The 53,935-nt window shown below is 63.1% G+C and carries 51 protein-coding genes (1 of these 51 running past the window's edge); 24 read left to right on the top strand and 27 right to left on the bottom strand.

Annotation, left to right across the window (positions count from 1 at the left end; all coding sequences use genetic code 11):
* The 5 genes from P0D70_RS01550 to P0D70_RS01530 all read right to left on the bottom strand — a co-directional run.
* Positions 1–294: dihydroxy-acid dehydratase domain-containing protein (locus P0D70_RS01550; RefSeq protein WP_408181815.1), on the bottom strand; the 294-nt coding region annotated here is incomplete at its 3' end.
* Positions 295–333: 39 nt separating this feature from the next.
* Entirely contained in the window at positions 334–1,338 is a 1,005-nt protein-coding gene (gene araH / locus P0D70_RS01545) for an L-arabinose ABC transporter permease AraH (RefSeq protein ID WP_091797684.1), read from the bottom strand.
* A 70-nt stretch (positions 1,339–1,408) separates the two neighbouring features.
* A complete protein-coding gene (gene araG / locus P0D70_RS01540) occupies positions 1,409–2,968 on the bottom strand; it encodes an L-arabinose ABC transporter ATP-binding protein AraG (protein WP_408181812.1) in 1,560 nt (519 codons plus the stop codon).
* Between the two features lie 87 nt (positions 2,969–3,055).
* The gene (locus tag P0D70_RS01535; RefSeq protein ID WP_091797691.1) at positions 3,056–4,060 is read right to left on the bottom strand and encodes an arabinose ABC transporter substrate-binding protein; all 1,005 of its coding nucleotides are present in this window, start codon (positions 4,058–4,060) and stop codon (positions 3,056–3,058) included.
* Positions 4,061–4,186: 126 nt separating this feature from the next.
* On the bottom strand, positions 4,187–5,638 hold the full coding sequence (locus tag P0D70_RS01530) for an aldehyde dehydrogenase family protein (RefSeq protein WP_408181810.1): 1,452 nt from the start codon (positions 5,636–5,638) through the stop codon (positions 4,187–4,189).
* Positions 5,639–5,828: 190 nt separating this feature from the next.
* On the opposite strand from P0D70_RS01530, the gene P0D70_RS01525 reads away from it, so the two are divergent.
* A complete protein-coding gene (locus tag P0D70_RS01525) occupies positions 5,829–6,806 on the top strand; it encodes a LysR family transcriptional regulator (RefSeq protein ID WP_408181808.1) in 978 nt (325 codons plus the stop codon).
* Between the two features lie 143 nt (positions 6,807–6,949).
* Positions 6,950–7,504 carry a YaeQ family protein gene (locus P0D70_RS01520; protein ID WP_408181806.1) on the top strand — a complete coding sequence of 185 codons (555 nt, stop codon included), beginning with the start codon at positions 6,950–6,952 and terminating at the stop codon, positions 7,502–7,504.
* A gap of 28 nt (positions 7,505–7,532) precedes the next feature.
* On the opposite strand, the gene P0D70_RS01515 is transcribed toward P0D70_RS01520, so the two are convergent.
* Positions 7,533–7,958 carry a VOC family protein gene (locus P0D70_RS01515; protein WP_408181803.1) on the bottom strand — a complete coding sequence of 142 codons (426 nt, stop codon included), beginning with the start codon at positions 7,956–7,958 and terminating at the stop codon, positions 7,533–7,535.
* A 375-nt stretch (positions 7,959–8,333) separates the two neighbouring features.
* Here P0D70_RS01515 and ada point away from each other — a divergent pair, with 375 nt between their 5' ends.
* From ada to P0D70_RS01495, 4 genes are all read left to right on the top strand, one after another.
* Positions 8,334–9,512, top strand: coding sequence for a bifunctional DNA-binding transcriptional regulator/O6-methylguanine-DNA methyltransferase Ada (gene ada / locus P0D70_RS01510; protein WP_408181800.1), 1,179 nt, complete (start codon positions 8,334–8,336; stop codon positions 9,510–9,512).
* Positions 9,509–10,426 carry a DNA-3-methyladenine glycosylase family protein gene (locus P0D70_RS01505; RefSeq protein WP_408181798.1) on the top strand — a complete coding sequence of 306 codons (918 nt, stop codon included), beginning with the start codon at positions 9,509–9,511 and terminating at the stop codon, positions 10,424–10,426. The genes ada and P0D70_RS01505 overlap by 4 nt, the downstream gene beginning before the upstream one ends.
* 281 nt (positions 10,427–10,707) lie before the next feature.
* On the top strand, positions 10,708–12,324 hold the full coding sequence (gene gshA, locus P0D70_RS01500) for a glutamate--cysteine ligase (RefSeq protein WP_408181795.1): 1,617 nt from the start codon (positions 10,708–10,710) through the stop codon (positions 12,322–12,324).
* A 211-nt stretch (positions 12,325–12,535) separates the two neighbouring features.
* Positions 12,536–13,015 carry a hypothetical protein gene (locus P0D70_RS01495; protein ID WP_091797711.1) on the top strand — a complete coding sequence of 160 codons (480 nt, stop codon included), beginning with the start codon at positions 12,536–12,538 and terminating at the stop codon, positions 13,013–13,015.
* Positions 13,016–13,111: 96 nt separating this feature from the next.
* Here P0D70_RS01495 and P0D70_RS01490 read toward each other — a convergent pair whose 3' ends face one another.
* Together P0D70_RS01490 and P0D70_RS01485 are read right to left on the bottom strand one after the other, a co-directional pair.
* The gene (locus P0D70_RS01490) at positions 13,112–14,674 is read right to left on the bottom strand and encodes a DHA2 family efflux MFS transporter permease subunit (protein WP_091797715.1); all 1,563 of its coding nucleotides are present in this window, start codon (positions 14,672–14,674) and stop codon (positions 13,112–13,114) included.
* Positions 14,675–14,810: 136 nt separating this feature from the next.
* On the bottom strand, positions 14,811–15,353 hold the full coding sequence (locus P0D70_RS01485) for a MarR family winged helix-turn-helix transcriptional regulator (protein WP_408181834.1): 543 nt from the start codon (positions 15,351–15,353) through the stop codon (positions 14,811–14,813).
* Between the two features lie 250 nt (positions 15,354–15,603).
* Here P0D70_RS01485 and P0D70_RS01480 point away from each other — a divergent pair, with 250 nt between their 5' ends.
* The gene (locus P0D70_RS01480; protein ID WP_408181792.1) at positions 15,604–15,975 is read left to right on the top strand and encodes a hypothetical protein; all 372 of its coding nucleotides are present in this window, start codon (positions 15,604–15,606) and stop codon (positions 15,973–15,975) included.
* 190 nt (positions 15,976–16,165) lie between these two features.
* Positions 16,166–17,731 (top strand): efflux transporter outer membrane subunit, encoded by a 1,566-nt coding sequence (locus P0D70_RS01475; protein WP_408181788.1) that lies wholly within the window; start codon positions 16,166–16,168, stop codon positions 17,729–17,731.
* A gap of 206 nt (positions 17,732–17,937) precedes the next feature.
* On the opposite strand, the gene P0D70_RS01470 is transcribed toward P0D70_RS01475, so the two are convergent.
* The 8 genes from P0D70_RS01470 to gspG all read right to left on the bottom strand — a co-directional run bounded on the left by P0D70_RS01470 (position 17,938) and on the right by gspG (position 24,661).
* A complete protein-coding gene (locus tag P0D70_RS01470) occupies positions 17,938–18,717 on the bottom strand; it encodes a type II secretion system protein N (protein WP_408181786.1) in 780 nt (259 codons plus the stop codon).
* Positions 18,718–18,751: 34 nt separating this feature from the next.
* Positions 18,752–19,255, bottom strand: coding sequence for a type II secretion system protein M (locus P0D70_RS01465; RefSeq protein WP_408181784.1), 504 nt, complete (start codon positions 19,253–19,255; stop codon positions 18,752–18,754).
* Entirely contained in the window at positions 19,252–20,679 is a 1,428-nt protein-coding gene (gspL, locus tag P0D70_RS01460) for a type II secretion system protein GspL (protein ID WP_408181782.1), read from the bottom strand. The genes P0D70_RS01465 and gspL overlap by 4 nt, the downstream gene beginning before the upstream one ends.
* Positions 20,680–20,707: 28 nt before the next feature.
* Positions 20,708–21,991 carry a type II secretion system minor pseudopilin GspK gene (gspK, locus tag P0D70_RS01455; protein WP_408181780.1) on the bottom strand — a complete coding sequence of 428 codons (1,284 nt, stop codon included), beginning with the start codon at positions 21,989–21,991 and terminating at the stop codon, positions 20,708–20,710.
* 463 nt (positions 21,992–22,454) lie between these two features.
* The gene (locus P0D70_RS01450) at positions 22,455–23,141 is read right to left on the bottom strand and encodes a PulJ/GspJ family protein (RefSeq protein WP_408181777.1); all 687 of its coding nucleotides are present in this window, start codon (positions 23,139–23,141) and stop codon (positions 22,455–22,457) included.
* Positions 23,119–23,535 (bottom strand): type II secretion system minor pseudopilin GspI, encoded by a 417-nt coding sequence (gspI, locus tag P0D70_RS01445; RefSeq protein ID WP_091797741.1) that lies wholly within the window; start codon positions 23,533–23,535, stop codon positions 23,119–23,121. The genes P0D70_RS01450 and gspI overlap by 23 nt, the downstream gene beginning before the upstream one ends.
* Before the next feature lies 1 nt (position 23,536).
* Positions 23,537–24,118, bottom strand: coding sequence for a GspH/FimT family pseudopilin (locus P0D70_RS01440; protein WP_408181774.1), 582 nt, complete (start codon positions 24,116–24,118; stop codon positions 23,537–23,539).
* A 78-nt stretch (positions 24,119–24,196) separates the two neighbouring features.
* Positions 24,197–24,661, bottom strand: coding sequence for a type II secretion system major pseudopilin GspG (gene gspG, locus P0D70_RS01435; RefSeq protein ID WP_091797744.1), 465 nt, complete (start codon positions 24,659–24,661; stop codon positions 24,197–24,199).
* A gap of 238 nt (positions 24,662–24,899) precedes the next feature.
* Between gspG and P0D70_RS01430 the strand changes: the two genes are divergently transcribed.
* Positions 24,900–25,313, top strand: coding sequence for a type II secretion system protein N (locus P0D70_RS01430; protein WP_035518470.1), 414 nt, complete (start codon positions 24,900–24,902; stop codon positions 25,311–25,313).
* A gap of 97 nt (positions 25,314–25,410) precedes the next feature.
* Here the strand turns inward: P0D70_RS01430 and gspF are convergent, their stop codons facing one another.
* From gspF to gspD, 3 genes are read right to left on the bottom strand one after another with little or no spacing between them, the layout of a single operon-like run.
* Entirely contained in the window at positions 25,411–26,628 is a 1,218-nt protein-coding gene (gene gspF, locus P0D70_RS01425; protein WP_091797747.1) for a type II secretion system inner membrane protein GspF, read from the bottom strand.
* Positions 26,629–26,632: 4 nt separating this feature from the next.
* On the bottom strand, positions 26,633–28,189 hold the full coding sequence (gene gspE / locus P0D70_RS01420) for a type II secretion system ATPase GspE (RefSeq protein WP_091797750.1): 1,557 nt from the start codon (positions 28,187–28,189) through the stop codon (positions 26,633–26,635).
* Positions 28,186–30,567: a type II secretion system secretin GspD gene (gspD, locus tag P0D70_RS01415; RefSeq protein WP_408181770.1), complete on the bottom strand. Its 2,382-nt coding sequence runs from the start codon at positions 30,565–30,567 to the stop codon at positions 28,186–28,188. Before gspD ends, gspE begins: the two co-directional genes overlap by 4 nt.
* A gap of 29 nt (positions 30,568–30,596) precedes the next feature.
* Between gspD and P0D70_RS01410 the strand changes: the two genes are divergently transcribed.
* From P0D70_RS01410 to P0D70_RS01400, 3 genes are all read left to right on the top strand, one after another.
* Positions 30,597–30,827 (top strand): hypothetical protein, encoded by a 231-nt coding sequence (locus tag P0D70_RS01410; RefSeq protein ID WP_408181768.1) that lies wholly within the window; start codon positions 30,597–30,599, stop codon positions 30,825–30,827.
* Between the two features lie 255 nt (positions 30,828–31,082).
* Entirely contained in the window at positions 31,083–31,529 is a 447-nt protein-coding gene (locus tag P0D70_RS01405; protein ID WP_408181766.1) for a lytic transglycosylase domain-containing protein, read from the top strand.
* Between the two features lie 190 nt (positions 31,530–31,719).
* Positions 31,720–33,045, top strand: a complete 1,326-nt coding sequence (locus P0D70_RS01400; RefSeq protein ID WP_408181764.1) for a GTP-binding protein — start codon at positions 31,720–31,722, stop codon at positions 33,043–33,045.
* Positions 33,046–33,176: 131 nt separating this feature from the next.
* On the opposite strand, the gene P0D70_RS01395 is transcribed toward P0D70_RS01400, so the two are convergent.
* A complete protein-coding gene (locus P0D70_RS01395) occupies positions 33,177–33,455 on the bottom strand; it encodes an HU family DNA-binding protein (RefSeq protein WP_006050811.1) in 279 nt (92 codons plus the stop codon).
* Positions 33,456–33,473: 18 nt separating this feature from the next.
* Positions 33,474–33,674: a hypothetical protein gene (locus P0D70_RS01390; RefSeq protein ID WP_091797763.1), complete on the bottom strand. Its 201-nt coding sequence runs from the start codon at positions 33,672–33,674 to the stop codon at positions 33,474–33,476.
* Between the two features lie 274 nt (positions 33,675–33,948).
* Here P0D70_RS01390 and mnmC point away from each other — a divergent pair, with 274 nt between their 5' ends.
* The 7 genes from mnmC to P0D70_RS01355 all read left to right on the top strand — a co-directional run bounded on the left by mnmC (position 33,949) and on the right by P0D70_RS01355 (position 43,162).
* Positions 33,949–35,919, top strand: a complete 1,971-nt coding sequence (gene mnmC, locus P0D70_RS01385; protein ID WP_408181762.1) for a bifunctional tRNA (5-methylaminomethyl-2-thiouridine)(34)-methyltransferase MnmC2/FAD-dependent 5-carboxymethylaminomethyl-2-thiouridine(34) oxidoreductase MnmC1 — start codon at positions 33,949–33,951, stop codon at positions 35,917–35,919.
* Between the two features lie 851 nt (positions 35,920–36,770).
* Positions 36,771–37,976 carry a cation:proton antiporter gene (locus tag P0D70_RS01380; protein ID WP_091797768.1) on the top strand — a complete coding sequence of 402 codons (1,206 nt, stop codon included), beginning with the start codon at positions 36,771–36,773 and terminating at the stop codon, positions 37,974–37,976.
* A gap of 125 nt (positions 37,977–38,101) precedes the next feature.
* Positions 38,102–39,217 (top strand): YbdK family carboxylate-amine ligase, encoded by a 1,116-nt coding sequence (locus P0D70_RS01375; protein WP_091797771.1) that lies wholly within the window; start codon positions 38,102–38,104, stop codon positions 39,215–39,217.
* A 537-nt stretch (positions 39,218–39,754) separates the two neighbouring features.
* A complete protein-coding gene (locus tag P0D70_RS01370; protein ID WP_408181759.1) occupies positions 39,755–40,393 on the top strand; it encodes a MarR family winged helix-turn-helix transcriptional regulator in 639 nt (212 codons plus the stop codon).
* A gap of 126 nt (positions 40,394–40,519) precedes the next feature.
* Positions 40,520–41,233 (top strand): glutamine amidotransferase, encoded by a 714-nt coding sequence (locus tag P0D70_RS01365; RefSeq protein WP_408181757.1) that lies wholly within the window; start codon positions 40,520–40,522, stop codon positions 41,231–41,233.
* Positions 41,234–41,306: 73 nt separating this feature from the next.
* On the top strand, positions 41,307–42,419 hold the full coding sequence (locus P0D70_RS01360; RefSeq protein WP_091797780.1) for an NADH:flavin oxidoreductase/NADH oxidase: 1,113 nt from the start codon (positions 41,307–41,309) through the stop codon (positions 42,417–42,419).
* A 218-nt stretch (positions 42,420–42,637) separates the two neighbouring features.
* Positions 42,638–43,162, top strand: coding sequence for an SET domain-containing protein (locus tag P0D70_RS01355; RefSeq protein WP_408181754.1), 525 nt, complete (start codon positions 42,638–42,640; stop codon positions 43,160–43,162).
* Positions 43,163–43,228: 66 nt separating this feature from the next.
* Here P0D70_RS01355 and P0D70_RS01350 read toward each other — a convergent pair whose 3' ends face one another.
* Together P0D70_RS01350 and P0D70_RS01345 are read right to left on the bottom strand one after the other, a co-directional pair.
* Positions 43,229–44,731, bottom strand: coding sequence for an ATP-binding protein (locus P0D70_RS01350; RefSeq protein ID WP_408181752.1), 1,503 nt, complete (start codon positions 44,729–44,731; stop codon positions 43,229–43,231).
* A 134-nt stretch (positions 44,732–44,865) separates the two neighbouring features.
* A complete protein-coding gene (locus P0D70_RS01345; protein ID WP_091797785.1) occupies positions 44,866–45,552 on the bottom strand; it encodes a response regulator transcription factor in 687 nt (228 codons plus the stop codon).
* A gap of 240 nt (positions 45,553–45,792) precedes the next feature.
* Here P0D70_RS01345 and P0D70_RS01340 point away from each other — a divergent pair, with 240 nt between their 5' ends.
* Positions 45,793–46,017: a DUF3717 domain-containing protein gene (locus tag P0D70_RS01340; protein WP_091797788.1), complete on the top strand. Its 225-nt coding sequence runs from the start codon at positions 45,793–45,795 to the stop codon at positions 46,015–46,017.
* Between the two features lie 105 nt (positions 46,018–46,122).
* On the opposite strand, the gene P0D70_RS01335 is transcribed toward P0D70_RS01340, so the two are convergent.
* Both P0D70_RS01335 and phhA read right to left on the bottom strand, forming a co-directional pair.
* Positions 46,123–46,413 (bottom strand): 4a-hydroxytetrahydrobiopterin dehydratase, encoded by a 291-nt coding sequence (locus P0D70_RS01335; protein WP_408181748.1) that lies wholly within the window; start codon positions 46,411–46,413, stop codon positions 46,123–46,125.
* A gap of 104 nt (positions 46,414–46,517) precedes the next feature.
* A complete protein-coding gene (gene phhA / locus P0D70_RS01330) occupies positions 46,518–47,408 on the bottom strand; it encodes a phenylalanine 4-monooxygenase (RefSeq protein ID WP_408181744.1) in 891 nt (296 codons plus the stop codon).
* A gap of 146 nt (positions 47,409–47,554) precedes the next feature.
* Here phhA and P0D70_RS01325 point away from each other — a divergent pair, with 146 nt between their 5' ends.
* Positions 47,555–48,046: an Lrp/AsnC family transcriptional regulator gene (locus P0D70_RS01325; protein WP_408181741.1), complete on the top strand. Its 492-nt coding sequence runs from the start codon at positions 47,555–47,557 to the stop codon at positions 48,044–48,046.
* A 66-nt stretch (positions 48,047–48,112) separates the two neighbouring features.
* On the opposite strand, the gene P0D70_RS01320 is transcribed toward P0D70_RS01325, so the two are convergent.
* Positions 48,113–48,649, bottom strand: a complete 537-nt coding sequence (locus P0D70_RS01320; RefSeq protein WP_091797800.1) for a class IV adenylate cyclase — start codon at positions 48,647–48,649, stop codon at positions 48,113–48,115.
* 370 nt (positions 48,650–49,019) lie between these two features.
* Positions 49,020–49,919 (bottom strand): LysR family transcriptional regulator, encoded by a 900-nt coding sequence (locus P0D70_RS01315; protein ID WP_408181738.1) that lies wholly within the window; start codon positions 49,917–49,919, stop codon positions 49,020–49,022.
* A 143-nt stretch (positions 49,920–50,062) separates the two neighbouring features.
* On the opposite strand from P0D70_RS01315, the gene P0D70_RS01310 reads away from it, so the two are divergent.
* From P0D70_RS01310 to P0D70_RS01300, 3 genes are all read left to right on the top strand, one after another.
* Positions 50,063–51,601, top strand: a complete 1,539-nt coding sequence (locus P0D70_RS01310; protein ID WP_091797807.1) for a CoA-acylating methylmalonate-semialdehyde dehydrogenase — start codon at positions 50,063–50,065, stop codon at positions 51,599–51,601.
* A 164-nt stretch (positions 51,602–51,765) separates the two neighbouring features.
* On the top strand, positions 51,766–53,481 hold the full coding sequence (locus tag P0D70_RS01305) for a GMC family oxidoreductase (protein ID WP_408181730.1): 1,716 nt from the start codon (positions 51,766–51,768) through the stop codon (positions 53,479–53,481).
* A 286-nt stretch (positions 53,482–53,767) separates the two neighbouring features.
* On the top strand, positions 53,768–53,935 hold the 5' portion of the coding sequence (locus tag P0D70_RS01300) for an ABC transporter ATP-binding protein (protein WP_038457148.1). It continues 612 nt past the right edge of the window; 168 of the gene's 780 nt are visible here — the first part of the coding sequence; its start codon is at positions 53,768–53,770; its stop codon lies off the right edge, out of view.

Genomic DNA, 53,935 nt, shown 5'->3' with positions numbered 1-53,935 from the left:
CGCGGTAGGCCGCAAGTTGGTCTCACCGAGCGACATCACCGGAAACTCGAGCGGCAGGCCGCCGGCTTCATGCACGCCCTTTTTTACGTACTCCGCCAGCTCGCGGAAATGCGCATTGCAAGGCGTCAGTTCGGACCACGTATTACAGATGCCGATGACCGGACGTCCGTCGAATTCGTCGTGCGGAATGCCCTGGTTTTTCATCCACGAGCGATGCAGAAAGCCGTCGCGGTCCTTGAGGCCGAACCACGCCTGGCTGCGCAGCGGCTTTTTAGTCTGGTTCGAATCAGCCATGAAATCTCCTGTTGGCAAACATGTAGAGCGGGGCGCGCATTAGTGCACGCGCTTGCTGCGCCGGAACTGGTCGAACAGCACCGCGAGCAGCAGAATCCCGCCGCGAATCAGGTATTGATAAAAGGTCGGCACATTCAGGAGGCTCATGGCGTCCTGCACGGAACCCATGATGAGCACGCCGACCAGCACACCGGAAATCGTCGCGACGCCGCCAGTGAGAGAGACGCCGCCAAGCACGCACGCCGAAATCACGCCGAGCTCGAGGCCGACCGAAGTTTTCGGGTCGCCCAGACTCATGCGCGACGCCAGCATCACGCCCGCAAAGCCGGTCACGAGGCCTTGCAATACGAACACTGTGATCTTGATGCGCGTGACCGGCAAGCCCGCCAGCAAGGCCGCCTCGCTATTACCGCCGACGGCCAGCACGTTCTTGCCGAACACGGTTTTCTTCAGCAGAAAACCGAACAGCACGAAGCCGACAATGTTGCTCCAGATCGGAAACGAAATACCGAGAAACGAGCCGCCGCCGAGGTCGAAGAAACGTTCTTCGGAGATCATCACGGCGTCGCCGTTCGAGGTGATATACGCGAGGCCGCGCACGACCTCCATCATGGCGAGCGTGACGATCAGCGAGTTGATCTTGTAGCGCGCGACCAGCACGCCGTTCACGAGTCCGACCGCACCTCCCGCGAGCACGCCGGCCGCGACGCCGAGCATCACGCTATGCGTCGCGGTGATCAGCGTGGACGCCACCACGCCCGCGAACGCGACGATCGACGCGACCGACAGATCCACTTCGCCGAGCGCGAGCACGAACATCATCGTGACGGAGATCGAACCGATCAGCGTGACGGAAAGCAACAAGCCCTGAATATTCCGCGAGCTCAGAAAGTCCGGCACGGTGAACGACAGGACCGCGAACAGAATCACGAACACCATGACGATGCCGGACTTGTTGATCATGTCCCAGGTGCGCGCGGCGCGCGCGCTCAATCCCGCTGAGGCGACGGCTGGGGTCGATGAATCGGTTGAAGGTGTGTGCATGGTGTGTATTCCGTTTCAATAACGCAATTCGATTCAGTTGCCTTCGTTGTGTCGAGGATGCAAGACAGCGTCAGCGGGGCAGGGCGAGCTTGATCAGCGCATCCGGCGTGGCCTGCGCCTTGGGCAGATCGCCGACAATGCGGCCTTCCTTCATCACGATCACACGATCCGCCACGCCGATCACTTCGGCGAGGTCGCTCGACACGACGATCACCGTGCGGCCCGCCTCGGCGAGCCCATACAGCAACCCGTAAATCTCGCTGCGCGCGCCGACGTCGATGCCGCGCGTGGGTTCGTCCATCAGAAACACGTCGATGTCTTCGGCGAGCCAGCGCGACAGGATCACCTTCTGTTGATTGCCGCCCGAGAGCGTGCCGATCGGCGTGTCGCCATTGCGCGTCTTGATCGCGAGCTTGCCGATGAACTCTTTCGCAGTCTGCGCTTCCTTGCGGCCGTTGAGCACGTTGAAGCGGCTGAAATGGCGGCGGCAACTGATATTGAGGTTGTCCGATACCGAGGCGATCGAAACGATGCCTTCCTGCTTGCGATCTTCGGGACACAGCGCCACGCCCGCGCGCACCGCGTCGCGCGGTGTGGCAAAGCGCACGCGCTTGCCTTTGAGCGTGATCTCGCCGCCCGCCGGTTTGACCGCGCCATAGATGAGCTTCATCAACTCGGAACGCCCCGCGCCGACGAGCCCGAAGAAGCCGACAATTTCACCTTTGCGCGCCGTGAAAGAAGCCGGTTCGCGCAGACCGCGTCCCATCAGGTTCTTGACATCGAGTTGCACGTCGCCGAGTTCGCGCGAGCGATAGCCGTACACATCGGCGATCGAGCGGCCCACCATGCAGCTGATCAGGCGATCACGATCGAGTCCTTCACCCGCGTCGAACGTATCGATGCGGCGGCCGTCGCGAAACACCGTCACGCGGTCGCACAGTTCGTACACTTCATCCATCCGGTGCGTGACGTAGATGATCGCGCGGCCTTCGGCCTTCAGCGCACGAATGATCCGGAACAGTTGCGTCGTTTCGCGCGACGACAGCGAACTGGTCGGTTCGTCGAACGCGATCACGCGCGCGTCGCGCATTAGCGCCTTGCCGATTTCGATCATTTGCCGCTGGCCGATCGAGAGATTCTTCACCTGCTGCGACGGGTCGATCTTTTCGCCGAGCCGTTCCAGTTCGCGCATGGCGCGCGCCACCAGCGCTTTTTCGTCCAGCACACCGAAACGATTGGGCAGGGCGCCGAGCATCAGGTTTTCCGCAACCGTCAGTTCGGGCACCAGATGCAGTTCCTGATAGATGATCGCCACGCCCGCGGCAATCGCCGCCTTCGTCGTGACGAACTGCTGTTCAACGCCGTCGAGCGACAAGGTGCCCGCCGCGGGTTGATTCACGCCGGACAACACCTTCAGCAACGTCGATTTGCCCGCGCCGTTTTCCCCCATCAGGCCATGCACTTCGCCGCGCCGCACTTCGAGCGACACCTGGTCGAGCGCGAGCACGCCCGGAAAGCGCACGGTGATGCCGTCGAGTCGCAGATACGGCTCGGCCGATAGGCGCGCAGGCAAGGGCGCAGGTGAGGGCGCCGGTTCGCCGGCGTGGGACTCGGTGTGTAAAGACGTCATCGAAAAACCTCAAGCGGAAGAACAACCAGAGCGGACCGCTCTCGCTTGAGCGAGGGACGGCCCGCGGCGTGCAGACTCGAATACCGCTTAAATGCCGAGTTCTTTACGCACGTCCTGCCAGTTGCCGCGCACCATCAGCTTGCCGGTGGTCTGTGTATCGGCGGGCGGCTGCTTGCCGTCCTTGATCCACTCGACGAGGTTCTCCGTGCTTTCCTTGCCATGCATCGTCGAACTCACGGCAATCGTGCCGTAGAAGCCCGTCGGCTCTTTCTTCTGGAATTCGGCGAATGCCTCGCCCGCGCCGTTGATGCCGACGCCGATCACGTCCGCCGCCGGAATATGCAACTGCTCGGTCGCGCGTACGCCGCCCAGCACGCTTTCCTCGTTGAGCGCGAAGATCACCCACTTCTTGATGTTCGGATGCTGCGCGAGGACCGGCGACGACGCGTTGAAGCCGCCTTCGTCGTCGGTTGTCTTTTGCGGAGCGTCGAAAATGTTTTCCTTCTTGAAGCCGCCGGCGAGGAGCGATTGCGTCGCGCCATCGGTACGCAGTTTCGCAGTCGGCAATTCGTAGTTCGTGATGCGCAGCGCGCCAACTTCTTCCGGCTTCCAGCCGCGGCGCTTCATTTCTTCGGAGATCGCGGTGCCGACCTGATTGCCGATCTTGAACGCGGACATGCCCAGATGCGGCACGTTCGGCAGCGGCTTGCCGGTGGAGTCGACCAGTTGATCGTCGACGGTGACGAACTTCATGTTGTAGCGCTTCGCCCGAGCCTGGATCGCCGGTCCGAGGCGCACGTCGGGCGCGCAGATCACGAAGCCTTTGGCGCCTTGCGCGCCGAGGTTGTCGATCGCGGCCAGCACTTTTTCACCGTCCGGCGTACCGATGTTGACTACCGAAAAGCCGTCCTTCTGGCCGAGCGCGCTCGCGGCCTTCTGTTCGTTGATGAACCACGCCTGCTCCGGCATCTTCACGAGGAAGCCGACCTTGAGCGGCTGATCCGCGTGCGCGGAAAGCTGCGCGGCAAAGGGCGCGGCGAGCGCGGCGGCCGCTACTGCGGATAGCGTCAAACGGCGAAGCTTGCTGGTCATGTCTGTCTCCTGAGGTTGAAAAGCTGCATTGGTTTCGTTTATTTGCAGCGGGTGATGCACGGCGGCGTTAGCCGGGACGTGGATGGGCGTGATGGGACGCCACGGCGTGAAGGGATCTCATGAGCATCAGTCCGCTACGTAGGCCGTTTTCACGGCCGTCCAGAAACCCGCGCCGGTAGCGCCATAGGCCGACGCCTTGCGGCCGCCGCCGGGCGCGTGATGCTCGACGGCCGTGGTCGGCAGATTGATCGTGACGAGACCGCTATGCACATGACGGCGGAAATGCCGCGCGCGGCTGAGCGAGCGCGTGCAGATGCCGGCGCATAGACCATATGTGGTGTCGTTCGCGAGATGCAGCGCGTGGTCGTAGTCATCCGCGCGCAACACGACGGCGAGCGGTCCGAAGATTTCCTCCTGCGCGATACGGTGTTCGGATTCGCCGATGAATAACGCGGGTTCGAAAAAATAGCCGCGCGTCGCGCGTTCCAGTTGGCGGCCGCCGTGCAGCAGGTGCGCGCCTTCCTGCAGACCGATGCGCACATAGTCGAGATTGCGCTGCAACTGCGCGGCGTTCGCCACGGGCCCCATGTCGGTGCCGTGCTTCAGGGCGTGATCGATCGTGAGGCTCGCGAGTTTTGCCCGCAAGGCGTCCACGAACGGGTCGAACACCGCGCGCTCGACGATCAGCCGCGCCGCTGCGGTGCTACGTTGACCGGTCGAGCCATAGGCGCCGTGCAAGGCGGCATCGACGGCGCCGTCGAGATCGGCATCGGCCAGCACCACGAACGGATTCTTGCCGCCCATCTCGAGTTGCACACGCGCCTGGCGGGCGGCGGCGGCTTGCAGCACGCGCGTGCCGGTTTCCGCCGAACCGGTGAAGCTGATCGCCGAGGTCAGCGGATGCGCGGCGATCCGCGCGCCGACCTGCCGGCCGCTGCCCATCACGAGATTGAACACGCCCGCCGGCAGACCGGCGCGGCTGATGATCGACGCCAGCGCCGCCGCGCAAGCCGGCGTCGATTCGGCCGGCTTGAAAACGACGCAATTGCCGTGGGCGAGCGCGGCGCCGATCTTCGCCGCGGCGATCGCGAGCGGTGCGCTCCACGGCGCGATGATGCCGATCACGCCGAGCGGTTCGTGCGTCACGTCCACTTCGACGCCGGCGCGCCCGCTCGTGCTCGCGCCGGACTCGGCGACGGCACGCAAGGCTTCGGCCGCCAACAGCTTGAAGATCTGGCCGGCCCGCGTCGTCTCGATCATGGCCTCGGGCAGCGTCTTGCCGACTTCACGTGCCAGCAGTTGGGCAAGTTCATCGCGGCGCGCGAGCACCTCGCTGCCGATCGCATCGAGCACGTCCGCGCGGCGTTGAGCCGACGCCAGCGACCACTCGCGGAAAGCCAGGTGCGCCGCTTCGATGGCCGTATCCGTTTGCCGCACATCGGCCCGCACATATTCCCCGACCGGTTCGTCCAGGTCCGACGGGTTGAGCGAGACGCCCGTGGTCGCGCCGGTCTCCCATCCGCCATTGATGTAGTGGCGCAACGGACTTGCAGCGAGTGGAACGGGATCGCGGTTCATCGATGGAAAGGCACCACGTGAGGAAGCTCGGAAAGTCCACGAATGGTATGAGCCGTCCCAATAACTTTCCAATCCCTTTTCAAGCCGTCCCGATATCAATTTCGATATGGCATGATGGAGCACCGCCCCGGACAAACCGCGCAGCGGTCGGCTTCGAGCCGCTTATCAGAAAACAGGTTGGAGAGAGACCATGACGCGTAGCTACTCGAACTGGTTCGTGCGGGCGCGGCTCAAGACGCGGCAGTTACTATTGCTTGCGGCGATGGACGAGGAGGGCAACGTCCGCCGGGCCGCCGACGTGCTCGGCATGACCCAGCCCGCCGCCTCGCGTCTGCTCAAAGAGCTGGAGGACATGCTGGAGGTGAGCCTGTTCGACCGCACGCCGCACGGCATGCACGCCACACTGTACGGCGAAGTCATGATTCGCCATGCGCGCATGGTGCTGTCCAATCTGAGCCATGCACACGACGAAATATCGGCGTTGCGCGCGGGCCTGGCGGGCCAGGTGCGGATCGGCGTGATCGCGGCGGCCGCGGCAACCATGGTGCCGCGCGCGATTGCCGAGGTGAAAGAACGCTATCCGCAATTGCAGATCTGGGTAGAGGTGGAAACCTCGGACGTGATGCTGCCGCGGCTGGCGGAAGGCGAACTGGACATCATGATCGGCCGCGTTCTGGAGCGGCAAAACCAGTTGAACGCCGAAGTCCGCTATGAACCGCTCGCCGATGAACCGCTTTGCGTGGTCGCGCGGCCCGGCCATCATCTCGAAAATGAGACAGGTTTGACGCTACGTGGAATCGTCAACGCGAGCTGGGTTTTGCATCCGCCAGGCAGCGTCTTGCGCCATCGTTTCGATCTGATGTTTTCTCAAATCGGGCTGAATCCGCCGCAAAACGTGGTCAATACGAACAATTTTCTGGCGATTTCGAGCCTGCTGCTCCAAAGCGACATGTTGGCGGTTCTACCCGACGAAGTGGCGCGTCAATACCAACAGTACGGCGTTTTGAAACGAGTGCCGATCGATTTACCGTGCAGGATGGATACATTCGGTATCATCACGCGCCAGTCGCACCTGCTTTCACCGGCAGCCTCGGTCGTGCTGGAAGCCCTGCGGGAAGCCGCGGGCGAGGTGTACGGCACCGCTTTCGAGCCGGCAGTGGCGCGATAAATGCTTCTCCCGTGGTAATAGCAGCCGGCTGACGGCGCGGGAGGGACCGAAAGATGTACCACAAACACGGAAAACGGCAACGCGCCGTCGACGATTCTTTTTCAGTTCGCTCCGGTGGAGCGAGCGCCTGGTTTAGCAACGGCATGGCTCTCAAATCGACGATTTACAAGGCGGAACTGCAGATCGCCAACATGGACCGGCATTATTACGCCGACCATTCGCTGACGATCGCCCGCCATCCCTCGGAAACCGACGAACGGATGATGGTCCGCGTCGCCGCATTCGCGCTGTTCGCGCAGGAACGCCTCGAATTCTGCAAAGGTTTGTCGGACGTGGACGAACCGGATCTGTGGGAAAAAGATCTCACGGGCGCGATCGAAACCTGGATCGAAGTCGGTCAGCCGGACGAACGGCGTATCGCCAAGGCAAGCGGCCGCTCGAATCAGGTGATCGTGATCGCCTATGGTGGCCGCGCGTCGGACATCTGGTGGCAGGGCGTGCGCAACAAGGTGGAACGTATGCGCAACGTGACGGTGTGGACGCTCGGCGAAGGCGTCGCCACGGCGCTCGGCTCGCTAGCCGAACGGACCATGCGGCTGCAATGCACGGTGCAGGACGGCGAAGCATGGCTCGGCAGCGCCGAAGCCGATGCGGTGAAAATCGAATGGACGGTATTGAAGGCGCCCGCCAACGCCTGACACTGAACGCGGCCGACGCTCGAAGCGCTTAAAGCGACGTCACGCGCGCCGCGTCCGGCGGCCCCTTGAGTTCGACCATGTTGCCCTCCGGGTCGAACAGATACAGCGACTGTCCAAAGCCGTCCGCGCCGTAGCGCTGCCCCAGTTCGCCCAGCCGCGCGCCGTGTCCGGTCAGATGCGCCTTGAGCGCTTCGGCGTCGAACGGCTCGATGCGCAAACACAGGTGGTCCATGTTCCGCCCGGCTCCTGGCACGCCGTTTTCGGCATGGTCGAGCTTGCCGCCGACCTGCAACAGGTCGATCAGCGAGCGCCCCGCACGCAACTGTGTCAGACCCAGATCGCGCTGCTCCTTCTCCACGGTGCAACCCAGCACGTCGCAATAAAATCGCGCCATGGCCTCGACGTTCGTCGCCCGAATGACGACGTGATCGATCTCGCGAATATGGATTTTCATATCGAACGCCCCTTTGGCCGGTTCGAAGAACGGGTGAATAGCCAGTGTAGGAGAAAGGACGGCGCCGCGAGTGAGGGCCGGATCAGACAGGTATGGGCGAAAAAAAGCCCGCTCTATGTGGAGCGGGCTGAATCCATATCAGGAGGAGACATGGAGGAGACAAGTACTAATATACACATGGGGTTGGTGCGACGCAATAACTTTTTAAGGGAAAACCCGATATCGTGCGAATTTGTCGCAGTTTGCGGCAAAACGAGCGCCTGGCGTGCCTTTGGGCGCTACGAAGAAGCGCAATGACAGAGCAAGAACCGGGGCGTACTGTGTCGGCATGCGGCCTACATTGGTGAACATCGACACCGCTGATCCGTGACCAACATGAACCGCACGCCTACCGACACCCCCTCCAGCGCCGCCAGCTGGACTTCCGACGACGAGCGCTGGGAAGCCGTCACACGCCGTGAGCCGCTGGCCGACGGCGCGTTCTTCTACGCCGTCAAAACCACCGGCGTGTTCTGCCGCCCGTCGTGCGCGTCGCGCCAGCCGCGCCGCGAGAACGTCGCGTTCTTCGTCGATGCCGCCGCCGCGCGCAACGCAGGATTTCGCGATTGCAAACGCTGCCAGCCCGGCGGTCTGCCGCGCGAGCTGGAAATCGTGAACCGCGCCTGTGCCGCGCTGGACGCCGATCCGCAGCAACGCCTCACGCTCGCGCAGTTGAGCGCCGCCGTGCACGTCAGCCCGTTTCACCTTCAGCGCCTGTTCAAACGCGTGGTCGGCGTGTCGCCGCGGCAATATCAGGCCGCCCAACGTGGCGCCGCGTTGCGCGACGCGCTCCGGCGCGGCTCGGACGTCACTCGCGCCACGCTCGACGCGGGCTTCGGCTCGCCCTCGCGGATGTACGACAGCGCCTCGGCCGAACTCGGCATGGCGCCGTCCGCGTATCGCCGCAAGGGCGCCGGACTCACCGTGCGCTATGCCAGCGCTTCCACGGCGCTCGGCTTCGTGCTCGTGGCGGCCACGGAGAAGGGCATCTGCAAGATCGGTTTCGGCGACGACGCCGCCATGCTCGCCAACGACCTTCGCAGCGAACTCGCCAACGCCGATCTGTTGGAAGATAGCGAGCACCTTGCGCCGTTCATCGCGCAGATCGACGCCTATTTGCGGGGTACGCGCCAGGACTTCGATCTGCCGCTCGACATCGCCGCGACGGCATTCCGGCAGCGTGTCTGGGATGCGTTGCGGCGCATTCCATACGGCGAGACGCGCAGCTATTCGCAGATCGCCGAAACGGTCGGCGCGCCGCGTGCGGTGCGCGCGGTCGCCAGCGCCTGCGCGACGAACCCGGTGGCACTGGCGATTCCTTGTCATCGCGTGGTGGCAAAGGGCGGGGCGCTGGCGGGATATCGCTGGGGTTTGCCGCGCAAGGCTGCGCTGCTCGACAACGAGGCCCAGCATGCCGGTGATTTTTCGCGCGGCCAGACAAGGCATGACGAGCGCGCCCTTGCAGACGCCAATATCGACAACGAAACCACCACCAAACTGGATCACGCCGCGTGAGCACGCTTGACGAAGTCGCTACCCTCGAATTGCCATTCAAACCACCCTTCGACTGGCCGCGCCTGCTGCGCTTCTTCGGCGGACGCGCGACGCCGGGCGTCGAAGCGGTGGAAGACGGCGCGTACCGTCGCGCGATCGATTGGGCCGGCGACAGCGGCACGCTCAGTGTGCGTCTGCATCCGCGCAAGCGTTGCCTCGTCGCCAGCATCGAAGGGCCCGTGAGCCGTCACGCCGACGCGCTCGCCGCGCCGATTGCGAAGATGTTCGATCTGCACGCCGACCCGAAAAAGATCGGCGCCGGGCTCGCCGCCGACCCTTGGCTCGCGCCGCTCGTCGAAGCCGTGCCCGGCCTGCGTGTGCCGGGCGCATGGTCGGGCTTCGAACTGGTGGTGCGTGCGATCGTCGGACAACAGGTCAGCGTGAAGGCGGCGACCACCATCATCGGAAGACTGGTGCAGCGCGCCGGCGAGCGCATCGAGGGTCATCCGCACGAGAACACCGCCTGGCGCTTTCCGACGCCCGCCGCGCTGGCCGCCGTGGACCTCGCGCAGATCGGCATGCCGGGGAAACGCGTGGCGGCGTTGCAGGGTTTCGCGCACGCGGTCGCGACCGGCGACGTGCCGCTCGACAGCAAGACAGCCGACGCCGACGCCCTGCGCGCCGCGCTGCTTGCGCTGCCCGGCATCGGCCCGTGGACCGTCGAGTACGTCGCGATGCGCGCATGGCGTGACGCCGACGCGTGGCCCGCATGGGACCTCGTGCTGATGCAGGCGATCTGCGCGCGCGATCCGTCGCTCGTGCGGCCCACGCAGCAACGCTCGCGCACCGACATGTGGCGGCCGTGGCGCGCGTACGCGGCGATGCATTTATGGAATGAAGTGGCGGACCGCGCCGGCGCTGCGCGTGGTGGCTGAAGCCTGGCGTCAGGCGGGAAGAAAAGCGCGGAGAAAAGCGCATCGCGCGCAACGCGCGTGGCGGGTAAAGTAGTGTGGCGCACAGCCGACGAACTGGCCGAAAAGGCAGGCGGATTGGCCCGGAAAAGAGGTTGCCCGGCGCGCCCGGATGCCCTGCCGGAGCGGCCTCAAGCAGCCGTTGTGGCGAGATGTTAAAGTGCCCGCTACTGAAAATTCCGCCGAACGTTGTCCACCGCGCAGTGCTGCGGCACATGGCGGCCGACAACGCCCGACTCGCATCAATGCCAAACACGACACCTTCCCGCACGACCGACGCGCTCTCGCACCGCCTGTCCGTGCTGACCTCAGGCCCGCAGCGCGACGCGCTGACAAGCGGCCTGCGCGGCATCGAAAAGGAAAGCCTGCGCGTGACGCACGAGGGCAAGCTCGCCTTGACGCCGCATCCACCGGCGCTCGGTTCGGCGCTCACGCATCCTTCGCTCACTACAGACTATTCCGAAGCGCTGCTCGAACTGATCACGCCGGCTGAGCGCGACGTCGCGATCACGCTGGAGAAGCTCGACACGCTGCATCGTTTTGTCTACGCGGAACTCGGCGACGAGATCTTGTGGAACAACTCCATGCCGGGTCTGCTGCCCGACACCGACGAAGGCATTCCGATCGCGCACTACGGCAGTTCGAATATCGGCAAACTGAAGTACGTGTACCGGATCGGTCTCGCGCTGCGTTACGGCCGCACGATGCAGTGCATTGCGGGCATCCACTACAACTATTCGCTGAACGAAGAAGTGTGGCGGCTGCTGCATGCCGATCAGCAATCCACCGCGAACGCCGTGGACTTCCAGTCCGACCGCTATCTCGCGCTGATCCGCAATTTCCGCCGCACCAACTGGCTGCTGATGTATCTGTTCGGCGCTTCGCCGGCACTGGATCGCCGTTTCCTGCGCGATCGCCAACATACGCTCGACACGCTCGACGCCGACACGCTCTATCGTCCGTACGCGACCAGCCTGCGCATGAGCGACCTCGGCTATTCGAACACCACGGCGCAAGCCGCGCTTCACGCGGATTACGACACGCTGCCGGGCTACCTCGACGCGCTTGCGAAGGCTGTGAGCCAGCCGTATCCGGCGTACGAAGCGATCGGTACGCAGCGCGATGGCGAGTGGGTGCAGATCAACACGAACGTGCTGCAGATCGAAAACGAGTTTTACTCGACAATCCGTCCGAAGCGCATCACGTATCCGGGCGAACGTCCGCTGCACGCGCTGGCCGCACGCGGCGTGCAGTACGTGGAAGTCCGTTGCATGGACATCGATCCGTTCGAGCCGACCGGCATTTCGCTGGAGACGTCGCGCTTTCTCGATGCGTACCTGCTGGTCTGCGCACTCGACGACAGCGCGCTGTTGCCGCCTGACGCCTATGCCGAAGCCAACCAGAATTTCGGCCGCGTGACGATGGAAGGTCGCAAGCCCGGCCTCGAGTTGACTCGCGACGGCCGCCCGATCGCGATGACGGATTGGGCGAACGAACTCCTCATCAAGATCGACGCCGCGGCCGCCACGCTCGACGCGTTGCATGGCGGCGACGCGCATGCGCGCGCCGTCGCGGTTCAACGCGCGAAGCTGGCGGATGTCTCGCTGACCCCGTCGGCGCGCGTGCTGCAAACCATGCGCGAGAAGCAGCAGAGCTTCCTCGCCTTCGGCCTCGCGCAAAGCGAAGCGCACGCCGCGTATTTCCGCGCGCGCCCGCTGGATGCGGAACAGACCAAGGCATTCACCGATCTCGCTGCGCAGTCGCTGGCTGAGCAGGCCAAACTCGAACAGGAAGAAGTCGGTTCGTTCGACGCGTTCGTCGCGGCTTATCGGGCGTACACCTTGAACCGGTTCAGCGTCTGAACAGCGCGTGCTGGTGAGGTGACAAAAAAGCGGTCAGCAATGACCGCTTTTTTTCTGCGCAGGTAACGTCTACGCAATGCGCCATGCCGCGTAGAAAGCCATCGGCAATTTCTCCGCGCGTTGTGACGATTCTCTGATCCAGATGAAACACCGTACCGACCCGGTGGTCCAAACTGACATGACGCGCACCACAGAGGGAGGATGCAACGCGATGAAAAAAAGTCTGTTGGCCATGCTGTGCGTAGCGGCGGCGGGATGTTCGACGCAGGGGCAGGTCGATCCGGACGTCATGCAGATCGCGACAACGCCGTTGACGTGTTCGAACAAAGCGCAATGCGATGTCTGGTGGCAGCGCGCGCAAGCGTGGGTGGCGAGCCATTCGAAGTACAAGATCGAGTCCTCCACCGACACGTTGATTCAGACCGCCGGACCCGATGGCGGCAAGCGCGCGTTGGCGTATCAGATCACGCGCGCGGCGAACCCAGACGGCACTGCGACGATCGGCTTTGCCGCGCACTGCGATGGCTCGATGGGTTGCAAGCCGAACCCGTGGGAAGCCGGCGCCGACTTCAAGCAATACGTGCGAGGCGTCGCAGATGGCGCCAAACCCCAGGAGCCTTCAACGCTGCATCCGGATGCTTTGCAGGGTCAATCGAACCCGGCAACGAACGGCGAAGCCGTCACGCAATAGAAAGTGCTAAAAGCGCGCGCAGAGTGGCCCAAGAAAAGTGTCGCTTCGGCGCGCGTCCGCTCAACGGATCATCGTCGAGCCTCAATGTCCCAAGCCTCAATGTCCCATTGAAGGCCCAACGCCCTTGCGCGGCTTGGTGATCCAGACCAGCACCGCGAGCACGAGAAAAGCCGCGCACGAAATACGGAAAAAATCATTGGTGGCCATCATATAAGCCTGGGCGGTCACCACCTGATTCAACTGCGCGGTGATGCTGTCACCAGACAGGCCAATGCCGGCCAATGCATTGGTATAAGCATTGGTGTTCGCGGCATACACGTTGACGGAATCGGTCAACATGGCGTGATGGTAGATCGTGTCGTTCTCCCAGTACGTCGTACTGATCGCCGTGCCAATCGCGCCCGACAAGGTCCGGAAAAAATTGGACAGGCCGGACGCACTCGCGAGCCGCTCATCCGGCACGCTGGAAAGCGTGATGGTGGTCATCGGCACAAAGAAGCAGGCAACGCCGATCCCTTGCACGAGCCGTGGCCAGATCACGTGGTTGAACGGCACGTCGAGCGTGAACGTGGAATTCCAGAACGAGACGAACGCGAACACGATGAACGCAAAACTCGCCACCACGCGCAGGTTCAGCCGGTGCATGTTCTTGCCGATCATCGGCGACAAAAACAGCGCGAGCAGACCCACCGGCGCGGTCGCCAGCCCCGCTAGCCCGGCGGTATAACCCATCACGGTCTGCAGCCAGAGTGGGAAAATCACCACCGAGCCGAAGAAGGCCATGAACCCGAACGAGATGATCAGCACGCCGAGCGCGAAGTTGCGATCCCTGAACAGCGAAAGATCCACGACGGGTTCTTTCTCCGTCATCTCCCAGACCAGCATGAAGGCAAGCGACACCACCGCGACCACCGCCAGAGCGACGATAAATGTCGAATTGAACCAGTCGCGATCTTTGCCGAGGTCGAGCATCATCTGCAGGCACGACACGCCGATCACGAGCAGCGCGAGGCCGACCGCGTCGATGCGCTGTTTCGTGGTCTTAGTCTCACGGCCGCGCAACAACAGAAACGCGCACACCGCCGAGAACAACCCGATCGGCACGTTGATGTAGAAGATCCACGGCCACGTGTAGTTGTCGGTGATATAGCCGCCCATCACGGGCCCGAAGATCGGCGCGCAAATCACCGTCATCGCCCAGAGACCCAGCGCGAGTCCGCGCTTTTCCGGCGGATACGAGCGCATCAGAATGGTCTGCGAAAGCGGAACCATCGGTCCGGAGACGAGCCCCTGCACCAGCCGGAATGCGATCAGCGATTCGAAATTTTGCGCGAAGCCGCACAGCGCCGAGGCAATCGTGAAAAGCAGCACGGACAGCGTGAAAAGCTTCACTTCGCCGACCCGGCGCGCCAGCCAGCCTGTGAGCGGCACTGCGATCGCCGAGGCGACGGAATACGACGAGATCACCCAGGTGCCCTGACTGGTCGCCACGCCGAGGCTGCCGGAAATAGTCGGCACCGCCACGTTCGCAATCGACGTGTCGAGCACCTCCATGAACGTGCCGAGCGCGAGGCCGACTGTAAGCAGGGCCAAAGCGCCGCCTTTGAGCGGGGCGGGTTCGGCGGCGGGTAGGGCAGCGGCGGAAGCCGTAGCGTCCATAAAATCTTCTCCTCAACTGGGAAAGCTTGTCACGGCATCTTTATTGCGCGGTGCATATAGTGCGCTTACATGCCGGATCATTCTCTGCCCAGACAGACATCTTCATACAGTGACGCTCGTGAAAAGCGTGTCTTGGTTAGCGTTCGCCGTGTTCCGGCGGCGACTCTTCGGGTGATTCGTCCTGCGATTCCTGGTGGGGCCCCAAGCCGCATCCCACACTGCTCCCCGCGTCGATGCCGTTCGCAATGAAACGGCCGAGCAGGTCGATCAGGGTGGCATGGTCGGCGGCGGAAAATCCTCGCAATTGCTCGTTCAGCACCGCCGCGCCCAAGCCTGGCAGTTGCCGCGCGGCTTCATGGCCTTGCGGCGTCAACTCCAGCTCCACCATCCGGCGGTCGGTTTCACTGCGCGTGCGCACAATAAAACCTTTCTTTTCAAGGCGATCGAGCAGACGCGTCATCGATCCGCTGTCGTAAGACATGGCGCGCGACAGCTCGAACGGCGTGCTCGCGCGCCGCGACGACAGCATGAGGATGACGCCGATCTGCTGCGTGGTCAGCCCCAACGGTTTGACCGCACGGTCGGTCCGCTCGACCAGCACGTTTCGAGCTTTCGTCAGGTAGTAACCAAGACTCGATTCGAGGTGAATCTCGTCTGCCTTGTAGGGACCGTCAGTCATCGTGTATCCGGGAACATCATCGAGCAAAACGGATTTTAGCTGCCTAAGCAGACAAGTCAAACTGGATTTCGCGTAGCGCGAACGGCGGAAAAACAACACGACCGATGCTTGCGCATCAAAGTATCTTGAAATTTAATTGCATAGTCAATATTATTACAGGCAACGAGTTACGCGCGACCCGCGCCACCCGAGACCATGTTCTGACCGATTGACGGCACGCCGCGAGCGACGTGCGAAAAGGATTTTCCCGATGCTGTACCTCAAAAACACGCTTGGCGGCCTGAGCCGCTCCCTGACCGATTCCGCACTGAATACCTTTCAAGGGCCGCACCGCTGGTGGAAACTCGCGTTGTTCGCTCTGCTGTTCGTGCTGCCCGGGGGATCGGTAGGCGTGGCGGTGCTGGCATGGGTCGAACATCGGCGGGGACAGAAGGGCGTCACAGGGGCGAAGGTCGAACCGGCGGCGGCGTCGCGTCTCACGTCGAACAGTGCCGTGGCGGCCACCGCTGCGGAAAAGCACGCGGGTCCGGGCGGCACCTGCCAGGCGCGCGGCGACGCGCCGTGCCGGGCCGCGGCCGGCAAGCTGCTCCGGCAAGCCAAGTCGACGGAATCGCGGGTTTAACGGCCAGGCCGGTAACGGCGCGTAACCATCGCGACACCCTCAGTAACACACCTGCCTCCCTCCTCGCATTACCCTTTCAGTTTCCCGCGACCCAGCGGGCTCATACGCTAACATTCCGGCAGACCAAGATCTCGCCCGGCGGGCGGTGCCGCGATAGGCCGCACCGCGGCGTCCAGAAGGAATTCATTGTATGCAGTCTGATCGAATCTCGCGCGCGCGGACGCTTGCGCCTCGCGCCCTGACTATTGCCGTGGCTGCGGCGCTCGCCGGCCTGCTGTCCGCTTGTGTGGTCGGCCCCGATTACCGCCGGCCCGCCGCCGACATTCCAGCGTCGTACAAGGAAGCGGCTCCAGGCTGGAAAGTCGCCGAACCGGCCGATCAGCACGATCGCGGCGACTGGTGGACCATTTACCAGGACCCGCAACTCAACGCACTCGAAGACCGGCTGAACACCGCGAACCAGACCGTGGCTCAATACGCCGCCGCCTACCGGCAGGCGCGCGCGCTGGTTGGCGAGGCGCGTGCAGCGTATTTCCCGACCATCAGCGCGTCGGCGGGCGCTACGCGTTCGGGCAATGGGTCATCGTCCGGCGGCAACTCGACAACCGCGACAAGCCGCTCCGGCATCGGCAATAGTTTCAACGTGCAGCTCGACGCAAGCTGGGAGCCGGATCTGTGGGGGTCGGTCACGCGCTCGGTCAACTCGCAGAAAGCCGGCCAGCAAGGCGCTGCGGCGGACCTGGCCAACGCGCGGCTGTCTGCCCAGGCCACGCTCGCGCAGACGTATTTCTCGCTGCGCTCGCTCGACTCGACTCAAAAATTGCTCGACGACACCGTCGCGGCTTACCAGCGCTCGCTGCAACTCACGCAGAACCAGTACGCGGCCGGGGTCGCCGCGCGCTCCGACGTGATTCAGGCGCAAACGCAATTGCAGTCGGCACAGGCGGCCGCGATCGACAACGGCGTCCAGCGCGCCCAGGACGAACACGCGATTGCCGTGCTGGTCGGCGAACCGGCGTCCACCTTCTCGATTCCGCCGATGCAGCTCACCGCCACGCCCCCTGCCGTGCCGGCGCAGATGCCGTCCGCGCTGCTCGAACGGCGGCCGGACATCGCCTCAGCGGAACGCAAGGCTGCGGCGGCAAACGAACAGATCGGCGTCGCCATCGCCGCGTTCTTCCCCTCGCTGACGTTGTCGGCCTCCGGCGGCTTTGAAAACTCGGTGTTCTCGCAATTGCTGACCGCGCCGTCGCGCTTCTGGACGCTTGGCCCGCAACTCGCCGCAACGCTGTTCGACGCCGGTTTGCGCCAGGCCAAGACCGACGCCGCTCGCGCCGCGTACGACGGCGATGTCGCGAGCTACCGTCAAACGGTGCTGGCCGCGTTCCAGGACGTCGAGGACAATCTCGCGTCGCAGCGCATCCTCGAACAGGAAATCGTCGTGCAGCAGCAAGCGGTGGACTCGGCGCGTCAGGCGCTCGCCATTGTCACGAACGAGTACAAGGCGGGTACGGTCGGCTACGTCAACGTGCTGACGGCGCAAACCACCGCCTTCACGGCCGAGCAGAAACTGGAGAGCATCGCCGGGCAGCGGATGGTGTCGTCCGTGGGGCTGGTGAAGGCGCTGGGCGGCGGCTGGGACGTGTCGCAAATGAATCGCGAAACGGGCGATGTGGCGGCGCCGGCGCCCGCATCATCGGCCACGCCGGTCGCGCAAAGCGGGTCGGCAGCGCCGGCGCGGATGCACAACGAGTAGCAGCGCCGACCGTCGAGGCGACTCAAAAGAGGCATGCCCGCCTTGCGCGGCCATGCCTCTTTTTTCGCGTCGCGCCAACGCCCGCAGGTCCCGACAGGCTCAGCAGCCCACGAGGTATCGCACGCCTCGCGCGGCACCGGCGCCCCATGCAGCGACATCGATGCCGCCCTTCGACCAGGCTGCGCCGCCGCGCCGCTCAGCGCGCCTCAGTGCACGAACGTCAACATTACCGTGTCCGGGCCGTTCGGCCGCCCCAGCAGATTCAGCAATCCCGCGAGATTGTCGCGTGCCTCCGGCGCGGCGCTGGCCGTCCCATGAAACAACGTGGCCGCAGCCGAGACCGTGCCGTTGCCGGTCAGCATCAACGGGCCCTTGGTGGTCGTCAGATCGAGCGTGGACGATTCGCCTTGTGCCTGAAACAGCACCCGGTACGAGCCAAGCGGCTTGACCAGCGAAACACGCGAACTGACGTCGGTCAGCGTGACGGTCAACTGCCCGAACGCTTCGCGGTTGAAGCTGCGCCAATCGGACCACGACAGTTGCACATTGCCCTGCAGATCGAGTGTATTGAAGGGCGCGCCGAGGCCGCTCAGCAGTGAAGCCGGCACGGCGATCGTGCCCGGCGTGACGGTCGCGGTGCGCGGTGTGGCGTCGACCGTGATCGGCTCCGGCATCGCCTCGCTGTGCCGCATGGTCATGCGCACCCGGCCGGTAAAGAGCGGCCAGAACGCCGTGTGCCATTCGATCCGGCCAGGCAACAGGGTCGCCGCGCTCGTGTCAGAGCCCGCGGCCAGCATCAGCGTGGCCGAGCCGTGCCACAGCGAACCGGCCGGATTGACGAGATTCACGTGGCCGCGCGTCTGTTTGGCGAACTGCGGCGTGATCCAGGCGGCCGGCAGCATCGCCAGCATCACGACGGCGGCGGACAGCACCGCGATCACCAGCCAGGGAAGCGCGACGCGCAGGCGCCGCATCCAGTAGGTCATGCGAGATCCTGTGACGGCACGGGTACGGGCATATTCATTTCGCGGTGGACGGCTGCAGCGACGCCGTCAGATCCACCTGACCGTCTTCCTTGAGCGCCGTGGCGTGCGCCTCCGAAACCTGCACCTTGAACTGCTTGCGCACGTCGTCGACCCAGTTCGTCCACGCCGGGAACGACGCGTTCTTCAACTGGATCTGGACCGCGTTGCCGATCACCTGAATCTGTGTCGCCGCGAGGCCATGATCGTTGAGCGAAGCGGTGAGGGCGTCCTTCAGCGCGGCGCCGGTGGGCGCGACGCCCTGAGCCGCCGCCGACAACTGCCGCGCTTCGTTCGCTTGCGCGGTCATCTGCGCCAATTGCCGCTGCAAGGTGGGCAACGATTCACGCAGATGCGTGCGCCCTTCCTGCGCGGGCGCCCACAGCACCGACCACGCGATCACAATGGCGAGTAGGCCACCGCCCCACACCAGCAGGTTTTTTTCACGCTCGGTGCGCTGCTCCCAGAATCCGGCCCAGGTTTGTGCGAGTTCAGCTTTCATTGTCCGTTCCTGATGGTCCACTTGCCGGTATTGCTGTCGATCGCGCCGCTCAGGCCGTTACGGCCGAGGCGCTTCGCAAAGTCGGGATCGAGCTTGACCTCCGGCTTGAAGGTCACGTCGAGCCGGCGGTCGTGATAGTCGAGCGCGGCAATGCCGTTGACCGGCACCGGCGCCAGCGAACGCGCGAGGCCGTCGGCCAGCACCAGGAAGTCGTCCGGCGACAGCTCACCCGCGGCGATACGCAACTGCTGCAACTGACGCGCCATCTGGTCGGGCGCATCGAGCACGACAGTCGTTTTGGGGAAGGTAGTGAGCAGCAGTTCGGTCATTTGCGTGTTGATCGCGTCGCGTTGACGCGCCAGCATCAGCCACTGCACGTTCGCGCCGACAATCGCGATCACCAGCGCGCCGACCGCGAGCAACACCGGCAGACGCAAACGCCGCAGCGTTGCGCGGTCGAGCCGCCACGGCTGCGAAGCGAACTCGAACTGGCACAGGTCGAAGCGGCACTCCAGCGCTCGCCGCGCGAGTTGCTCGAACGGCAACGGGCTCGCGCCGTGGATATACGCAGCCAGCCGCGCCGGGCTGCTCGTGGCGAGGCTCGGCTCATTGCCCGGCAATTCGGTGAGCATGTACAACGAGACCGGTGCCGCGCCGGCGAGCGCGCCGAGTGTCGCGTTCACGGCGTTGGCCGGCACGGCCAGCCCTTCACCTTGCACGCCCCGCGCGATCGCCAGTTCGACACGCGGCACACTGTTGCTCGCGGCGCTTTCCACCGCGCCTTCGAGCAGCAGGGCGGGCGCGGTCTGCACCACGGCGCCGAGCACGGCAGCCACCATCGGCACCACGGACGCCACGCCGGGCGCCACCACCGGCGCGACGCCCGGCAGCGACGTCGCCACGCTGGCGGAATCCGCCATGGCGGGCTCACCGGCATTCACCATTTCCGCGACTTCGGCGGGCGCGTTGAGATCGAGCGCGGCGGCCTGCGGCAGGCAGCGTGTGACCGGCACCGCGCGCAAGCTGCGGTGACCGGCGTTGGCGAACGATTCGCAGACAAACCGGAACCAGCCGCGGTCGATGATCGCCAGCAACTGCCGGCCGCCCGCGAGCGGTTTCGGATCGACGGCGATGTGACAGGTCTGCGGGTCCTGGATCAGTTGATCCTCGACGATATTCGGCAACGCCTGACGCAGCCGCGGGCCGCGCAGCGGCGGCAGCGTGGCGGGCATCATCAGCAGGTCGCGCGCGGCGACCATCAGCACCGTCGTGGTGGCGCGCGGCAGCAGCGCGAGCGCCGAACGGCCGGCGCGCTGGGTGCGCCCCGACTTGTCGAGCAGCACGAACGGCAACTCCGGCAGTTGCCATTCCTGCGACGGCACCGCCGGATCACGCGGCGGCAATAGAACGATCAGCGTGCTCAAAGGCCACTCTCTCTGGGAAAGGCGTTATTCATAGTTGGTCTTCTACTCGCACGATACGCGTAGTGTGAGTCAATGCGTCGCGATAGACGAGTGTCGTGCGGTCCACCTCGGCGCGTTCGTGCTGCACGCGGCCGTGGATCAGGAAGTAATTCGAGTTGACGTCGAGTTCGTTCGGATCGATCGAAACCGATTGCACGCCGGCGCCGCGCAACGCGAGCTGTACGTCGCCGGCGTTACGGAAAAACACCGTCTGTCGGCGCGCGACGAAGGCTTGCGCCGTCGACACGCTCATTCCGGGGATGACCGCCGCGATCACTTCGGCGGAGGCCGTGTTCACGTTGACGGCCGAAACGGTCGGCAACACGGTGACGAACGGGCGCAAGCGCGCGACCATCTCGGGCGTATAGCCTGGAATGTCGAGTAGCGAGTCGACGCTGGTCATTTGCAGCGGCGCGTTGGCCGAGCTGTCGTTGCTGTCTTCGATACCGGGTTTGTCGGTGAAGCTGCCGCCGGTGGCGCCGCCTTGAACCTGCGGGCTCGCTGTCGTGCCGTTCACGGACGTGACCGTTTGAAAGCGGGTTGCCGATTGCGCAAGGCTTGCGCGGACCTGGATTGCCGTGGTTTTGGCCAACTGGCTGTTCAGGCCGAGCGAAACGAGCAGGCGCTGATAGGCGCCGATCTGGTTCATGTCCAGTTGCATGACGCCGGGGGCGGGGCTCTCGACCAGATTCCGGAGGTTGAATTTCGCCTGGGCGTCTTCGATTGAGCCCGATAAATAGGTATCTGCGCCTTGTTGCGCGCGCACTTCGCCGATCTGGCCGAGGAAATCGGATAGCCGGGTTTTGGCGATGGGGACGCCCCATAGGCCGCCCAGGTACGTGATGCCGGCTGAGGTGTCGCCCTCCGAGCGGAGGATCAGGCGCGTCCAGTCTAGCGCGCCGCGGGCTACCCATTGGGCTTGGGACAGGAGGCGCTGGTTTTCTATTCGGCGGATTTGGACTTGTTGGCGCCAGAGCATGCCGGAGACCAATATTGCGGATAGGGCTACTACCAGTAGGGCGCTGATGATTGCTACGCCTTTCTGGGTTGGTTGGGTTTGGTTTTTGTTGTTGGCCTTTACTTGCTTTCTTAGTGGTCTATTGGCGTTGCCCCTGTGCGGGGCGGCACCTACTTTCTTTGCCGCGGCAAAGAAAGTAGGCAAAGAAAGCCGCTTCACACCGCCAATGCTAAGCGGGTCCCCCGCACAGTCACGGTAGTGGCCCATCTGGAATCCGTCATCCCGCACACTCCCCGCCCGTGACAAGGCAGTCATACCTCCCGCCTCACACTGCGTGCTCGCCGGAACGGCAGGCAGGGAACACCATCGGTTAAGCTCGCCCTCGCGGGTGCCGTCGGCTTCGCCTCGGCTGGGAGCGGAAGCGGACCGAAGATGGTTTGAGATACGGCGACGAGTTGCAAAGGGCCGTTGGTTTTGTGATGAACCGCTCGGCGCGCGCAGCGCCGCCGGAACGGATGACGGCTTGGTCACTGTCGTTTGCTGTGCGAGGGATCGTTCGTCAATCGCGCCAATACCGTGGCTGCGCGAGGGCTCCGCTTGTACGTTAGCGGTGTGAAGCCGCTTTCTTTGCTTACTTTCTTTGCGGCGGCAAAGAAAGTGAGTGCCGCCCCGCACAGGGGCAACGCCAATAGACCACCGTGAAATCAAGGAAAGGCCAACACCCGAAGACCACACCGAGACCCACACTTCCCGCGGAGAAAAAACAAAACCCTTCATCTCACTCTCCGACGAGAAAAACCCGAGTCACCGGCCGAGCCAAAGACGTCGCTCCGACACTGACCTGCAACCCCGTCACCGACCGCGGCAGCGGCGCACTCCCCAACTGGGGCACTTTCAGATTATTGTCCGCCTCCGTAATGGCACTCTGCACATCGCCCATCTGCGTAGTCCAACCCACTTTCGGCACATAAACCTGCGCGGAAATCGAACCGACACCGCCCATTAAGGGCACACCACTCCATCCGTCACCTTCGCTACCGCGCAGCGCCCGCCGCAACTCGCCCATATTGCCCAAGGGCGGCGAGGCATACCGAGTCACACGCCCACCAGACACCCGATACCGCACCACCTGCAAACGCGGCGCCGCCCCGGGCAAATTCATCTGCCGTACGATCTGCAACACGCTGCCCGACACCCACACGGCCGGCTGCCCAGCCTCGTCATCCGATGCGGCCTGGCGCGCGTCGATCCGCATCTGGTCGAACAGTTGCGCGAAGACGCGCTCGTCTTCCATCGCGTTCGTGATGGTCTGCCGGCCGCGAATGATCTGGTCGAGCCCGCGCCACGACAGCACGGCAATCACCGCCAGGATCGCAATCGCCACTAGCAATTCGATCAGCGTGAAGCCGCGCGCGCCCCTCGCGCGTGACAGGCGGCGGCGCTCAGAGCGAACGGTTGTTTTCATTCGCGACCACCGTCACCATCTGAGCCAGATTGCCGGAGCCGCCCGGCATCGTCACCATCACTTCCACACGACGAAACACCGGATTCGGCGTTGCCGTCACATGCTCCGTACAGATCAACTGCAAGTTGCCTTGCGAACAATCGAAGCTCGTCGAGCCTACGTTCGGCCACGCATGCGCCAGATGCAATTGCGCCAGCGTATTGTCAGCACTCCAGCCCGCCAGCAAGCGGCGGTGCAGATCGGCCTCGCCGCTCGCGAGACTCCCCACCGCGCGCAACGACGCCGCCAACGCCACCGCGATGATCGCCAGCGCGACCAGCACTTCGATCATCGTAAAACCGCGCTGCGCGACATGGATCTTTTCGCGCGCCACCCTGCTCCTGCAACGACGCATCTCAGTGCACCTCGTAGCGGCCATTGCCGGTGCCGACGATCGTCGCGCTCCCGGCCGCCGAAAACAGCGTGATCCGCACGGGCACGTCGATCGCCTCGGTACCGAACACTATTCGGCTCGGCTGCGTATCCGAACCCGGATAGTCGATGCTCACGCCCGTTACGCCGCCTTCCCAGCGACGCGGCCCAAGCAGATCGTCACGCAACGGACGCCAGCCGTCTTCGGTGCGCAGGTCGAAACGGAAGCCGCCTTCAACCGGTTGCCAGGCAATCGGCCGCGCGCGCACCTGCGCTTCGTCGCCGGCCGATTCGAACAGCAGCGCGAGACGCTGCGCTTCCTCGTTCAGATCGGTGCGTGGATTGCGCGTGATCGTCAACGCGGTCAAGGACACCAGCAGGCCCGCAATCACCAGCACCACCAGCATTTCCAGCAGCGTGAAACCCGCCGCGCGTTGCCGGCCGGCGCGCGCGCGCGCGTCACGTGAGCACGACACGCGATGAAGGCGCGCGCCGGCACACGCCGCGCGCGGCAACGAAGCCGTACACGGAGTGTCCACACGGGACTTGCAAGCGGACAATCGCATAGTGCCGGCCACGAACGATCAGTTCACAATCAAACGACGACACATCGAAGAGCGCGTAAGAATCATCTCCTTAACTGCCTACTGCCACGAGCCGACGTCGGCATCGTTGCCTTCGCCGCCCGCCTTGCCGTCCGCGCCATAGCTGAACACGTCGATCTCGCCGTGCACACCCGGATTCAGATATTGATACGCATTGCCCCACGGATCGTTCGGCAGACGTTCGAGATAGCCGCCGTCCTTCCAGTTGTTCGGCACGGGGTCCGTGCTCGGCTTTTCGATCAGCGCGCGCAGACCTTGCTCCTGCGTCGGATAACGGCCGTTGTCGAGACGATAGAGCTTGAGCGCCTGCATGACCGTACCGATGTCCTGCTTGGCGGCCACACGCCGCGCCTCGTCGGGACGGCTCATGATTTTCGGCACGATCAACGCGGCCAGAATGCCCAGAATCGCGATCACGACCATGATTTCGATCAGCGTAAAACCGCGCTGACGACGGCTGCGCGGACCCGCGATTTCATGACGGCGAGTGGTCGACAGTTGCATAGCTTGCTACCTCTTTTCAGGTGAAATTTTCGACTGGGCGGAATTCATCGTTCAGCGAACAGGGTGCCATTGAACACGTCCGGCCGGTCATTTTAATGTCATGGAGTTGAAGGGTCGTAAGAAACCACCGGGCCGCCGCAAGTTTGCTCACGCGCTCGCGGAGCCTCGTGCAAAGCGCCTGGTTAGAGGGCGCTTTCAACCCAACGCAATTTTCACAATAGTCCGTACAATGATGCGCATGAACGCCATCCAAATCCGCCTTCTGTCGCTCGCGCTGTTCGCCGTGTTCTGCGCGACGCTGACCTATTGGGTCATCACGCTCAGCACGATGTCCGGTGCGCCGTTGCCCGCAGCGGCCGCGCATGCGCAGGTCTCGACCGACCAGGCCGCCACGCTGTTCGGCGGCCAGCTCACGCGCAGCGCCAACCAGGACGTGCGACTGTTCGGCATCCTCGCCTTGCGGGAAGGCGCCGCGGCTATCGTCAGCGTCGGCGGCGAACCGCCGCATGCGGTGTCGCTCGGCAGCGCGCTGATGCAAGGCGCCAAACTCTCCGAAGTCCGTGCCCGCTCGATCATCATCGACCGCAATGGCGCGCACTCCGAAGTGTTCCTGCCGGCCAACCCCGCAGGTCCCACGATCTACGTGCGCTAAAGTCACGCACCGAACAAACCGCCACGCTGCACCGATTGCGCGGTCACCGCGCCGATAACCGGCACGCTCATCGCGCAATCCAGCTGCTCTCCCGGCCTTACTGCACCAGGTTGTTCAACTCGATGATCGGCAGCATCACCGCCAGCACGATCACCAGCACCACACCACCCATCGCCAGAATCAGCAACGGCTCCAGCAGACTCGTCAGGAACATCGTGCGGCGCTCGAGTTCGCGCGCTTCGCCGTCGGCCGCGCGGTCGAGCATCGTGGTCACGTCGCCGGTCGCTTCGCCCGAGCGGATCAGGTGAACCAGCACGGGCGGAAAGGTCTTCGTATTGCCGAGCGCGCGCGATAACGACGTGCCCTCGCGAACACGCACGATCGCATCGTCGATGTTCTCGCGCATGGCGTTGTTGCTGAGCGTTTCGGCTGCTGCTTGCAGCGCCCGCAGAATCGGCACGCCGGCTGCGGTCAGAATGCCGAGCGTGCTGGCAAAGCGCACAGTGTTGTAGCCGCGCACGAGTTTGCCGAGCAGCGGGGCGGTCAGCAGCCAGCGGTCGAAAGCAAGGCGCGGGCCGGGCTGCTTGAGAATGGAGCGCACCAGATACGACAGCACGGCCACGCCGATTAGCATCGCCCACCACCAGTTCCGCACGAACCCGGACAGCGCCATCATCATGATGGTGAGGAAGGGCAGTTGCTGCTTGGTGCTGGCGAACACATTCACCACCTGCGGCACCACGTAACTCAACAGAAACGTGACGATGCCGAAAGCGATGATCGTGACGATGGTCGGGTACGTGAACGCGAGCACGATCTTCTGCTTCAGCGCGTTGCGCTGCTCGATGTAGTCCGCGAGGCGCGACAGCACGAGACCCAGTTTGCCGGTATGTTCGCCGGCCGCGACCAGCGCGCGGTAAATCTCGGGGAAATCTTTCGGATGCTGCGTCAGCGCATTGGCGAGCGAATGGCCGCCGAGCACTTCCGCGCGGATCGACGCCATCAGTTCGCGAATGTAGTCGCGTTCCGATTGCTCGGTGAGCACGGCGAGCGCTTCGTCGAGCGGCAGGCCGGCAATCAGCAGGCTGGCGAGCTGGCGCGTCAGGATCGCCTGCTCGCGTTGCGACAAACGCCGCCCCAGCGACAGCCGCTGACTGCGCTCGCCACGCGTGCGTGTGGCGGCCGGTTCGACGACGAGCGGCGTCAGTCCCTGCGAGCGCAGATTCGTCCGCGCGCCGCGCGCGCTGTCCGCGTCGAGTACGCCTTTTTGCGCCTTGCCCGCCGCATCGATCGCTTCGAAACGAAATGCCGGCATGCGCTTATGCTCCGCCCGTGACGCGGATCACTTCTTCGAGCGATGTCAGCCCGGAGGCGAGCCAGCGGTCCGCATCCTCGCGCAGCGTACGCATGCCTTGCTCGCGGCCGGCCGCGAGAATCTCGGCATCCGCCGCGTTGCGGTGAACCAGCGTACGAATGTTGTCGTCGATCAGCAGCAGTTCGTAGACGCCGCGACGTCCCGCATAACCGGAGTGGCCGCACCGGTCGCAACCCACCGGATGCCAGCGCACGCTGCCGTCTTCTTCCACGCGCTCTTCGCGGCACACCGGGCACAAGCGCCGCACGAGCCGCTGCGCCAGCACGCCGAGCAGCGACGACGCCAGCAGATACGGTTCCACGCCCATGTCGGTCAAACGTGTCACGGCGGAGGCCGCGTCGTTGGTGTGCAGCGTGGCGAGCACGAGGTGGCCCGTCAGCGACGCCTGCACCGCGATCTGCGCGGTCTCCAGGTCACGGATTTCACCGATCATGATGACGTCCGGATCCTGCCGCAGAATCGAGCGCAGCGCCCGCGCGAAAGTCATTCCGATCCGTTCGTTGACCTGCGTCTGGCCGATGCCGGAGAGGTCGTATTCGATCGGGTCTTCAACCGTCATGATGTTGGTGGTCGCAGTTTCGAGCCGCGACATCGCCGCATAGAGCGTGGTCGTTTTACCCGAGCCCGTCGGACCCGTAACCAGCACGATGCCGTGCGGTCTGCCGATCAGCTTGTCGAACTTGACGAGCGTGTCGGGCGCCATGCCGAGTGCTTCGAGATTCAGACGCGACGCGTCTTTCTCCAGCAGACGCAGCACCGCGCGTTCGCCGTGGCCGGTCGGCAGCGTCGAGACGCGCACGTCGACCGGGCGGCCGCCTACGCGCAGCGTGATCCGGCCGTCCTGCGGTAAGCGCTTTTCGGCAATGTCGAGCTGCGCCATGATCTTGATCCGCGAGATCAGCGCGCCGTGCAGCGCTTTCTTCGGGCGCACCACATCGCGCAACGTACCGTCGACACGAAAGCGCACCACGGAGGAAGTCTCGAACGGCTCGATATGAATATCCGAAGCCTGCTCGCGCGCCGCTTGCGTGAGCAGCGCATTGATCATGCGGATGATCGGCGCGTCGTCTTCCGACTCCAGCAGATCTTCCACCTCGGGAATGTCCTGCATGAGGCGCGAGAGATCGACTTCGCCCTCCACTTCGCCGACCACCTGCGCTGCGCTGCCGTCCTGGCGCGCATACGCCTGGTTGATCGCCTGCGCGAGTTCGTCGGCGGGCACGCGCACGATCGACACTGCGCCGAAGTTACGCGCGACTTCGGAAAGCGCGGCGTCGCTCGTGCGTTCGCTGATCCAGACTTCGAGACTGTCCGCATGCTGATGCGCAACCAGAATCTGACCGGCACGCGCAAACCCATAGGGCACGAGCCGAGCGGCGATCGCGGACGGCGCCTCGCGCCCGGCATGCTCCGTCGCGCCCGCAGGCGGAAGCGCCGCTGCGCCGGCTCGCGTTGCTGCCGGCGTAGCGGCCGCTGACGGCGGCGTGGACGGCGTGCTCACGGCCGCACTCCCGGCGACTCGGTAGAGGGCGTCACGGTGACGGGACTGCTCTGCACGGCGGGCCCAACGGTGGCCGGACTGTTCTGCGCGGCGGCGCCATTCGTGGCCGCCGCGCCGTTGGTGACAGCGGCGCCATTCGTAACAGCGCCTCCGTTGGCCGGCGGCGCCGTGAGCTTCTGCCGGCGCATCTTGTCGATATCGAACAGGTTCATCTCGGGCGAACCGCCCTGACTCGGACCGATCGGCATGGGCGGCACCACCGGGTCGTCATTGTCCTTCATCAGGTTGTTGTCCTGCTTGTACGCGCCCTGAACGCCCTGAATGTAGTCGTAGCGATTCGACGTCACTGCCTGAGCCGTCCCGCGATCGTTGATGATCACGGGACGCAGGAACACCATCAGGTTGGTCTTGTTGCGGGTTTTCTGCTCCGAACGGAACAGCTGGCCGATCCACGGAATATCGCCGAGCAGCGGCACCTTGCTGTTGCTGACCTGGTAGTTGTCCTGCATCAAGCCGCCCAGCACGATGATCTCGCCGTTATCCGCGAGCACCGTCGACTGGATCGAGCGCTTGGTGAATTCCGGGCCGGCCGGGTTGGTCGCGGCGTTGTTCGTGCCGGTCACGATCGCCGAGTCTTCCGTGTAGAGCTGCAGTCTGAGAATGCCGCCGTCGGTGATCTGCGGCTTGACGTGCAGCGTCAGGCCGACGTCCACGCGATCGTAGGTATTGAACGCCGAAGTCGCCGTCGAACTCGTGAGGTTCGAATACGAACCCGTCTGGATCGGCACGTTGGTACCGACGACGATCTTGGCTTCCTCGTTGTCGAGCGTGATGAGGTTAGGCGTGGACAGCACGTTCGCATCGGCGGTCTGCGAGAGCGCCTGCAGCAACGCACCGAGTCCCTGCACACCGAAAATGTTGTGTATCCAGCCGACGTTCAGGCCTTGCTGGAGACTTTGGCCGGCGAGCGCCCCGGCTAGACCACCTGTGGCGCCGGTCGCCGCGGCCGCCGCCGTCAGATTGATGATGCTATTGCTGCTGCCGGTCTGCAGATTGGTGCCGGCAAAGATCGAATTGTTCGCGACCTGCCACTGAATGCCGAGATTGCCGCTCGTATTCGAGTTCAACTCGACAATCAACGCTTCAAGATAAACCTGAGCGCGCCGTGCGTCGAGCTGGTCGATCACCGCCCGCAAGTTGCGGTACACCGGCTCGGCTGCTGTGATGATCAGCGAGTTGGTCGCGGCGTCCGCCTGAATCATGCCGCCGGGCTGATTGTCGTCGCCCTTTTCCTTCTCGTTACCCAGCAGGCCGCCGGAATTGGAACCACCGCCCGCGCCATAGCCGCCGCCTCCGCTGCCGCCCATCGGCGAGGCCATCGAGCTGCTGCCGAGACCGCCCGAGGGCAGCGGCGGCGTACCCGACGTGCCCGTCGAATTGTTGCCGCCAAGCCCACCGCCGCCGTTCTGGTTGAACGAGTTCGCATCGTTCGAGTTCGCCGACGAGCCCGTGTCGCCCCCTTTGCCGAACATGCCGCGCAAGGTCTTGGCGAGCCGCGTCGCGTCCGCGTTGCGCAGCGGCACGACGTGAATGTTGCCGGGCATCGTGGTCGGCGTGTCGAGTTCCTTCGCCAGTTGCTTCGCTGCCGCGAGGCGCGCACCGTTCGACGCGCGGATCAGCAGCGAGTTGGTGCGCGGGTCGGCGGTGATCGAGACCTTCAGCGTCGCGTCAGTGCTGCCGATCGCGCCCGGGTCGAGCATCTTGGAGAGCTGCGTGGCAATGTCGATCGCATTGGCGTTCTTCAGTTGCACCACCGAAACCGACTGGCCCGCCGCCGTATCGACACCCGCAATGATCTGGGCGATACGCCGCACGTTGTCGGCGTAGTCGGTCACCACAATCGTGTTGTTGGCGGGGTAGGCCGCCACGGTATTGTTCGGCGAGATCAGCGGGCGCAGCACCGGCAGCAGATTGTTGGCCGATTCGTTCTTCAGCACGAATACCTGCGTGACCACCTGGTCGCCGCGCGCAACAGGCGCGTTGCCCACGTAGGTCGGCACGCCTTGCAGCTTGGCGTCCGCCTCGGGCACCACTTTCAGCACGCCGTGGTCTTGCACCAGCGCGAAGCCCTGCATCCGCAACGCGGACTGCAAGGTCTTCAGTGCCTGATCCTCAGGCACCGCATTTTCCGACACAAGATTCAACTGACCCTTCACACGCGGGTCGACGATGATCGTTTTGCCGGTTGCCGCGCCGATCGCCTTGGCCACCTGGTCGATGTCGGCGTTGACGAAGTTGAGTGTCACCTGTGCCTGTGCTGTCTGCGCGGTGATCAAACCAGCCACCAGCAGCGCCGTTGCGACGCGACGCAAAGCCATACGATTTCTTCTCATGGAATAGGGTATTGATGCCGACGGCCGTAGCCGTTGACGGTCATGCAGTGCGGACATGGGAGCAGGCCGCCGCCCTGTCGATCTGCCGGCCGGCCTCGCGGGCGTTCATCGCCCTCGCAACCCGCCGCCCGATGTCCGAAAAAAATGAACAGTACCAGTTTTTCATGTCGGATTTGTCACAAAACAGACCGCGCTGTGCGATTCCTCTAAAGATTGCCCTATTTTGTCAAACAATTGAAAGCTAACAGGATGGTCTGTGATGAGCGCGAAAATGCTTCGTTTTCTGCGTGCTTATGTCGGTTAGCCAACTTGACGGAGGTCCGCCTGCCGGTATGATACGAGCCGTTCGAGTCCCTTGTTGCGTGTTGCTGGCGCGGGTTTTCCCCGATGTCCCGTGAATGCCCGGCTGGCGCGGCTCGGCTGCTGTCAGCGGCTGAAGTATGGCCGACGCGATCCCTAACCCACCCTTACGCTTGCACTTTATTTAGTGGTCTTGACCGATGAAACGCTCCCTCGTCACTGTCGCTGCAGGACTTGCCGTGCTGATAGCAGCAGGGTCGGCGCGCGCCGATTGCTTTGACGAAGCGGCCAAGTATCAAAAGGTCAATCCTCTGATTCTGCGCGCAATCGCGTGGCAAGAGTCACATAATAGGCCCGACGCACAGCATAAAAACGCCAATGGCTCGACCGATTACGGCGTCATGCAGATCAATTCGATTCATCTGCCCACACTCGCCCAGTACGGTATCTCGCAAGGCACGTTGATGGAGCCGTGCAAGAACGTCTATATCGCGGCATGGCATCTGCGCCGCCAGATGAACAAGTATGGCAACACATGGCAGGCTGTCGGCGCATACCACTCGGAAACGCCGGCATTGCGGGACAAGTACTCGCAGCAGATCGTCGCGATCCTGCGCAAGTGGAATCTGATGCCGGCTACGCGCTGAGTCGGTCTCCGGAGCCGGGCCGCTGATCTGACTCCATCCGGCCTAATCCGGCCTATTACCCGGCCGTCGCCCGTTTTGATGCACAATGCGGCTTCGTGCTGCCGTCGAGGCTCGAACATCGTTCAGGTCGAGCCGTCATGCGACCCCGAGCCCGGCACGCCTTCCAATCCTCTAGCTTTTCCGTACTGCGATGAACCAGCCGCTATTGCCCGTCACCGTGCTCTCCGGTTTTCTGGGCGCCGGCAAGACCGCGCTCCTGAATCACATTCTCGCGAATCGCGCCGGTTTGCGCGTGGCCGTGATCGTCAACGATCTGGCCGCCGTCAATATCGATGCGACGCTCGTGCGCGATGCCGCCGCGCTGTCTCACGTCGAGGAACAACTGGTCGAGTTGTCGAACGGCTGCATCTGCTGCACGCTGCGCGACGATCTGCGGGTCGAGATCAAGCGCCTCGCGGCCGAACAGCGTTTCGACGCGATCCTGATCGAATCGACCGGCGTGGCCGAACCCATGCCGATCGCCGAAACGTTCACCTTCGTCGATGACGAAGGCGCGTCGCTCTCCGACGTCGCGCGGCTCGACACGATGGTGACCGTGGTCGATGCATTCAACTTCCTGCGCGACTACGGTTCGGCCGACGCGCTCGCCGAGCGTGGCATCGCTGCGAGCGAAGAGGACGACCGCACACTCGACGAGCTGTTGATCGAGCAGATCGAATTCTGCGACGTGTTGGTGGTAAACAAGGCGGATCTGGTCAGCGCGGACGAACTCACGCGCCTGCAGCGCATTCTCGGCCGGATCAACCCGCGCGCGGTACAGGTCGTTGCCCGTTTCGGCGACGTGCCCCTCGCGCAAGTGCTGAACACCGGCCGCTTCGATTTCGACGAGGCGTCGAGCGCGCCGGGCTGGCTGACGTCGCTGAATCATGAGCATGAGCACGGCCATGCGCATCACGGTGAGGCAGACGAATTCGGCATCGGCAATTTCATTTACCGCGCGCGTCGGCCGTTTCACCCGGAACGACTGTGGGCGCTGCTGCATCAGGAGTGGAAGGGCGTTCTGCGCAGTAAAGGCTTCTTCTGGCTGGCCACGCGTAACGATATCGCCGGCTCGCTTTCGCAGGCGGGCGGCGCTTGCCGGCACGGTCCAGCGGGCATGTGGTGGGCCGCTCAGGATCGCAGCGAATGGCCTGACGGCGACGACGAGCTGGCTGCCGAAATCGCCGCGGACTGGTATGGCGAACCGGACGATCTGAGCATTGGTGACCGTCGCCAGGAGCTGGTCATGATCGGCGTCGGCATCGATCCGGCTGTCTGGAAAGCGAAGTTCGACGCGTGTTTGCTGACCGACGAGGAATACGCGCAGGGACCGCAAGCATGGGAGAAGCTCGCCGATCCGTTCCCGGCCTGGGATTTCGACGAAGACGATCACGACCACGACCACGATCACGAACATGGTCACGACCATCATGACCACGATCATGGTCACGGCGAAATCGTGCATCGCCACGACTGAGCGCCCTTTGCCCCCCGGCGGGATAGCCGCGACGCTCGTCGCCGCTATCCCTTGCGCAGTGTGCGGACGAAAACGCGCAGGCGAAAAAAAACCCGCCATTGGCGGGTGTCAACTGCCTGGCAGTAATCTGCTTAGCGCTTGTTGACTGCGTCCTTGAACGCCTTACCAGCCGTGAACTTGACGGTCTTGGCGGCCGGGATCTTGATAGTTTCGCCGGTCTTGGGGTTACGACCCGTACGTGCTGCGCGCTTGCCCGAACCGAAGCTGCCGAAGCCGATCAACTGGACCGCATCGCCCTTCGACACAGACTTCTTGATCACTTCAAGCAACGTGTCCAGCGTTTCACCGGTTTGAGCCTTGCTGGCGCCCGTCTGTCCTGCGACGGCGTCGATCAGTTCCTGTTTGTTCATTAAGGTTCCTTTCTGAGTTTAGGTTGACACGAACAGCGCGAACGCGCCGATTATACGTGCGCGGGCCGCGCCGTCGAGCAGCTCCGGCTCCGGATCCCCTCCGGACCAATAGCGCCGGACAGATGACTGTCCGTCGGCCGTGCTGCCGCTCCCTTCGCGGCGCTTGCTATGATAGCGCAGCGCAAACCCAATCAGGATAAGGGTTTCGAAGAATTGCACGGTTGCGGAGCGGATAGTGCAACGAAACCGCCATTTTTGCTTCCGGCGACCTTCAACTGGGGGCTGAAACCCAGCACGGACGGGGCTTGGCGTTGGTTTTTGCCAACGTTCGGCGCGTCTTTTTCGCCGTTAGGCGAGCTGCGCGCGGGCGGTAACGTTCAACCTGCGTGTGAAAAACCGCCGGGCGGCCCGAGTTTTCTTATCCCCCTCGGGGGTCCTGGCGCGAAGCGACAGGTTCTGGGGGCCTTTTTTCGAGCGTCATTTTCCGTCGCGCATGACTGATCCGCTGATCCCCGCCGTCCTCGCTTTTCGCGACAACGGCACGCCTTTTTCGCCGCTTTACGACGATATCTATCACAGTGCCGTGGGCGGTCTCGAACAGGCCCAATATGTTTTCCTGCGCGGCAACGCGCTACCCGAGCGGTGGCAGGGCCGCCGCATCTTCACCGTGGTCGAAACCGGCTTCGGTATGGGCATCAACTTTCTGGTGACGTGGGCTGCATGGCGCGCCGACTCGTCACGCTGCGAGCGGCTGCATTTCGTATCGACTGAGAACCATCCGTTTACCGTCGACGATTTACGCAAAGTAGTCGCCGCGACCATTTCCGATCCGGAGATTGCGAGTCTCGCGCAAGCGCTCGCGAACGCCTGGCCGATGCTCGTTCCTGGCACACATCGGCTCGAGTTCGAAGAAGGGCGCGTCGTGCTCACGCTCGTTTTCGCCGACGCGCAGGACAGCCTGCCGGCCTTGAGACTGCGTGCCGATGCTTTTTACCTCGACGGATTCGCGCCGGCCAAAAACCCCGAACTCTGGAATCCCGCGATCTTCAAGGCGCTCGCGCGCCTGGCGGGCGAGGGCGCCACCTTCGCCACCTACAGCAGCGCCGGCGACATCAAACGCGCGTTGACGCAGTGCGGCTTTGAGTATCGCAAGGTGGACGGCTTCGGCTGGAAACGCGCGATGCTGGTCGGCCACTTCGCCCCGCGCTGGCGCGTGCGGCGTTACGAGCCGCCCGCGCCGCTCGCGCTCGGCGAGCGCCATGCCGTGGTGATCGGCGCCGGGCTGGCCGGCTGTGCGGTGATCGAACGGCTCGCGGCGCGTGGCTGGCGCGTCACGTCGCTCGAACGGCATGGTTCGGTAGCGCAGGACGCGTCGGGCAATCCGGCCGGCGTCTTTCATCCCATGATTTCGCGTGACGACAGCGTCGCCTCGCGTGTCACGCGCGCGGGCTTTCTGTATTCGCTCAAGCGCTGGGCCGCCCTCGAACGGCTTGGTTACCGACCAACGCGCGGCGGCCAAGGCCTGTTGCAGATCGCAACGGACGAAGAAGAAGCCCGCTCGATCAGCAACGCGATCGCCACGGCAGGCTATCCATCCGACTACGTGAGGCCCGTCTCGCCGGATGAAGCTCAGCGACTGGCCGGCATGCCGCTCGCCCGCGGCGGCTGGTTCTTTGCGCACGGCGGCTGGATCGACCCGGCGTCGCTCTGCGCCGCACAGTGCGCCGCAGCGGGTCGGTTGCTCGAACGCCGCTTCGGTGTGGATGTCGCGCGAATCGAGCGGTCGGGCGCTGAGTGGATCGTGTTCGACTCCGCGGGCCAGGCGCTCGCGCGAGCGCCGGTGGTAATCGTCGCGAGCGCTCACGACGCCGCGCGCATCGCCCGTTTGCAGCACGCGCCGACTCGCAGCATTCGCGGCCAGCTCACATTGCTGCCGGCCGGCACGATGCTGCCGCCGCTCGGCATGCCGGTGATCGGCGAAGGCTACGCTGTACCGCTCGCCGACGGCATGACGCTAACCGGCGCCACCTACGAACTCGACGACCCCGACACCACGCTGCGCGCGGCTGGCCATCTGGAAAACCTGCAGCGCGTCGCGCAGATGCTGCCGGCCTTCGCGGGCATCGCCGATCGCGCTAAGTCAGCGGCGTTGGCGGGGCGTGTCGCGTTCCGTTGCGTCACCAGCGATCGCATGCCGATGATCGGCCAGCTCGCCGACGAAGCGCTCGCAGCGCGCGACGCCCAGCGTCTGCGCGGCGCATGGCCACTCGATCTGCCACGTACGGACGGACTGTACGGCGCGTTTGCCTATGGTTCGCGTGGGCTCGTGTGGGCCGCGCTTGGCGCAGAGCTGATCGCCTCGCAACTGGAAGGCGAACCGTGGCCACTTGAACGGGATCTGGCCGAAGACCTCGATCCCGCGCGCTTTCTGTTACGCGCATTGCGTCAGGGAACGGTCCGTTAACGGTGAGTTAACCGCTGGCGTCCCCGCATGCTTACCCGATGAGTTATCCACTGAAACTTGTGGATAACTGCGCCGTTTACCCGCGCAACTCATGTGGAGCCGTTGTGGACGTAAACGGGGTAACTTTGCCGCCGCCGAAAATCGCAAAAAGTTGCTCTTGTATACCCGCCGCTGCCGCACATGCTGTGCATCCGGTTATGCGGTCGGCAAACCAATGATTCATTTCGGTAAACAGGAGTTATCCACAGAAAACGAGGCACCTTGTTAACTGTTACTACGTATACATACGGTAAACCAGTAAACAGCAAGGCCGTGGCTGGAATGAAGCCTATCGACTTAGCTCCGTCCCATGACCCAAGACAAAACTGCCTCGGCAGTGTCCCGAAAAACACATCTGCCGAATTCAAACTGGCCGCATCAGCGGCTGAGTTTGAACGTAAAAACGGTCGCTTTTTCCTCATGTCGGCGAGATAACGTACGTTTTTACCGTTTTGCCAGCATGTTCGTGTCTTTTCGGTCGAGGCTGAAAAAGCTATGGCACAATCGCCGTTCTTTTCCGCGTCGTGCCTTGCTTCTACAGCGGCACACGCAGCAAACGGAACGGTGCCGCTCAATCAGAATCTGATTCAAAGTCGACGGCGTTCTTTCACCGTGCCGGTTGCTACGGCCGCACCCCGAATGCGTCAGGCCCCCCGCGGCTGCGGCGCATTCAGATCATCCGATCGTTGAACACTCGCAACGCTGGCCATGCGAAGCGATCGCGACAGTGAGCGCTCCATGCGCCCACCCGCTCGCCGGCGTCTGCGCCGGTTCGTGTCGTCTGCCGTTGCTGCAAAGGAGAACCCATCACGATGAATTCGGCGTTTTCATTTTTTCCAGCCTGGCCGCTTTCACCCGACGCCATTTTTTGGGCTGGTCTCGCATTGCTTGCCGCCGGTCTGTGCGGTGAGCTGTGCTATCGCGCGTGGCGTTTGCCGCGCATTTCCGGCTATGCGGTGATTGGTCTGATTGCCGGCGCCGCCGGTTCGGGCGTGATCGACGCGGATTCAGCGAGCGCCGCGCGGCCGTTGCTCGATGTCGCGCTGGGCTTGTTGTTGTTCGAACTCGGCAGCCGCCTCGATTTGCGCTGGATCCGTCGCAATCCGTGGCTGATTCTGTCGAGCGTCGCCGAAGCCACGCTGACTTTCGCGCTCGTGCTCCCGGTCTTGCTGTTTCTGAACGTGCCGCTCATGGTGGCCACCGTGCTCGCTGCGATTGCCATGGCAACTTCGCCGGCCATGGTGATCCAGCTGAAAACGGAATTGCGCGCGGAAGGCCAGGTCACCCAGCGTCTGCTGACCTTGACCGCGCTGAACAGCATGTATGCGGTGGTGATCGAGAAGCTCGTGTCCAGCTGGCTGCATCAGGAAATGTACGGCAACGTATTCGCGACCATCCTGCAACCGCTTTATCTGCTGGTCGGCTCGCTCGTGCTCGCGTATCTGCTCGCGCGCACCTGCACATTCTTTTATCGACGTTTGAACATGCAGGACGAACATTCGTTCGTCGCGCTGTTCGGCCTCGTGCTGCTGGCCATTGCGGTCGCGCATCTGTTCAAGCTGTCGACCATTCTTGCGTTGCTGGCCGCCGGCATCATCGTAAAGAATCATGAAGCGCGTCCGCAGTTGTGGCCGGAGCACTTCGGCACGGCCGGCTGGTTGTTGACCGTGATTCTGTTCGTGCTGACGCTGACTTCGTTCGAATGGAAAGACATTGCGCTCGGCGGCGTCGCGGCGCTGGGTCTGATTGTTGCGCGCCTCGTGGCAAAACTGGTCGGCGTGCTGGCGTTTGCCAAGCCGAGCGGTTTGAACTGGAAGCAGGGCATGGCGCTTGGTCTGTCGTTATCGCCCATGTCGGCGCTCGCCTATCTGCTGGTCGACGATACGTACAACCTGTATCCGAATTTCGATCCGCAACTGCGGGCGATCGTCATGTGTTCCATTTTCGTGCTGCAGATTCTCGGGCCGTGGCTCGTCTATCGCAGCCTCGCGCTGGTGAGCGAACGGCGCGAAGAGTAAGCGCGCCGGCGGGCGCACTTCGTTGCTCGAAGCTCGGTGCCTGCTACGCTCCATCCAACTTATATTCGATTCAAAAACGGCCGGGCACGTGACCCACACCCGGCCGACCTGACTCAGGGGACGCCATGTCACTCGAACCCTTCATCGATTCGAAACCGTTCACCTTCGGTGTCGAACTCGAGATGCAGATCGTCAACACGCATGACTATGATCTGACCAAAGCCGGCTCGGATCTGCTGCGCCTCATCAAGGACGAAAAGATCCCCGGCAACATCACGCCGGAAATCACCGAAAGCATGATCGAGCTGTCCACCGGCATTTGCACGTCGCATGAGCAAGCCGTCGCCGACTTGCGCAAGATTCGCGACACGCTCGTTTCGGCGGCCGATCATCTGAACGTCGGCTTGTGCGGCGGCGGCACGCACGCGTTCCAGCAATGGAGTGAACGGCAGATTGTCGATACGCCGCGCTTTCAGTACCTGTCCGAGTTGTATGGCTATCTCGCCAAGCAGTTCACGGTGTTCGGCCAGCATGTGCATATCGGCTGCCCGGATCCGAACAGCGCGCTCTACCTGCTGCATTCCATGTCGCGCTTCATTCCGCACTTCATTGCCTTGTCCGCATCGTCGCCGTTCGTGCAGGGTGTCGATACCGGCTTTCATTCGGCACGACTGAATTCCGTGTTCGCGTTCCCGCTCTCGGGCCGGGCGCCGTTCGTGTTGACGTGGGACAGTTTCGAGGAATATTTCTCGAAGATGGTCCACACGGGCGTCGTCAACAGCATGAAAGATTTTTACTGGGACATCCGGCCGAAGCCCGGTTTCGGCACGATCGAAGTGCGCGTGATGGACACGCCGTTGTCGGTGGATCGCGCGGCGGCGATTGCCTGCTACATCCAGACGCTCGCGCGGCATCTGCTGCTCGACAAACCGATCACGCCGAAGGAAGACGACTACCTCGTCTACACCTTCAATCGTTTCGAAGCATGCCGTTTTGGTCTGGCCGGCACCTGTATCAATCCGCAAACGGGCGAACGCAAGACGATTTCCGAAGACATTCTCGAAACGCTCGATCGGATCGCTCCGCACGCCGAAGCGTTGGGTTCGGGTAATGCGCTGGCTGAAATCGGCTCGATTGCTCGCAGTCAGGTCAATGATGCGACCTGGCTGCGTGGCGTCGTCGAACGGGAGAAGTCCCTGCACGAAGCCGTCAGGCAACAGTGTTTGCAGTGGCGCGCGTAGCCGGAGACTGAACGGCTCGCGGTAAATCGTAAGGAAACCCGCCTCGAGCGGGTTTTTTTCAATAAATTAAATTTTCAGCTCGGCGTATCTTAGGTTTTATAAAGTTAACGTATACAGACGTAGTAGTAGTTAACAAGCATTGCGCCGGCCTGTGGACAACTGAATAATTCCCTGCAAAGTCAATGCGCTGCGTAAACCATAAGTGAGCTGTTCGAGGCTGCGTGGAGGCCGGTATACGAGGACAACTTCGGTGCGGCCAGGCAGGCCTCGCGGCTTATCAAGAATCGGCGCACAAGCTGTCCTTGCGTTTTCCCGTGGTTATCCACAGCTTGCGTTGGATAAGTTAGCTGTACGATTCGCCGCTCTCGCATAGAATGTCGTTTTCGCTGCCTTGCCTTGCAGGGCGGTAAATTTTTGAGATAGTAGAAAACCGTCTTGTCCGCAGTTGGGCGAGGCTACCCCACACAGGCTACGGGTGCGGTCGGCGAATGGTTCGCCAGCGGCGCACGAAAGCTGTAAATAAACCAATCGAAGATTATGAGCGAAGGCGTATACGGAGAACAGGCGACCGGGCGGGTGACCCACAGCCTATTGCGATTGAGCACGGCAATGCGGAGCCAGGCTTGGGAATGGGCGGAAGGCGCTGGCCTGACGCCGACTCAAGGCGAAATTCTGGTTTTGCTGATGCAGCGCAAAGGCCCGATGCGTCTCGGCGAAATTGCCCGTGAAACGGCCCTCACCGCCGCGACAACCAGCGATGCAGTCAGCACGCTCGAGACCAAAGGCCTGGTCGAAAAGCGCCGTGCCCTCGACGACGGCCGCGCCCTCGCAGTTCGCCTGACGGCGCGTGGCCGCACGGCCGCGAAGCGCGCCGCGCAATGGCCGGACTTTCTGGCCAAGGCGGTCGGCACGCTGCGCGATGACGAGCAGGCTGTGTTCTATCGCACGCTGCTCAAGACCGTGCATCAGCTGGAAGCGCAAGGCACGATTCCGCCGCACCGCATGTGCCTGACCTGCACGCACTTCGAGCCGAGCAAGAATCCGAAGAAGACGCCGCATCATTGCGCGTTACTCGATATGAACATGTCGGATACGGATCTGCGCCTCGATTGCTCGGTGTATGAGATTGCCGACGTCGCCACCCAGAAGAAGACCTGGAAGATCTTCGCCCAATAAGGCGGCTTCTTCCGGGACAATCCGCTACACTCCCAGCCGGCTTTGGCGGGCGGCGCATGCCGCCTGTCAGCCGTCCGGTGCCGCGTGGCGGCAAGTCTTTAGTCAACCTGAAGGTGGGGCAGGCCGATGAATCACGAAGTTCTGGCCATTCGCCACGTGCACTTCGAGGATCTGGGCAGTCTTGAGCTGGTGCTCGGCGAGCGCGGGCGTCCGGTTCGCTATCTCGATGTCGGGGTGGCTCGCATCGAGGCGCCGAATCCCGTCTCCGCGTCATTGATGGTGGTGCTTGGCGGCCCGATCAGCGCAACCGACGACGCGCATTACCCGACGCTCGTGCCGCTGCTGTCCAAGATCGAGAAACGCATAGCGGCGGGTTTGCCGACACTCGGCATCTGCCTTGGCGCGCAACTGATTGCCCGCGCGCTCGGTGCTCGCGTCTATCCCGCGGGCCGCACCGAACTCGGTTGGACACCGCTTACGTTGACCGATGCCGGCCGCGCTTCGCCGGTGCGTCATCTGGATGGCGCGCAGACTTCCATGCTGCATTGGCACGGCGACACCTTCGATTTGCCTGACAACGCGACACGTCTCGCGTCGACCCCTGCGTGCGAGAACCAGGCGTTCGCCTGGGGCAGCCATGTGCTGGGTCTGCAGTGTCATCCGGAGATTCGGACCGATCGCTTCGAGCCCTGGCTGATTGGTAACGCCGGTGAGCTTGCGGGCCACGGTATCGACGCGCGCCAGTTGCGGGCCGAGACCGCGCAGTTCGGTCCCGCGCTCGAAGTCGCCGCGCGCCGGATGTTCAGCGAATGGCTCGATCAGGTCGAGGCGAAACCCTGATAGGCCCGTGCCAGCAGTAATTCCACTGCGGTGCTATGCTCGTTCGCTCTTGGGTTTTTACTGGGCGTAATCCATGAGCGCGCTTTTTTCTCCGCTCACGCTGCGCAGCGTGACGCTTCCCAATCGTATCGTCGTGTCCCCGATGTGCCAGTATTCCGCCGAGCGTGGCGAGGCAACGGCGTGGCACATGATCCATCTCGGCAGCATGGCATTGTCGGGTGCCGGCATGCTGTGCATCGAGGCGACTTCAGTCGAGCCGGACGGACGCATCACACCGGGCGATCTCGGCTTGTGGGACGACGTCACCGAAGCCGCGCTCGTTCCCGTGCTCGCCGCGATCCGCAAGCATTCGCACATCAAGGTCACGATGCAGTTGTCGCACGCCGGGCGCAAGGCGTCGAGCCACGCGCCTTGGGAAGGTGGCCAGCTGATTCCGGTGTCGCAAGGCGGATGGTTGCCGCACGCGCCGTCCGCGTTGCCACACAAGGCAGGTGAAGAGCCGCCACTGGCGCTCGACATACCTGCGTTGAACCGGATCCGCGAGGCATTCGCGGCCTCGGCGCGGCGCGCCGCGCGGCTCGGCATCGACGGACTGGAAGTGCATGCGGCACACGGCTATCTGCTGCATCAATTCCTCTCGCCGATCGCCAACCAACGCGACGACGAATACGGCGGCTCGCTTGAGAACCGCATGCGCTTTCCGCTTGAAATCTTCGATATCGTGCGCGCTGCATTTCCCGCCGACAAACCCGTTGGCGTACGCGTCTCGGCAACCGACTGGGTCGAAGGCGGCTGGACGCTCGAGGATACGATTGCGTTCGCGCAGGAGCTGAAAAAGCGCGGCTGCGACTGGATCGACGTGTCGTCCGGCGGCGTCTCGCCGCTACAGAAGATTCCGCTTGAACCGGGTTATCAGATCCCCTTCGCCAAGGCCGTCAAGGAGGCCACGGGCCTCACCACCATCGGGGTGGGTTTGATCACCGACCCATTGCACGCCGAGCAACTGATCGAAGCCGGCGACGCCGATCTGATCGCGCTGGCTCGCGCATTGCTGTACAACCCGCGTTGGCCATGGCACGCCGCGGCGCAACTCGGTGCGACGGTCGAAGCGCCGCCGCAGTACTGGCGCTCGCAACCGCGCGAGCAAAAGGCGCTGTTCGGCGACATTTCGTTCGGACAACGGTGAAATTGGTGGCACGTCTCGCGCGCGCGTCTTTTTGACGGTTGAACGAAGCCGTCGTGAGCGTGTACGATGCCGGTTGTGGCGCATGAGCGTCGCAGATCGACGCGGCGCTCGCAAGGCGCCGCGTTTGCTATGCGCGTCGGAAAAGAGCAGCGCATTAGACGCGGGCATTCCTGACGGCTGCCGATCTTCACCCCAAGTTCTTCACAAGGATTCATTCAATGAGTTCACGCAGGATCGCCGTGCGCCGTTCGGGTGTGCACGGCAAAGGCGTGTTTGCCGTCGAACCGATTGCGGCCGGCGAGCGGCTGATCGAATACAAGGGCGAACGGATCTCCTGGAAAGAAGCGCTGCGCCGTCATCCGCACAATCCGGCGGAGCCGAATCACACGTTCTATTTCGCACTCGACAGCGGCAAGGTGATCGACGGCAAAGTGAATGGCAATAGCGCGCGCTGGATCAACCATTCCTGCGCGCCGAACTGCGAAGCCGAAGAAATCGACGGTCACGTGTATGTGCACGCGTTGCGCGATATCGCCGAAGGCGAGGAAGTCTTTTACGACTATGGCCTCGTAATCGACGCGCGGCAGACCAAGAAGCTCAAGAAGGAATACGAATGCCGTTGCGGCGCGCGCAAGTGCCGGGGCACGATGCTGGCCCCGCCGGAGAAGGAGAAGGGCGCGGGCAAGTCTGAGAAGTCGGCCAAAAAGGCCAAGACGACTGCAAAGAAAGCGAAGAAGAAATGACATGCGCGCTGCCTGAGTCGTTCACATTGGTGAACGCGCCAGGCAGTCCGTCGCACAGCTGATCCGTTAGCTATCCACCGGCGCCGAGTGCGCCGATTTTTTTGCCGGCCGCCTTGTATCGGGCGCGGCTTCAATGTGTACGCTGATCGGCACGAGCGGTATGCGCACAATGAAACGTGCGCCGCCTTCCGGCGCGTCTTCGTAATGCACGCTGCCGTGATGCAACACCATGATGTCGTGAACGATGGCGAGGCCGAGACCGGCGCCGCTGTCCACGCCGGCATCGCTCTGACCGTCGCCGCGGAAAAACCGTTTGAAGAGATCGGCCTGCTGATTGCGCGGCACGCCCGGCCCGTTGTCTTCAACGGCAATCTCCGCCATGCGCAGGTCGTCGATCACCGTTTGCGACACCGTTACCGTAATGCGGCCGCCATCGAAGCGCGACGGTGGCATGTACTTCAGCGCGTTATCCAGCAGATTGGCAATCACTTCGTGCAGCAGTACGGGATTGCCGCGCGCCATCAACGGATGGCCGTTGCTCGGGTCGTCCAGACGCTGGAAACCGAGGTCGACGTGGAACGTCAACGCACGCGGCACCCATTCCGCGCCGGTATCGAACGCGAGCGCGGCCATGTCGACGTTGACGAAGCGAGCCGCCTGTTCGCCCGGCTCGGCGCGCGCGAGCGAAAGCAGTTGATTCGACAGCCGCACCGCTCGGTCGGCTGCGGCGCGCAGCTCACGCACCGCGGTCAGCGTTTGCTGCGGGTCGCGCGCAACGGCCGCCTGCTCCGCGTGCAGCTTGACCGCGGTGAGTGGCGTGCGCAGTTGATGCGCGGCGTCGGCGATAAACTTGCGCTGGCCGTCGAGCGCGGTTTTCAGGCGACCGAGCAACGCATTCAGCGCACCGGTCAACGGCCGGATTTCGACCGGCACATAGGTCTCGTCGACCGGTTCGAGCGACGTATGGGTTTGCCGGTTCAGTGAATCCGCAAGATCGGTCAGCGGATTGAGCTGCTGATTGACCACGCGCCACACGATCACCCAGCCCGCCAGCAGCAGCAATAGCAGCGGCATCATGATCGCGACGAGAAACTCGGCGGCGATTCGAAACCGGTGGTGCACCGGTTGGCCGACCTCGACGACGATCGGATTGCCCGTTGGTTGATCGACCCGCACCTGTGCCACGCGCACCGTCACGCCCTGATGCTGCGTTTCGAATACGTACGCGTAATGCATGCGCCGCACGCTCGTGCCTTGCAGCGGAAGATTATGGTCGCCGGCGATTTCGGTTTCGCCAGTGCTGATCCGGTAGACGAGGTGTTCCACCGGATCCGAGAACATGGCTTGGGCAAGTGGCGGCACGGTGACTTTGGCGTCCGGGCCGGCAATCTGGATCTGTTTGGAGATCGCGGTGGCGAGATCGGCGAGCGAACGGTCGACCACGTGCTGCGTGTACTGCCACGCCAGCCAGTATGCGATCAGGCCGCTCATGAGCGCGAGCAGCGAAAGGGGAGCAGCGAGGCGCCGCAGCAGCGTGCGGCGCAGACTATTGGCGGCCGGCTGGGGCATGATCGAACGCGCGGGAAAGAGGCAACGGCGCAAGCACCGCGAAATTTCGCCGACGGCCGGCGTGTTGCGCAGCCAGTGCGCGGTGCCGGCCCGGCGCCGTCAGGCCGCAATGGGCATTGCGGCCTTCATGACGATTATGCGGCCTGGCGGATTTCCTGCAACAGGTAACCGAAGCCACGCACCGTGACGATCTCGACACGGCAGCTTTCGAGCTTTTTACGGACCCGGTGCACGTAGACTTCGATCGCGGTGTCGCCGAGATCGCCGCCGAAATGCGTCAGATGGTCTTGCAGTTGCGCCTTGCTGACCACGCGGCCATGACGCAACAGCAGCATTTCGAGCACGGCGAATTCACGCGGTGAGAGCTCGAGCGGCTTGTCGTCGTTGAAAATGCGGCGGTCGACGCCCGACAGGCGTACACCACCCAGCGACACTTCCGGACGCGGCATGTCGCCGTGCGGACCGCTGCGGCGCATCACCGCGCGAATGCGTGCTTCGAGTTCGGTGGGTTCGAACGGCTTCAGCATGTAGTCGTCGGCGCCGGAATTCAGACCTTGCACGCGGTCGTTCAATTCGTCGCGCGCGGTGAGGATGATCACCGGCGTGTGACGATTGCTCTGACGGAAGCGCGAGAGCAGCGACATGCCGTCGATGCCGGGCAAGCCCAGATCGAGGATCACCAGTTCGTGGCGATTTTGCGTTAGGGCCTGTTCGGCGAAAATGCCGTCGTGAACCATGTCGACGGTGAAGCCGGCTTGTTCGAGACTGCTTTGGATGCCGCGTGCGATGGGGCGGTCATCTTCGATCAGAAGGAGTCGCATGGATTTCGCTCAAGTACAATGGGTTAGGCGTTTGGGCAAGCGGTTCGCCGGGGCGCCTGCTGCACAGGCAGCGTGCGGCGTGGCTATACCGGACTGACACGAAGAAGCGGCCACGAAGCAGGCATCGAGCAGCCTCGAAGCACCTGTTCCGCGCCCCGGACCTGTCGCTTCGCGCGAGTCCCCCGAGGGGCAAGAAAACTTGGGACGGGCCGGCGTTTTCTTGAGAGCGATCACGAAGTCATGTCCGAGATAAGCATTCACGAACTGGAAGCCGCGATCAACTTCTGGCGCGCCCGCTCACCTTCGAGCGGCGACGAACTCGTTCTGTGCAAGGAGGCAAGCGCGCTCTCCAAGCCGTATGCGTTGATGATTGTACAGCGTCAGAACACGCTATCGCCGGATCGTTTGGACGCGACTGCGAGGCTTGCGTGGGATTCTTACGTGCACCTTAAGAATAGCCTGTAGAACTGAAGGTTTGGACAAGGGATTACCTGCAATGCCCTTTCATTGCCGCCGAATAGTTCCGTATGCGGCGCGTAATCACGCCTGAAGCCGACCTGTTTGTTTGTATTACGCCGTAATACTGTCGATAAACGCGGCCAATTCGATGTCGCGCTCGGTCAAACCGTTGGCCTCGTGCGTCGAAAGCGTGATTTCCACCTTGTTGTACACGTTGAACCATTCCGGATGGTGATCCATTTCCTGCGCCTTGATCGCGACGCGGGTCATGAAACCGAATGCTTCGTTGAAGTCGGCGAATGTGAACTGGCGCTGGATTGCGTCGCGGCCCGTCGCGGCTTGCCAGCCATTCAGCGCGGCGATCTGGGTGGCGCGTTCTTCTGAAGTGAGTTTGTGAATCATGGTGCTACCTCATTGAGTCTGGACAGACACGCCGGTGGGCGTGCGCATCCGCTATTTTTTCATGGATAAAGCCTGCCCGCTGCCGGCCTGCCCGGCGTTACCTGTCAGATATCGCCGTCTGCCAGCCAGCCCTCCCGTGAGCCGCGCGTGATGACGCGATCGTGTTCGAGCACGTCGCCGGCCGCGAACGCCGGTTGGGCGGCAAGCTTTGCCAGCAGCGGCGCGAAGTCGGTTTGCGTCACGTTGAACAACTGCGCAAAATCATCGATTACGAAGTAGGTCTTCTGGAACGTGTCGATGCGGTAGCGGGTGCGCATCACGCGTTCGAGGTCGAAGCCGAGCCGGTTCGGCGCGGCGCTCTGCTGGCTGTAGAGCGTCTCGCCCTTGCTCGACACAATTCCCGCGCCATAAATCTTCACGCCGTTCGGACTTGCCGCGTCGCGGATCAGGCCGAACTCCACGGTGTACCAGTAGAGGCGCGCGAGCAGCGGCAGGGCGCCGGCGTCATGGGCGGCAAGCGCGGCGCGGCCGTATGCGTGCATGTAGTCGGCGAATACCGGGTTGATCAACAGCGGCACGTGGCCGAAAAGATCATGAAAACAATCCGGTTCCTGCAGGTAATCGAGCTGGTCGGGCCGGCGCATCCACCAGGTCACGGGAAAACGGCGGTTCGCCAGATGCTCGAAGAACACCTGGTCCGGCACGAGGCCCGGCACGGCGACAATCTGCCAACCAGTGGCGGGCATGAGCTTCGCGTTGATCTCGTCGAAGGAGGGCACGCGGTCGGCCGGCATGCCGATGCGTTCGACGCCCGCCAGAAACTCGTGACATACGCGCCCTTTGAGCAACGCCGTCTGGCGCGCGTAGAGCTGTTGCCATACTGCGTGGTCGACCGCGCCGTAGCTTTCGGTTGGTTGATCGATGGTGAAATCGGCACGGGTTTCGAGCCCGGCGTCGAATTGCTCTTTCAGTTTGGCGGTATTGGCGGTGGACATGGTGCAACGCTCTGCGGTAGCGGCAGTAAAAATCGGTGATGCAAGTGTAGAGCGGCAAGTATGCGGAAAGGGCGCAACGTTGGCGTTTTATAGGTGTGATATGCAATAATCATGCATGAAATCACCATTTAATGCAGGAAGTCGTCATGTTAGAACTGGATCACTTCGATCTCGCGCTGCTGGAGGTGCTTCAGCGCTTCGGCCGGGCAACGCATCAGCAACTGGCTGAGCAGGTGCCGCTGTCACCGTCACAGATTGGCCGGCGCTTACAGCGTCTGGAGCAGGCGGGTGTGGTGGACGGCTATCGCGTCGTGCTGCGGCCGGAAAAACTCGGGCTCGGCGTCACCGCTTTTACGAGCTTGAAGTTGAAGCACCACGGCGATTCGATCATCGAGCAATTCCAGCAACAGATCGACGTGCTGCCTGAAGTGCTGGAGTGCCATGCCGTGGTGGGCGACGCCGACTATCTGTTGCGCATCGTCGCGCCCGATCTGAACTATCTGTCGACGTTCGTGATGAAAAAGCTGATGCGTGTGCCGGGCGTCGATAGCGTACGTTCGAATATCGTGCTCACCACCTTCAAACGCAACGGGCCGTTGCCGCTCGGCCATCTGTCACCGGGCGCAGCCGCCGCTTGAAGCGGCGGCGTTACGCATGCGGCGCCGGTCTCGCGGATTCAGGCCGCGGCCTGTAGCGCCCCGGTCTTACGCGGCTTGCTTCGGCGCGCTGTCCGGGCTCAGCAGATCGACGTAGGCCACCGCCACCAGATCCGATTCCGGCACGCCGAGCGTGGCGAACATCGCGTGCGCTTCTGCATGGCCGCCTTCTTCGTCGTCGTCCTGGGCAAGCAGGACTTCGAGTTCGACGAAGTCGCCCAGACCGTCCACCCGGTCCAGATGGATACGTGTGCGCCCGGTCAGATACACATGCCGTTCCTTGGTGACGATGCCGCGCGTGGTCAGCGCGGTGGCGAGCAGCGCGTGCATGGCTTCCGGGTTGGTCACCGGGCTGCGCGTGTAATAAGACGCTTTCGGGCCGTCACGGTCGTCGCGCTGGTAGAAGATCAACTCGGCCGGCGTGCCGTCGTCGAACTGGCGCAGCTTCAGGCGGCCGCGCGGCACGTCGTAGAAAAAGTCCTGCTGGCGGAAGATCAGCGGCGCGTCCGGCGCGAGCTGCGCCGCGCGTTCGCGGAGTTGCTCGAAATGCTGGGCGCGGGCTTTGATTTCAATGTTGCGTGCCATGTCAGGCTCCTGTCGAAGGATGGAGTGGTCGGCGACTTCCGGTGTTGCCGGGGCGAAGCTGCCGGGAAGGACAAAGTCAGGCGGAACGGGAAACAATGCGGGGACGGCGCGTGAGCGCGAAGCCTCAATCTAACAAAAACTGCGTGACGGTGTGGTTTCAGATGTGGGGCGGATGGACGCGACGGGTGATGAAACTCACCGGCCGATCGTCGCGGTGGTCCGCGGAAAGCGCCGCGCGAGAGGGTCGCCGTGAGGATCGCCGCGAGGACTGCGCGGTACACGGACATCATGAGAGCGGCTCATATCGCTTGCCTGTCGCACGCTGGCTGACGGCCGATCATGCTTCACGCAATCGTCGTTCGCGTGCTCATCACGTCGCCCATTGCTGCTCGATCAACTTCAGCGCTGCCGCAATGGCCGGCTCCTCCTTGCGCTGCGCGAGCGTGATGAAGCTGAGCTGAGTCGGCACGGTCACACCTTCGACAATGGTCAGCGCGTGCGCATGCGCTTCGGCGATCGCGGTGGCGTCGCGTGCGAGCGTGAGGCCCACGCCTGATTTGACCAGGTCGAGCATGGACGGCTCCTGATCCACTTCCGCCACCTTGATGGGCTTCACGCCTGCCTCGTCGAAGCAGCGCGACAACAAGCGGTTATGCGCCGACGCGGGCGGCGTCCAGATCCACGGCAGCGCCGCAAGCGAGCGCCAGTCGCGCGCGCCTTTGACGCGGTCTTTCCAGCCGGCGGGCGCCAGCACACGGTACTGGAAGTGAGTCAGCGTGACGGCGTGAAAACCGGGTCCGTCGCGCGGTTCGTCTTCGGACGGCAGGCCGATGTAGTAGCCGACATCGAGCTCACCCGCGCGAACCTGCTCCAGCACCCATCCCGACATGCCGTGGCGCAAGGCTGTCTCGATGCGCGGCCAGGTTTCCACGAGTTGCTTCAGGAAGCCGCCGAGGCGCAGAAACGCCGGGTCGAGGATCGTGCCGATCCGCAAACGCCCGCGTACTTCGTGGCGCAGCGATTGCGCCGCCCGCTGCACGTCGTTCGCCGCGCCAAGCGCGCGTTCCGCGTGCGGCAGCAGCGCCTGGCCGTCGCGCGTCAGCGAAAGCCCGTGCGAAGTCCGCGTGAACAGCGTCACGCCGAGCGTCTCCTGCAAATGCTTGATTTGCAGGCTGACGGCGGGTTGGGTCAGGTGAAGCTGCACCGCGGCGCGCGTGAGGTTGCCCTCGCGCGCCACGGTGACGAAGGCCCGGAGCAGAGTCAGATCCATATCCTGATATTAACCCGCCTTATAACGCAGTTGAGCATTACTCATTGGATTTGCCGGCCCGAAGCGCCGTACGCTTCAGCTTCAGCACGCCTTGATCGAGCCGCAGGCGCCGGGGCGGAAGACTTCACAGGAAAGAGGACACCATGAGCGAGACATATCAGGACGAAGCCGTGCGCAGCGCGAAGAGCGCGAACGCGCTGACGCATTTCATCAATGGCAAAACCGTCGAAGGCACGAGCGGCCGCTTCGGCGACGTCTTCAATCCTGCTCAAGGCAGCGTCAGCGCACGCGTGCCGCTCGCGAGCGTCGCCGAAGTGGACGCGGCCGTCGCCGCCGCCAAAGACGCGTTCCCGGCATGGAGCGAAACCGCGCCGATCAAGCGGGCGCGTGTTCTGTTCAAGTTCAAGGAGCTGCTCGACCGTCATCACGACGAACTGGCGGAACTGATCACGCGTGAGCACGGCAAGGTGTTTTCGGACGCGAAGGGTGAAGTGATGCGTGGCATCGAAATCGTCGAGTTCGCCTGCGGCATTCCGAATCTGCTGAAGTCCGACTTTACCGATCAGATCGGCGGCGGCATCGACAACTGGAACCTGCGTCAACCGCTCGGCGTGGTCGCCGGCATTACGCCGTTCAATTTCCCAATGATGGTGCCGTGCTGGATGTTTCCCGTCGCGATTGCGTGCGGCAACACGTTCGTGTTGAAGCCGTCCGAGCGGGATCCTTCCTGTTCGAACCGGCTTGCCGAATTGTTGAGGGAGGCCGGCTTGCCGGATGGCGTTTTCAACGTCGTGCACGGCGACAAGGTGGCGGTCGACGCATTGCTCGTGCATCCGGAAGTCAGCGCGTTGTCGTTCGTCGGTTCGACGCCGATCGCCGAATACATCTACACGGAGGGCACGAAGCACGGCAAGCGTGTGCAGGCTTTGGGCGGAGCGAAGAATCATCTGGTAGTGATGCCGGACGCGGATCTCGACCAGGCAGTCGACGCCTTGATCGGCGCGGCGTACGGCTCGGCGGGCGAGCGATGCATGGCCATTTCGGTGGCCGTCGCCGTCGGGCATATCGCCGATGAACTGGTCGAACGGCTCACGCCGCGCGTGAAGAGCCTGAAGATTCTCAACGGCATGGAGTCGGATGCCGAGATGGGACCGTTGGTCACGGCGGTGCATCGCGAGAAAGTGGTGGGCTATATCGACTCTGGCGTCGCGGCGGGCGCGAAACTGGTTGTCGATGGGCGAGGCCATCAGGTCAGTGGACACGAGAAGGGATTCTTTCTTGGCGGCACCTTGTTCGACGATGTTTCGACCGACATGAAGATTTACCGGGAAGAGATTTTCGGACCCGTGCTTTGTGTGGTGCGCGTGCCGGATTTTGCGTCCGCGGTGGAACTCATCAACGCCAATGAGTTTGCCAACGGCGTGTCGCTGTTTACGTCCGATGGCGGTGTCGCTCGCGCGTTCTCGCGCCAGATCCAGATCGGCATGGTTGGCATCAACGTGCCGATTCCGGTGCCGATGGCGTGGCACTCGTTTGGTGGCTGGAAGAAGTCGCTCTTCGGCGACCATCACGCGTATGGTGAAGAAGGCGTGCGGTTTTACACCCGCTACAAGAGCATCATGCAGCGCTGGCCCGACAGCATCGCCAAAGGCGCTGAGTTTACGATGCCGGTGGCTAAGTAGATTGAGGCATTGGCCTTCGGCAGCGCTGCTCGTGGCGGCCGAAGGCAGTAGCGAAACGGCCGCCGCACATGCAGAAGAAAAGCTGGAAACACAATTAGAGCCCAACGCCGCGGTCGCATGCCAATCATACGACCGGTCTGCAAAAAAGCTTAGGAGACTGAACAATGAGCGATTCCGACACCAGGCCCGAGACCCCGCGGCGGCTCGAAGGCGAGTTCGATTACATCATCGTGGGCGCGGGGACGGCGGGCTGTGTGCTGGCCAATCGCCTGAGCGAAGATCCAGACGTGCGGGTACTGCTGCTCGAAGCCGGCGGCAAAGACGACTACCACTGGATTCATGTGCCGGTCGGCTACCTCTATTGCATCGGCAACCCGCGCACGGACTGGCTCTACAAAACACAATCTGAGCCGCGGCTGGATGGCCGCGCGCTTTCGTACCCGCGCGGACGCGTCCTGGGCGGAAGCTCCTCAATCAACGGCATGATCTACATGCGTGGGCAGCGCGAAGACTACGACGAATGGGCTCGCGTCACGAACGACTCGTCCTGGTCGTGGAACTCGGTGTTGCCCGTCTTCAGGCGCAGCGAAGATCACTATGCCGGCGCGACCGAGTCGCATGGCGCGGGCGGTCCTTGGCGCGTGGAGAAACAGCGGTTGAAATGGAAAATACTCGAAGAGTTTTCACGCGCTGCGCAGGAGACCGGCATCCCCGCCACGGACGACTTCAATCGCGGCGATAACACCGGTGTCGGCTACTTCGACGTCAATCAGAAGCGCGGCATTCGCTGGAATGCGTCGAAGGCATTTCTGCGTCCCGCACTCAAGCGGCCGAATCTCATGGTCATTACCGGCGCGCACACGCAACGCGTCGTATTCGAAGGTCGCCGTTGCACAGGCGTCGAATATCGCGGCGACAACACGGACTATCTGGCCAAAGCACGCTGCGAAGTGATCCTCAGCTCTGGTGCTGTCAATTCGCCGCAATTGCTCGAACTCTCCGGTATCGGCAACGGTGCACGTCTGCAGAACCTGGGTATTGAAGTCGTCAACGATCTGCGCGGCGTGGGAGAAAATTTGCAGGACCATCTGCAATTGCGAATGGCCTATAAAGTCGATGGCGTGCGCACACTCAACACAGCGTCCGCGCATTGGTGGGGCAAGCTGATGATCGGCATGCAGTACGCGCTGTTTCAAAGCGGGCCGATGTCGATGTCGCCGTCGCAACTCGGCGCGTTTGCCAAATCGGACCCGAATGATCGCTCGCTGACGCGGCCCGATCTCGAGTATCACGTCCAGCCGCTTTCGCTCGATCGATTCGGCGAACCGCTGCACCGATTCAACGCGTTCACTGCGTCCGTGTGCCAGTTGCGGCCCACTTCGCGCGGCAGCATTCACATTGAATCAGCCGATGCGTCAGCGCCGCCGTTGATCGCCCCCAACTATCTCTCTACCGATTACGACCGGCACGTTGCCGCCAATGCGCTGCGTCTCACGCGACGCATTGCCGCGGCGCCCGCGCTCTCGCGCTACCGGCCGCAAGAGATTTTGCCGGGCGTCCAGTACCAGACCGAGGAAGAGTTGCAGCAGGCTGCCGGCGCCGTCGGCACGACCATCTTCCATCCGGTCGGCACCTGCCGCATGGGCACGACCGACGACCCCGGCGCGGTGGTCGACAACCGGTTACGAGTTATCGGTGTTGACGGATTGCGGGTGGTCGATGCATCTGTCATGCCGACCATCACCTCGGGCAACACCAATTCGCCCACGCTGATGATCGCGGAGCGCGCCAGCGAGATGATCCGCGAGGATCGCCGTGCGCGCGTTGCCGGCAGTTCCGTGGTGCATACAAGCTCGACGCCTTCCGTGTTCACCGTGTGACAAGTGTCATATGGCTCGCATGAGATGCCCGTCCGACGTGCACGGCGGGCATCACGTGCTTAGGGTCATGTTGCAGACCGGCATCATCCACTAAGTGCAAATCCCAATGAATGCGCTGCATCATTGGCGCGACAATGGCAGCCATGCTGCGTGTGGCCCCATGGATTACCGTCCGGATTGGTGCAGCACGCCAACGAGCGGCACGGGGTGCCGCCGTCATAAAAAGTCGCGCAGCGGTTCGCGCGGAAGATCGTAATGCTTCGCCTTACTCCGTATGGAAGGGAACATGATTCTCGGCGATACGATTCTCGAAACGCGCGGCCTCACCCGTGAGTTCAAAGGCTTTATCGCCGTGAACGGTGTGAACCTGCGCGTGCGCCGTGGCTCGATCCATGCGCTGATCGGCCCGAATGGGGCAGGCAAGACCACCTGCTTCAATCTGCTCACCAAATTT

This window comes from Paraburkholderia sp. RL17-381-BIF-C (genome assembly GCF_046026435.1).
Classification (GTDB): Bacteria; Pseudomonadota; Gammaproteobacteria; order Burkholderiales; family Burkholderiaceae; genus Paraburkholderia.
The sequence above is the reverse complement of the archived record's forward strand: the minus strand, read 5'-3'. Positions and strand labels throughout refer to the sequence as shown.

Bases quoted from the DNA above. Each gene is read 5' to 3' on its own strand.
- araH (WP_091797684.1), bottom strand. From the start codon at position 1,338: ATGCACACACCTTCAACCGATTCATCGACCCCAGCCGTCGCCTCAGCG.
- araG (WP_408181812.1), bottom strand. From the start codon at position 2,968: ATGACGTCTTTACACACCGAGTCCCACGCCGGCGAACCGGCGCCCTCA.
- P0D70_RS01535 (WP_091797691.1), bottom strand. From the start codon at position 4,060: ATGACCAGCAAGCTTCGCCGTTTGACGCTATCCGCAGTAGCGGCCGCC.
- P0D70_RS01530 (WP_408181810.1), bottom strand. From the start codon at position 5,638: ATGAACCGCGATCCCGTTCCACTCGCTGCAAGTCCGTTGCGCCACTAC.
- P0D70_RS01525 (WP_408181808.1), top strand. From the start codon at position 5,829: ATGACGCGTAGCTACTCGAACTGGTTCGTGCGGGCGCGGCTCAAGACG.
- P0D70_RS01520 (WP_408181806.1), top strand. From the start codon at position 6,950: ATGGCTCTCAAATCGACGATTTACAAGGCGGAACTGCAGATCGCCAAC.
- P0D70_RS01515 (WP_408181803.1), bottom strand. From the start codon at position 7,958: ATGAAAATCCATATTCGCGAGATCGATCACGTCGTCATTCGGGCGACG.
- ada (WP_408181800.1), top strand. From the start codon at position 8,334: ATGAACCGCACGCCTACCGACACCCCCTCCAGCGCCGCCAGCTGGACT.
- gshA (WP_408181795.1), top strand. From the start codon at position 10,708: ATGCCAAACACGACACCTTCCCGCACGACCGACGCGCTCTCGCACCGC.
- P0D70_RS01495 (WP_091797711.1), top strand. From the start codon at position 12,536: ATGAAAAAAAGTCTGTTGGCCATGCTGTGCGTAGCGGCGGCGGGATGT.
- P0D70_RS01490 (WP_091797715.1), bottom strand. From the start codon at position 14,674: ATGGACGCTACGGCTTCCGCCGCTGCCCTACCCGCCGCCGAACCCGCC.
- P0D70_RS01485 (WP_408181834.1), bottom strand. From the start codon at position 15,353: ATGACTGACGGTCCCTACAAGGCAGACGAGATTCACCTCGAATCGAGT.
- P0D70_RS01480 (WP_408181792.1), top strand. From the start codon at position 15,604: ATGCTGTACCTCAAAAACACGCTTGGCGGCCTGAGCCGCTCCCTGACC.
- P0D70_RS01475 (WP_408181788.1), top strand. From the start codon at position 16,166: ATGCAGTCTGATCGAATCTCGCGCGCGCGGACGCTTGCGCCTCGCGCC.
- P0D70_RS01470 (WP_408181786.1), bottom strand. From the start codon at position 18,717: ATGACCTACTGGATGCGGCGCCTGCGCGTCGCGCTTCCCTGGCTGGTG.
- P0D70_RS01465 (WP_408181784.1), bottom strand. From the start codon at position 19,255: ATGAAAGCTGAACTCGCACAAACCTGGGCCGGATTCTGGGAGCAGCGC.
- gspK (WP_408181780.1), bottom strand. From the start codon at position 21,991: ATGACTGCCTTGTCACGGGCGGGGAGTGTGCGGGATGACGGATTCCAG.
- P0D70_RS01450 (WP_408181777.1), bottom strand. From the start codon at position 23,141: ATGAAAACAACCGTTCGCTCTGAGCGCCGCCGCCTGTCACGCGCGAGG.
- gspI (WP_091797741.1), bottom strand. From the start codon at position 23,535: ATGCGTCGTTGCAGGAGCAGGGTGGCGCGCGAAAAGATCCATGTCGCG.
- P0D70_RS01440 (WP_408181774.1), bottom strand. From the start codon at position 24,118: ATGCGATTGTCCGCTTGCAAGTCCCGTGTGGACACTCCGTGTACGGCT.
- gspG (WP_091797744.1), bottom strand. From the start codon at position 24,661: ATGCAACTGTCGACCACTCGCCGTCATGAAATCGCGGGTCCGCGCAGC.
- P0D70_RS01430 (WP_035518470.1), top strand. From the start codon at position 24,900: ATGAACGCCATCCAAATCCGCCTTCTGTCGCTCGCGCTGTTCGCCGTG.
- gspF (WP_091797747.1), bottom strand. From the start codon at position 26,628: ATGCCGGCATTTCGTTTCGAAGCGATCGATGCGGCGGGCAAGGCGCAA.
- gspD (WP_408181770.1), bottom strand. From the start codon at position 30,567: ATGGCTTTGCGTCGCGTCGCAACGGCGCTGCTGGTGGCTGGTTTGATC.
- P0D70_RS01410 (WP_408181768.1), top strand. From the start codon at position 30,597: ATGCCGACGGCCGTAGCCGTTGACGGTCATGCAGTGCGGACATGGGAG.
- P0D70_RS01405 (WP_408181766.1), top strand. From the start codon at position 31,083: ATGAAACGCTCCCTCGTCACTGTCGCTGCAGGACTTGCCGTGCTGATA.
- P0D70_RS01400 (WP_408181764.1), top strand. From the start codon at position 31,720: ATGAACCAGCCGCTATTGCCCGTCACCGTGCTCTCCGGTTTTCTGGGC.
- P0D70_RS01395 (WP_006050811.1), bottom strand. From the start codon at position 33,455: ATGAACAAACAGGAACTGATCGACGCCGTCGCAGGACAGACGGGCGCC.
- mnmC (WP_408181762.1), top strand. From the start codon at position 33,949: ATGACTGATCCGCTGATCCCCGCCGTCCTCGCTTTTCGCGACAACGGC.
- P0D70_RS01380 (WP_091797768.1), top strand. From the start codon at position 36,771: ATGAATTCGGCGTTTTCATTTTTTCCAGCCTGGCCGCTTTCACCCGAC.
- P0D70_RS01375 (WP_091797771.1), top strand. From the start codon at position 38,102: ATGTCACTCGAACCCTTCATCGATTCGAAACCGTTCACCTTCGGTGTC.
- P0D70_RS01370 (WP_408181759.1), top strand. From the start codon at position 39,755: ATGAGCGAAGGCGTATACGGAGAACAGGCGACCGGGCGGGTGACCCAC.
- P0D70_RS01365 (WP_408181757.1), top strand. From the start codon at position 40,520: ATGAATCACGAAGTTCTGGCCATTCGCCACGTGCACTTCGAGGATCTG.
- P0D70_RS01360 (WP_091797780.1), top strand. From the start codon at position 41,307: ATGAGCGCGCTTTTTTCTCCGCTCACGCTGCGCAGCGTGACGCTTCCC.
- P0D70_RS01355 (WP_408181754.1), top strand. From the start codon at position 42,638: ATGAGTTCACGCAGGATCGCCGTGCGCCGTTCGGGTGTGCACGGCAAA.
- P0D70_RS01350 (WP_408181752.1), bottom strand. From the start codon at position 44,731: ATGCCCCAGCCGGCCGCCAATAGTCTGCGCCGCACGCTGCTGCGGCGC.
- P0D70_RS01345 (WP_091797785.1), bottom strand. From the start codon at position 45,552: ATGCGACTCCTTCTGATCGAAGATGACCGCCCCATCGCACGCGGCATC.
- P0D70_RS01340 (WP_091797788.1), top strand. From the start codon at position 45,793: ATGTCCGAGATAAGCATTCACGAACTGGAAGCCGCGATCAACTTCTGG.
- P0D70_RS01335 (WP_408181748.1), bottom strand. From the start codon at position 46,413: ATGATTCACAAACTCACTTCAGAAGAACGCGCCACCCAGATCGCCGCG.
- phhA (WP_408181744.1), bottom strand. From the start codon at position 47,408: ATGTCCACCGCCAATACCGCCAAACTGAAAGAGCAATTCGACGCCGGG.
- P0D70_RS01325 (WP_408181741.1), top strand. From the start codon at position 47,555: ATGTTAGAACTGGATCACTTCGATCTCGCGCTGCTGGAGGTGCTTCAG.
- P0D70_RS01320 (WP_091797800.1), bottom strand. From the start codon at position 48,649: ATGGCACGCAACATTGAAATCAAAGCCCGCGCCCAGCATTTCGAGCAA.
- P0D70_RS01315 (WP_408181738.1), bottom strand. From the start codon at position 49,919: ATGGATCTGACTCTGCTCCGGGCCTTCGTCACCGTGGCGCGCGAGGGC.
- P0D70_RS01310 (WP_091797807.1), top strand. From the start codon at position 50,063: ATGAGCGAGACATATCAGGACGAAGCCGTGCGCAGCGCGAAGAGCGCG.
- P0D70_RS01305 (WP_408181730.1), top strand. From the start codon at position 51,766: ATGAGCGATTCCGACACCAGGCCCGAGACCCCGCGGCGGCTCGAAGGC.